The organism is Streptomyces sp. MMG1533 (assembly GCF_001279775.1).
Lineage (GTDB): Bacteria > Actinomycetota > Actinomycetes > Streptomycetales > Streptomycetaceae > Streptomyces.
In genome coordinates, this window is sequence record NZ_LGDG01000222.1 from 1 (window position 1) to 57,671 (window position 57,671).

Below are 57,671 nucleotides of genomic sequence, written 5' to 3' on the forward strand. Positions count from 1 at the left end.
GGGGCCGGGTCCGTGACCGGCTGACGGGGGCGTATATGTCCGCCGTATGGCGGGTTAATGACAACTGTCGCCAGAAGCTCTGTCAAGACATCGGCGTTGGTTTCTGTTTCTTTTTGACTGATCCGGACGGACAGGCGGGGCGACGAGCCGCACAGTTGACGACCAGTCACATGAATCTTTTACGTGGACCCGTTGACCAGCCGGAAGATCGGCGAGTAGAACAACCCCTGCAAGTCGCCAGAGTTCGTTACTGGTTGGTTTTGTTTGGACAGTAATACCCGGACGTCATCGGCTGCCGGCAGCGGCCAGGAGAGGTGAACACACCATGGAAACTTCCGGGCTGTCCCGACGAGGGCTCCTCAAGGGGGCGGCGGTCACCGCGGGGGGTGCGGTCCTGAGCCTCGGCAACGTGTCCGTGGCCCAGGCGGCGGACTCGTCGATCACGGCGACATCACCGGACGGCGCGAACAGGATCACGATGTCCCTGGTCGGCGGGGTGCTCCAGTGGTCGGTGAAGCGCGGCGGCACGACTGTCCTCAACCCCTCGGTACTGGGACTGGAGTTGAGCGACGGCACCCGGCTGGGTACCGGCAACGTGTCGGTGACCAACTATCAGCACTGGACCAAGGACAGCACCTGGACCCCGGTCTTCGGCCGCAACGCGACCGTCCGCGACCACTACCAGGAGATGCGCTGGAACCTCCGGGACGGCACCAGCGGCGTCAACTTCTCCGTCCAGCTGCGCGCCTACGACACCGGCGTCGCCCTGCGCTACGTCCTGCTCGACACCGGCAGCGCCACCATCTCCGACGAGCTGACCACCTGGGTCTTCCCCGACAACACCACGATCTACAGCGCTCGGGACGAGGCCGCCTACAGCGCGACAGCGCCGGAGTCCATTCCGTACACCGGCACCTCCAGCACCGACAACGGCAACCTCAGCGACCTGCCGCTGCTGGTCACCCTGGGCAGCGGGCCGTATGCCACCGTCTGCGAGTCCTCCCGGGTGAACTACCCGCGGTCGATGGTCAGTTCGGTCACGGGCGCCGACAACACGCTCAAGACGTACCTGATGAAGAAGTCCGCCCGCTCCTCCGGCACGACGCAGAACACCTCGACCGTCACCACGCCGTTCACCACACCGTGGCGCGTACTGGTGCTCGGCGACGAGGCCGGCGACCTGATCGACAACGCCGAGCTCCTGCTCAACCTGGCCCCGGCCTGCGCCCTGCCGGACACCTCCTGGATCAAGCCGGGCAAGGTGTTCCGCTGCGAACTGACCACCGCCGCCGGTACCGAGGGCGTGGACTTCGCCGTCGCACGCAACCTGGACTACATCGAGTACGACGCCGGCTGGTACGGCCCGGAGTTCACCACGACCGACGCCACCGTCGCGATATCCGCCATCGACCTGCCCTCCGTGATCGACTACGCCACGGCCAACGGCGTCGGTGTCTTCCTCTACGTCAACCGCATCGCCCTGACGGACCCGGACACCTTGTTCGCCCGCTACAAGAGCTGGGGCGTGGCCGGCATCAAACTGGGCTTCATCAACGACGGCACCCAGGCCATGACCAACCAGATCATCACCTGGGCCAAAGCCGCCGCCAAGTACGAGCTGCTGATCGACATGCACGACGACGTCCGCTCCTGGGGCTACGAGCGCACCTACCCCAATTGGATCAGCCTGGAGGGCGTCCGGGGCAACGAGCAGTTCCCGACCGCCACCAACAACATCCTCCTGCCCTTCGCCCGCAACGTCGGCGGCCCGATGGACTACACCATCTGCTACGGCCAGTCGCGCGACCTGACCACCAACAACCACCAGATGGCGATGGCCGCCGTCTACTACCAGCCGCTGAACTTCCTCTACTGGTACTCCAAGCCCTCCGCCTATGCCACCGCCGCCAACTGGCCGGGCCTGGCCTGGTTCGACGCCATCCCCACCACCTGGGACGAGAGCACCACGGTCGCGGCGTCCCTCGGCGAGTACGTCGCCGTGGCCCGCCGTAGCGGCAGCACATGGTTCCTCGGCGCGATGAACAACGAGAACGCGCGCACGGTGTCGATCCCGCTGGCCTTCCTCGACAGCGGCACGTCCTACACGGCCACGATCTACGCCGACGGCACGGCAGGCAGCACCCCGCACGCGACCCCCACCGTCGTCAGCACCCGGACGGTCACCTCCGCCACCACTCTCAACGTGACCATGACCAGCGCGGGCGGACAGGCGGTGATCCTCACGCCGGTGAGCTGACTCCGCGGGAAGCGGCCGCCGAGCCACCGGCGGCGAATCGGCCGTGCCGGCGACAACCGAACGCCACGCGCCACGCGCAACAACAAGGCCCAGGTCGTTGACCTGGGCCTTGTGGACCTCGCCACGGTGCGGCTCGTCCCTTTGAACGCCGGGATCGACCCGGGCCTGGCTCAGCGCACCGGGAAGCCGAAGGAGTAGCCCTGCTCCTTGAGCCGGGGGAGGATCCGGCGCAGGGCCTCGACGGTCTGGGAGCGGTCGCCTCCCGCGTCGTGGAAGAGGAGCGTCGGCCCGCTGGGCAGCTCCCGCTCGACGGTGGCGACGATGGCGTCCGTGCCCGGTCGCTCGAAGTCCTTGGTGTCCACGTTCCAGCCCAGCGGGCGCATGCCGCGGGAGGCGGCGAGCGTGCGGCTGTACGGGGTGAAGGCCCCGCCGGGCGCCCGGTAGTACATCGGTCGTACGCCCCCGGACGCCTCGGTGATCATGCGTTCGGCGTCGAGTATCTGCTGCGACTGATAGGCCTGGGACTTCTTGTCCATGGTGGTGTCGTGCGACACCGAGTGGTCGCACAGCCGGTGCCCGGCCGCGACCACCTTCTTCACGAGGTCCGGGTGGGCCTGCGCCTGCGTCCCCACCATGCAGAACGTGGCCTTCACCCCGTACTCCCGCAGCACGTCGAGCACTTGAGGGGTCCACACCGGGTCGGGGCCGTCGTCGACGGTGATGTTGACGCCGCGCGCCCCCTTGTCCGAGGCGTGCGCGATGGTCACCGCGACCGGCTTGACGTCACTGCCCGGCGTGGCCGACGCGGTCGCCTTCGGTGACGAGCCGCCCGCGGCATCGGCCTGCGCGGTCCACATCGAGGCACCGACGGCGAGCAACGTCACCCCGAGCGCCGCGCCGAGCACCTTGCCGTACCAGCCCCGCCCGCCGCCGTGCCGTGCCATGTCCGCCCCGCTTTCACGCAGTTCCTCGCCGATTCCCTGGTCACCTCGCGACCACCTGGCAGGACGAGGAGCGGCGGCCACAGGATGCGTCCGTTACCGATCAAGGACAATCCCGGAGTAGTTCCCGGACAACTGAGGGACCAGCGCGGGCGGAACCGGCCGCTCGGACCGATCCCGCCTCCCCCGGCGCCGGCGCGCCCACCACGGTGATCCGCCGGAGCCGACGTCCCTCAGCCGAGTCGAGTGCCGCTCACGCCGGTGAGGCCGACGAGTTGGACACCGCTCGCGCGGGGGCCGTTCGAGAGGTTTCCCACGGCGTTGGCCACTCGGGCGCCGGTCGCATCCTCGGTGTTCACTGCCTCGCAGACGGTGTCCTCGTCGTTGGATTCCAGGGCCTGCCACCACTGCTCGGCCTCGGCTGCCAACTGCTGTCGTACCTCGTTGAGTCGCGCCGTCTCCGCCGCCGGATACGCGGGAGCGTCCTGCTCCGCCCGTCCTTTGGCCGCCGCCCGCTCGCCCCGGGCCGGCCGTCGCACCCCCTGGAAGTGGAACGCCTGGGCCGCGGCGAGCGCCCGGGGCAGTCCCGACCCGGGAGCGTCCGGGATCACGGGCGGATGTGCGGCGGGGAATGACTGCGGATGGACGCTGGTCGTCTGCCGCCTCAGTTCTCGCAACTGGGCGATTGCCGCATCGCGCTCCGCCTCCTGCGGTGCCCGCTCCCGTGCGGCGAGTGGTGGTCCGACGGTCGGCCGGCGCCGAGGGAACCCGAGGCGTGGATGGGGCCGAGCCCGGTCGACACCCTGGCGCCGCCGCCGCTGCCCACGCCGAACCTTGCCGCACACGGACCGATCGAGGTCCGCACCTCTCCCCAACGGACAGTCTGCGGACTGCCGTGCGCCTCGGTCAGCACGTGATGCTTCGAGCCAGGCCGGGCACGGCGTCCATGTGAGGAGGACGGTTGCCGCCCCCTCCGAACGGGGCCATGCACCGCACCGGTACCGGAAGGACGGCCCCCGGGTGATCGGCGCCGACCCAGCGGTGCTGCGTACGGGCCTCACCGTGACCGCCCACGAGGACCACTCTCACCTTGCCCTACGCACCGAATCCCGGATCACGAGCTGAGTGCTCAACACGACGTGGTCGTCGGACGTGAACCCCACCTCGCGCTCCAGGGCGAGGCGTACGGCGGTGCGGCCCAGTTCCTCGTACGGTACGCGGACCGTGGTGAGGGCCGGGGTGAGGTCGGGGGCAAAGGGAACGTCGTCGAAGCCGACCAGGGAGACATCGCGCGGGACGTGCAGGCCGGCCTCGCGCAGGGCGGCCAGCGCCCCCAGGGCGACCATGTCGGACCCCGCGAAGACCGCCGTGAACTCTGCTCCCGCACGCAACGCCTCCCGCGTGCGCAGGTAGCCCGACTTCCGGGTGTACTCCCCGGAGGTGTCCAGTCCCTCGTCGTGGGGCGTGCTGTGGGCGCGCAAGGCGTCCTGGTAACCCAGGCGGCGCTCGTCCGCGCTGCTGAAGCCGGGGGCGCCGCCGAGGAAGAGGACGCGCCGGTGTCCGGAGGTGAGCAGGTGTGCCGTGGCCTGGAAGGCACCGCCGCGGTTGTCGTAGTCCACGACCGTCGCCGGGACGCCTTTCGGCAGGGGTGGCCGACCGCACAGCACCAGCCGGGAGCCGGCGGAGTCCAGCGCCTTTGCGTAGCCGGCCATCCGGCGGTGGTAGGCATCGTCCGGCACCGCGCCACCGACGAGGATGACCGCCGCCGCGTGCTGTTCCCGCATGAGCTGGACGAGGTCGTCCTCCCGCTTCGTGTCGCCCTTGGTGGAACAGACCAGACTCAGGCGTCCCCGGCTGCCGGCCTCCTCTTCCACTCCGGCGGCCACGTGGGCGAGGGACGGGCCGGTGATGTCCTTGATGACGAGGGCGATGGGCCCGGCGACGCGTCCGGAGAGGGCTTTGGCGTGGACGTTCACGACGTAGTGGAGGGAGTCGACGGCGGTCATGACCCGCGCCCTGGTTTCTGCGGACACCGGGTAGTTGCCCGCCAGCGTCCGGGAAACGGTTGCTACGGAGACACCGGCCTTCGCGGCGACATCGCGGATCGTGCTCGGCCGGTCGGCCGCGCTTTCCTTCCGCTTCGACTTCTTGGCACCCGGGCCGCCGTGCGCGCCTTCTTCCTCGTCCGTCACAGCCCCGACGTTACTGCATGGCCTCCGCCTTGCGAGCCCGCCGATCCGGTAAGCACTCTCCATCGGTAGTAAACGTTTTCTGGCGCGTGCCGGCACCTCCTGCCCACCGCCCGCCCACGCCGGCCCCTCGGCCTGCCCGGCCTGCCCGGCCAGCCCGGCCGGCGCGACGGCTGGATCGCTCTCGCGCTGACCCTGGAGGACGGCTCGACTCTGCTCTCCGTGTGGCGCCGCGACGGCGCGCCGGACGTGGTGACCCTCCCCCTGCCCTGGATGCCTGAAGGCCTTCGGCGGGAGCGCTGTCCCGCACTGATCACGCGGCATCGGGCCGCCGCCGCCCCTGGCCCACGACCAGGCCGGCCATGACGTTCGTCGCCGGGGCGGGGCCAGGTGAAGAGTGGCGGGCGGCGCCGAGCGGCTTCGTGTCCCGTCCGCATGCCTGCGTCGAAACCGCAAGGTCGTCGTCCGCATGTGGTGGCGCTGCTGCTCTGCTCGGTCAGGCGCTGTTGACGAGGTCGGTCCGGCGTACGGCGTGTGCGAGCGGAGCTCCCGCGCACAGCAGCGCCAGTTCGTCCACGACGGTGCGCCCGAGTCGCTCCAGTTCGTTGCCGAGCGAGCCCGCGATGTGCGGGGTGAGGAAGACGTTCGGCAGCCCGTACAGCGGTGAGTCCGCGGGCAGCGGCTCCGGTTCCGTCACGTCGAGCACCGCGCCGATCCGCCCGCCGGCCAACTCGTCCTGGAGCGCCCCAGGTTCGACAAGCGCACCTCGCGAGGTGTTGATGAAGACCGCTCCGTCGGGGATCAGCGCGAGGCGGCGGCGGTCGAGCAAACGGTAGGTCTCGGGGGTGTCGGGCGCGTGCAGGCTGACGATGTCGCTGGTCCGCAGCAACTCGTCCAGCGGCAGGGGTACGGCGCCCAACGCCGCGGCCTCGGCGTCGTCGACATAGGGGTCGTGGAGAGCGACCGTGAAGTCGAAGGGCCGCAGCAGTTCCAGGACCCGGCGGCCGACCCGGGAGGCGCCGATGATCCCGACCCGGCGGCCGAGGTTGCCGACCGCGGCACCCTCGGCGGGTGTCGGGAACCTGTGGTCGGCCCGGAACCGCTCCCGCAGGCCGAACGCGTCCTTGCCCGCGAAGAGGATCGCGGCGAGCGTGTACTCCGCGACCGGCAGCGCGTTGGCGTCGACCGCGCTGGAGACGGCGATCCCACGCTCCCAGACCACGTCGCCGACCCAGCCGCGCACGCTGCCCGCGGCGTGCAGCAGGGCCCGCAACCCGGGCACGGCCGCCAGCGTGTCGGTGTCGACGGGCGGGCAGCCCCAGCCGGTGATCAGCACGTCCGCCTCCGCCAGGATCTCGGCCACGCCTGGATCGGCGAAGTCCTGTACGACCATCGTGGGATCGATCCGGGCCAGTGACTGGAGCCGCGTCATGAGCCGGGGCGGGAAGAGCTCGGGGAGGTGCACCGGGTTCATGGCGAACACGGCGCGGGGCGGCTGCGGCATGGGCAGGCATCTCCGGCTGGGTGGGAGCATCTGTAGTAATCGTATTCCACGCTAGATACCGTCGACCGAACGGTCAATGCCGCCGGCGGCCAAGCGGGCGCAGCCTTCCTCGCTCTACCGCATCGGGAGAGCATGAAGAAGTCCCAGGTGAGCGGGTTGTGGGGTTACATCGATGAAGGCTTGACGAAACATGCGAGCCCCCTCCCCTTGTGGAAATCCGCCGATAGGTCCTACCGTCCCATAGCAAACGGTTACACAACGCGTCACCGTTCCCCCCTCCCAGCCCCACTCCAGACGCCTGCGCCCTCTCCCGCCGCAGGCGCTGTACCGCCCTTCCCGGAGGATCGATGAGCATCACCCGTACGAGAACCGTGGCCGGTGCGGCTGCCACCCTCTCCCTGTCACTCGTCCTGGCAGCCTGCGGCGGAGGTGGTGACGGCGACTCGGCGGCCAAGACCACCAAGGGCGATGTGAAGCTGGAGTTCTGGAGCTGGACCGAGGGCATCCAGGCCCAGGTCGACGCCTGGAACAAGGCGCACCCCGAGACGCAGGTCAAGTACGTCAACGCGGCCGGCGACACCGTCTACCAGAAGCTGCGCGCCGCGGTGACCTCCGGCAACGCGCCCTGTCTGTCCAAGATGGACGGGATGAACCTGGCGAACTTCGCCGCCGACGGGCTGCTGACGGACATCACCCAGGTCGCCGTCCCCTACAAGTCCCGCTACACCACGCCCGCCTGGAACGCGGTCAGCCCTGGCGGCGCCACGTACGGCATCCCCACCGGCTCCTCCCCGTTGTTCACCGCCTACCGCGCGGACCTGTTCCAGAAGTACGGGATCAAGGCGCCGAAGACCTGGCAGGACCTGATCGACGCGGGCAAGGCGGTGCAGAAGCAGGACAAGGACGTCAAGATCTACAACATGGCCGGCGAGGACCCGAGCACCCTTGTCGACCTGTCCTGGGAGGCGGGCGCGCAGTGGTACAAGATCGCCGGTGATCACTGGGAGATCGGCTTCACCTCGCCCGAGGCGCTCAAGGCCGCCGATGTCGTGCAGCAGTTGGTCGACAACGACCTTGCCTCCAACGCCTCCTATGCCGACCCGGGCGTCTTCAAGACCTGGGACCTCGGCCACACGATCGCGATGACCACGTCCACCTGGCAGTTGCCGATCTACGACACCAACTTCCCCAAGTCCAAGGGCAAGTGGCAGCTCGCGGACTCACCCGTGTTCGACCCGGCCAAGCCGCAGACCTCCAGCAACTTCGACGTGACCGCCGTACTGAAGGGCTGCAACCACCCGGACCGGGCCGCCCAGTTCGCCGCCTGGCTGTCCAGCAGCAAGGAGTCGCTGACCGCGCTCACCGACCCCGCGTCCAAGTCGGGGCTCTTCCCGGCGGTCAAGGACGTCTCCCCGTACGTCGACAAGATCATCCCGACCGAGATGTTCAACGGGAAGTCCGACAGCGCCCAGGTGATCACCACGGCAGCCTCCCGGGTCGGTGACCAGTGGCAGTACGGACCGAACTACGCGGCCATGTACTCCGAGATGCAGAAGCAGTGGGGCAAGGTCATGAAGAAGGAGCTCACCGTGAAGGAGATGCTGACGCATCTGCAGGACTGGGTGCTCGCCGACCTGAAGAGCAAGGGCGTCAAGGCCGTCGCGGCCGGCTGATCCACCTGATCTGGAGACTGCCTTGTCCACCCTCACGCGGCCGGCGAAGGCCGCCACCGACTCCCCGGCCCGGCGGACCTCCCCCCGCCGGGCCGGGAGACGGGGAGCCTACAAGGGCCTGCTGTTCATGCTGCCCTTCCTGATCGGCTTCCTCCTCACCTACGTCGTCCCGATCGGCTACGCCCTCAACCAGAGCCTGCACGAGAAGCGGAGCAGCGGCATCGGCTTCGGCCCGACCAAGGTCGTCTTCGCGGGCTTCGTCAACTTCTCGGCGATCCTCGCGGACGGCACCTTCTGGGCCGGCATGCTGCGCACCCTTCTCTTCGGAGCCGCGCAGATCACGGTGATGCTGGGCATCTCCCTGCTGCTGGCCCTGCTGCTCGACGGCATCGCGGCCCGCGCGGTGCGCTTCTTCCGCGCCGGACTGCTCATCCCGTACGTCATCCCGGGCGTGGTCTCGACGCTGATCTGGCTGTTCCTCTACAGCCCGACCGCCAGCCCGATCGTCGACATCGCGGACCGGGCCGGCACGAGCGTCACCTTCTTCGGCGGCCTGAACACCTACCTCTCGCTGGGCAACCTGCTCACCTGGCAGGGCATCGGCTTCAACATGATCCTGATCTCCGCCTCGCTGCAGGCCCTGCCCCGTGAGCTGTACGAGGCGGCCCGCCTCGACGGGGCGAAGGAATGGCGGATCGCCTGGTCGATCAAGGTGCCGAACATCACCGGCATCCTCGTGCTGACCGGCATGTTCTCCCTGATCGGCAGGCTCCAGCTGTTCACCGAGCCGCTGTTCCTGCGGTATGTGGCGCCGGAGTCCATCAGTACGGACTTCACGCCGATGCTGGAGATCTTCGACCGGGCGTTCAAGACCGGCGACTACCAGTACGCGGCCGCCGAGTCGCTGGTCCTTGCCCTCGTCACCGGCGTTCTCGCCTTCGTCTTCTACCGGGTCACGAACAGGAAGATGTCATGAGCAGCGCCACGAACGCCGCGGCCGCCCTCGGCGGTGGAGCACGACCGACCCGCCGCGCGGTGGCGCTGACCACCGGCCTGCTGATCGTCTTCCTGCTCTACTCGCTCGCCCCCACCTGGTTCCTGCTGGTCGCGTCGACCAAGAACCAGACGGATCTGTACTCCACGTTCGGCCTGTGGTTCTCCTCCAACCACCTGGCCGACAACTTCCAGGCGATCTGGGAATACCACGACGGCGTCTTCGGGCGCTGGCTCCTCAACTCCGTCTTCTACTCCACCGTCGGCGCGGCGGGGTCGACCCTGGTCTCCCTCGCCGCCGGCTACGGGCTGGCGAAGTACGAGTTCAAGGGCCGGGGCGCCCTGTTCGGCGTCATCGTCGGTGCCTCGCTGCTGCCGAGCACGCTGCTGGCCTTCCCGCTGTACCTGGTCTTCGCGGAGATCGGGCTGACGAACACCGTCTGGGCGGTGCTGATTCCGTACTTCATCAACCCGTTCGGGGTCTACCTCGGCAAGGTCTACGCCGACACCTCGGTGCCCACCGAGCTGATGGAGGCCGCCCGCATCGACGGGGCGAGCGAGACCCGGATCTTCTTCTCGGTCGCACTGCGGCTGATGCGCACCGGCGGCATCACCATCTTCATGCTCGATTTCGTCAACATCTGGAACAACTTCTTCCTCCCGCTGTTCATGCTCAACGGTGAGCGCAGCTTCCCCGTGACCCTCGGCCTCTTCTCCTGGGTCCAGCAGGCGCAGACCTCCCGCGACATGAACACCCTCGTCCTCAGCGGATCGCTGCTGTCGATCATCCCGCTGGCCGTGTTCATGTTCGCGCTCCAGAAGTACTGGCGCAGCGGAATCCTCATGGGCAGCCTCAAGTAAAGGACCGACCCGCCATGCCCAACTCCCCCAGACGTCGTGAGGTGTTGAAGTACGCCGGAACGGCCGGTGCGGCCGTGGCCGTACTCGGTCTGCCGACCGCCCCGCCGGCCGCTGCCGCGACCTCCGACGTCGCTCCCGGACGGCGTGAGCCCGCCCCACTGGACATAGTCGTCTTCGGGGACACGGACTCCGAGTCCGCGCACCAGCTCACGGCCACCCTCTCCGACACGGTCACCGGCGGCCTCGGCCAGAGCGCCCGTGTCCTCAACCCGACCAGCCCCGCGTCCTATTGGGGCGGCACGCTGAAGTTCGACGTGGCCGTCTGCCCGACCGGCACCACCTATGTCACGGTCCGCCTCTGGGGCGACGACCACGACGACACCTCCGACGAGGCCGCCGCCGGCACCAACATGTGGCGGCTCCAGCTGTTCTGCGAGGGCAAGCAGGTCGGCTACCAGGACCAGGGCGCCGTCGACAGCCTCGACATCCTCGACACCGCGCCGCGCACCCCGGGCCGCTTCTTCTTCCACACGCTGCCGCTGCCGGAGAAGATGACCGCCGGCAAGGACAAGGTGACGCTGGAGATCCGCTCGATGGGCCGTATCTGGTCCTACGGCCAGAACGCCTCCCAGCTCTACCGCACCATGACCGCGCCGTCGCGCGGCATCTACCGCCTCTACACCCACACCGACCCCTACTTCGTGCCCCCCAAGGGCGAGGTCCAGGGCCCCGCGCCCACGCCGACGGCGCGCACCGGCGGCGAAGAGATCCTGGACGCCATCGCGGCGCGGGTGCAGAAGGACCAGAAGAACCTCCTCACCACTGCCAACCCGGCCACCCTGGACGGCTGGGCCATGCAGTCGCTCGCCGAGGGCTGGCTGTGGTCGGGCAGTCCGGCGTACGGCAAGCCGGAGGCGATCGACCGCGTGCTCCAGGCGATCGACGGCCGCTACCTGGCCTGGAAGGCCGACTCCACCGTCCTGACCGGCTCCGACCAGCAGTGGCAGGGCTTCGGCCGGGTCGGCCTGGTCCTGGCCCTGCTGTGGGAGCACCTCGGCGACCGGCTGGACGAACGCGTCACCGGCTCTCCGTACGCCATCACCAACCCCGGCTTCGAATCGGGCGCCGAAACCCCCACCGCCTGGCAGATGCCCGGCTGGGCCACCGCCGGCGGCGGCACCTGGGTCCGCGACACCACCGTCTCCCGCTCCGGCTCCGCGTCCCTCAAGCTTCAGGTCACCACCGCGAGCGGCTACAGCTACGTCTACTCCGCGCCCCGAACCCGTATCGGTCAAGGCACGTACAAGTACGGCGCTTGGATCAAGGCCGACGGTGTCACCGGTGCCGGCGCCCACATCGACCCGTTGTTCTTCGACGCGAGCGGCAAGCTGGTCGGCAGCGACCACAAGGTGTACGCGAGCAAGGGAACCCACGACTGGGAATACGTCGAGTTCGTCTTCGACACCCCGACCGGCGCCACCCAGATGGAGATGCACCTGCGTCTGTCCGGCCCCGGCACCGCATGGTTCGACGACGTCACCCTCGTGCCGCCCGCCGACACGACCACCCCCGTGCCGCCGGTGCGCAAGGACGCCTACGTCGACATGCTCAAGTCCAGCCGCGACTACTGGCGCCGGCACTTCCCGCACTACAGCAACCAGGCCCAGATCTGCGCCATCGGCCTCTACCAGACCAACCGCGGCCTGAAGCTCCTCGCCCCGGACCTGGCTCTCCCCGAGGACAAGGCCCGCGACTACCTGTACCAGTCGATCGGGATGGTCCCCTACCTCGGCCCGGAGGACAAGAACGGCGAGCCGACCAAGCCCCTCGGTGACAGCTACCACCAGGTCACCAAGGCGGGCCTGACCCGCGAACTCGGCTACGTGGGCAGCTACGGCGAGGTCATCGACTGGCTGGTCATGATGTACGAGTCGGTCACGCGCGGATACCAGGGACAGGATGCCCCCGAACTGCGGGGGCACATGATCGAGATGACCAAGGCACGCGGCAGGTTCCGTGTCATCGACGTCGACAAGGACCACCACCGGATCTCGCGCATCGAGACCGTCATCGGCTGGCGCAACGAGGTGTACCCCGGCGAGACCGCCTACGCCTCCCGCACCGCCTGGGACTCCAACCCCCTCATGGCCGCCGTCGTGTTCAAGGACCCGGAGATCGTCGGCTGGACCCAGGAGATGGTCGCCGACGGCCAGCTCTACCCGCAGCTCCACCTCCAGGCCGGCCACGCCTGGACACGAGTCGGCCTGAACGCCCTGCGGTTCCTCTCCCACGACTGGCCCGAGTTCCAGTCCCTGGCCGCCCGGCCCGGCCGCATCCCGACCGGCTGGGACCAGCCCGACTTCGTCCTCACCGACGAGGAGAACGGCTGCGTCGCCGTCAAGAACGGCACGGAACTGTTCTTCGCCTCGCTCTACTTCCGCTCCCGTCAGGGCGTGAACAACTACGCCCGCATCCACCACGTCACCCCGGTCGACCAGCGCTCGGCCACCGTCCGAGAGCGCTCCGCGGGCACCACCGACAAGACCTTCACGGCCCGCGACTGGGTTCTGTGGGACTACGCCATCAACGACCCCGGGGCCGGGCACATCCCTCCGGGCGGCTTCCCGCCGCCCGGAGACACCCTCCACCAGGCCCTGGAAGGCGACGTCTACCACCTGGCCCCCGTCCCGGACGACATCCCCGACCCCACCCTCGGCGTCCACTTCGACGGCGTCGAGACCATGCTCGTCGGCCGCGCGCCCTTCTACCTGTGCGAGTACGGCGACTACCTCATCGCCATGAACACCAGCACCGACAAGACGGTCACCCTGCCCGCCCGTCAGAAGTTCGGCCCGGCCCGCGACCTCGCCACCGGCAAGACGGTCGGCGCCGGGGACCGGCCGAAGCTCGGCCCGCGCAGCACGCTCGTGCTGTACCGGGGCTGATCCGGCCAGCGGTCCGGTGCGGCACGGGGGACCGCACCGGACCGGCCACGCACCCCCACCCCCTCCCTCCATCGCCCCGCCCCCCATCCCCATCCTCATCCCCCCACTTCCGCACTCAATGTCGAGTGAAGGGAACCCCATGACGAACAGTCATCCCCGGCGCCGCTTCCTCCAGATCACGGCGGTCGGTGCCGGTCTCGCAGGTGCCGCCTCGCTGTACGGAGCGAACCAGGCGGGCGCCGTCACCTCGGGCCTGACCGCCCTGACCCACCCCGGCGTGCTGCACAGCCGCGCCGACCTCGACCGGATGCGCTCCAAGGTCGCGGCAGGCGCCGAACCCTGGCTGAGCGGCTACAACGTCTTCAAGGCCGACCCCTTCTCCAGCTCCTCGTACGTCATGGCGGGCGGCCGGGCCACGGTCACCCGCGACCCCGCCGGGGACCCCGGCAACACAGAGCTCTGGCGGGACTGCAACGCCGCGTACCAGAACGCCGTCATGTGGTACATCACCCGCGACACCGCCCACGCCACCAAGGCCCTGCAGATCATCAAGTCCTGGACCAACGCGCTGGAGGAAATCAACGGCAAGGACGCCGAACTGGCCGCCGGGATCTACGGCGCCAAACTGGCCACCGCCGTCGAGATCATGCACTACACCGGCCCGTCGGGCAGCTGGTCGATGTCCGAACTCGCCGCCACCGTCGCGATGTTCAAGAACATCTTCGTCCCGCTCATCAACATCTACGGCGACGGCGGCTATGGCCTGATGGGCCTCAAGGGCATGATGCAGATCGCCGTGGCCTGCAACGACCTCGCCCGGTTCGACGACGCGTACAACGCCTTCATGACGCACACCTGCTGCGGGCTGACCAAGCTGATCCGGTCCGGCTCCGGTCAGTGCTGTGAGTCCGGCCGCGACCAGGCGCACACCCAGCTGATCCTCGGCTCACTGGCGGAGATCTGCCAGGCCGGGTGGGTGCAGGGCCTCGACATGTTCGGGGCGTCCGACTCCCTGCTGCTGTCCGGGTACGAGTACACGGCGAAGTACAACCTCGGAAACACCGTCCCGTACGACGCCACGTTCGGGCGGTGCAGCACGAAGTGGCCCAGTCTCTCTGCCCGCGGCTCGTTCCGGAACATCTACGAGATCGCGTACAACCACTACGTGAAACGTGCCGGCAAGTCCGCCCCGTACACCGCGCAGGTGGCGGGCCGACTGCGGCCGGAGGGCGACGGGACCCAGTGTGACCATCCCGGCTTCGGCACCCTGCTGTTCACCCTCTGACTTCGCGTACGCGATCTACCAGGAGGAGAGCGTCTGATGGACCGCGTCTCGCTCTTCCACACCGACCTCGGCCCGCCGAGTGCCCCCACGCTGCTTCTGGTGCACGGCTGGGGCGGGGACGGCAGGGAGTGGTCACCCCACGCGGAGGAGCTGGCCGGGAGGTTCCGGATCGTCGTACCGGATCTGCGCGGGCACGGCCGCTCCCCGGTGCCGGGCGAGGGCAACACGCCGGTGGAGATGGCAGACGACCTCGCGGCTCTCCTGACCTTCTCGACAACCGGTCCGGTGGTCGCCGTGGGGCACTCCATGGGCGGGCAGGTGGTGAATCTGCTGGCCGTACGCCATCCCACTCTCGTCCGCTCGGTGGTCGCCCTCGACCCCGCCCACGGCGCGCACGGCGCAGAGGTGGACGGGATCCCGGCGCGGCTCGCCGCGTACCGGGAACGCGGGGCCCGCGAGGCCGCCGAGTTCGTGGCCGGGGCCTTCGCCCCGGACGCCCCACCGGGCCTGCGCACCGCCCATGTCCGCACCATGCTGGGTACGCCCGACCACGTCATCGCCCAGGCGTACGCCGGCATGTACACCGACCCGGGCGCGGTCGGTATCCGTCCCCACAGCCAGGAGTACCTCCGCCGACGCACCCGACCAGCGCTCACGGTGTGGACCTCGCAGGAAGCGGCGACCTGGGAACGCGACACACTGCATGTGCCGGGCTCCCGCGTGGAGTACTGGCCGGACTCCGGGCACTACCTGCACGAGGAGCACGTCGATCGGGCGATCCGGCTGGTGACCGAGTGGGCGGAGACGACTGTCGTGGCGGACCGGCCGACGACGTGACGTGCCGCCCGTCGCCGCTGCGGCCTCCGTCACGGCAAACGATCCCGCCACCAGCCCGTCGCCACGAGGGAGCGCACTCCCCGACCGGAGGTGGAGCCCGCTCCACCAGAGGTGGCGAGCCGCGCACGCTGGTCCCGGCCAGGCGCTCCAGTGGTACGGCCCCGACTGCCCCTTTGGGGCACAGCGACCGTCGGGCCACATCGACGGTGGCGCCCGCACGTTCACCTTCGGCCGCCGACTCGACGTCCGCACCATCCGTTCAGCCGACTTCAACGACAGCCAGGAACTGACCGAACGACCCGTTGCCGCCCTCACACCCCGCTCCTGCGCGAGCGCCCGGACGAAGTCCTCGTGGCCCGACCCGACGTCACCCCGCTGAACGGCGCGGATCACAGCGCCGGCTCAGGCAGACGCAGCGGACAGCAGCCGCAGTTCCGATTCGTCGAGAATGAGACCGGTGAAGGCGAGCAGGCCGGAGAGCTGTGACACGCTGCGGGCGCTCGCGATGGGGGTCGCGACCGTGGGCTGTGCCGCGAGCCAGGCGAGCGCCACCGCTCCGGCATCGGTTCCGTGTGCCTGCGCCACTCTGTCGAGTACTGCCAGTACCCGCGCGCCCCGAGGCGCCTCCAGGTAGGGGGCCACTTCCTGCGCGCGCGGTCCGTCCAGCGGCGTTCCCGGCCGGTACTTGCCGGTCAGAAAGCCTGAGGCCAGGGCATAGTACGGAGCGGACGACAGCCCGTGCGCGGCGACAACGGCGGCCAACGGACCTTCGTACAGGCCGCGTTCCATGAGGTTGTAGTGCTGTTGAAGCACGACGTACTTCGCCAGCCCGTCGCGCTCCGAGGCCTTCAGCGCCTCCGCGAGCCGTTCAACGGAGATGTTGGATGCGCCGATATGCCGCACCTTGCCCTCGCGGATCAGCTCGTCCAGGACCCCGAGGAATTCTTCCACCGGTATCTCCGGCTGGTCGAAATGGGTGTAGTAGAGGTCGATGTAGTCGGTCTGGAGGCGCCGCAGCGACTGCTCTATCGCTCCCCTGATGCCCTGGGGAGAGAGCCCCTTGAACTTGGGGTGCGCGCCCACTTTGGTCGCGATGACGAGACGGCTTCGATGGCCACGAGACCTCAGCCACTGCCCGATGATGGTCTCCGACTCGCCGCCGGAGTTGCCCGGCATCCAGGCGGAGTAACAATCCGCGGTGTCGATGAAGTCGCCGCCCGCCTCGACGTAGGCATCGAGTACGGCGAAGGAGGACTCCCGGTCCGCTGTCCAGCCGAAGACGTTGCCACCGAGAGCCAGGGCAAAGACATCGAGATCAGAGGTGCCTATACGAACCATTCTCAGACAGTCCTCACCGCGTCGCGAGACGGGGGCCCGAGCACCTTCCAAAGGCCCGGCAGACTCAGGCCGTCGACGATGACGCCGTCGTGCATCATGGCGAGGACGTCGGTCTTCGAGAACCAGCGGACCTCCTGCACCTCGTTGATGCTGGCTTCGTCACCGCTGTCGGACACGTCATGGGCGGCGAAGATGAGGAACTCCTGATCGCTGCACCCGTAGGTGGGATAGAAGCGGCACAGGGGAGTGACGCCGCCCGCGGAGTGTCCTGTCTCCTCCCTGAGCTCTCTGAGAGCCGCCTCCTCCGGGCTCTCCTCAGGGTCGATGCCACCGGAGGGGATGGCCCAGCTCTCCTCGTCGACGATCAACCGGTACTGGCGCACCAGCAGAATGTGGTCCTCGCGGGTGGCCACCACTCCTACGGACCGGAACGGCACATGGACCGAGTAGTACTGTCCCGGCGAACCATCCGGGAACGTCACGTGACGCTTCCATACTTCGAACCACTGATTGGCGTACTCGACGGACGGCTCGGTCGCCGTCCAACCGGCTTTGAGGGATCTCATCACCGGACAACCTCCACGACGACAAGCCACAGTTCGGTGGCGCCGCACCGCAGGCCGTGAGTGCCCCCCGCGGCGTTGCGGATCACATCGCCAGGACTGACCGGCTCCTCCTTCCCGTCCAATTGCATGACACCCTCGCCGCGGACGACCACATAAATCTCCTCACTGTCGGCCGCGTGCGTGTGCAAGCCGATGTACGATTCGGGCGGCATTTTCACCAGGTCGACAAACCGGATGTTGCTCTCCGCTGCCAGCGGGTCGTAGCGGACTCCGAATATGTCGGTATCAGACCCCCAGGAACGCCGTACCTCCCACTGTGACTCTTCGAACCGGTGGATCTGAGCAGTCTCAGGCATCTTGCTCTCCGTTCTCTGCGGTGAACTCGTCCCACAGCGTTTTGGCGATCGCCTCTGCGGCGTTTCCGGGGCATATCGGGTCCTGCTCGAGGCAGGCCTTCAAAGACTCCGGAGAAGGAGTCAAAACGGCATGCATAACGGCATGCTCGTGATCTCCGAACCGGCTCGTCCAGGCAGCGACTCCCGGCGGCACAGGGGGGTTCTGATACGGCACGACCCGCCCCTTGGCGACGACGCACAACCGCTCTCTCGAGATCTCCTCACCAGGGAGGTTGAGGACGCCCTTGAAATCGCCGAAACCCAGCAATGCGCCCGTCAACGGCACGACGGCCTTCTCGTACCACGGAGTCTCGCGCTCACGCAATGCCGACGGGAAGACTTGCGGCGCTGCGGCCAGCTGCTGGAGCGCACGATCCGAGATGTCGGCCAGATGTCGCGCGCGACCCGATTCCCTGAACGAATTTCCCTTGACAACCTTGTGATATGCCATGGGCATGGCGTCCAGGTCAGCGAATTCCTGTGCGTCGACCCAGTCAAGGGGCTTCGCTCGCAGAGCCTGCGCCATCTTCCCGTGCAGGCTCATGCCACCGATGTTGATCCCATACAGGAATCCCCGGTGGTTCAGGCCCGTGTACGCGTAGGAAATATTGCGGGCCGGAACGGCCGCGAGGGTCGCGATGGATTCGAGCGCATGTATCGGCAGATCGCAGATGCCGATCACTCTGTCGCCCAGACGCCGGGCGAGGATCTGCGTGGTCACCGAGAGCGGGTTGGTCATGGGCACAATCCACGCGGAGGGATTGTGCGCCGCGATCCGGTCGGTCAGGTCAAGGGTGCTCCGCCGCAGGCGCAGCGCGGCCCTGAGGCCGGTGGGCCCGAGAGACTCGTCAGCCGGCACGCCCCACTGGGCGCCGAACTCCTCGTCAGAGGCTCTTCCCTGCAGGCCGCCGAAGCGCGCTTGATGGATGATCAGGTCAGCTCCGGCAACGGCATCCTCGAAGGAAGCCGAGGCCCGCACCTGCCAGCCAGGGCAGTCGCTCCACGCCGCGGCCGCGTACCGCGCGACGAGCTCGGTGTTGTGGCTGCGCCTGCCTGTCAGCCGCACGTCCAACTGCTCCAGGCCCGCCCACTGCCGGGCCATCTCGTGGATCAGGTTGATCGTGAAGGGCGTGCCACCTCCGATGACAGCGATATCAGGCATGACGGACACCGCTCAGCGAGGAGAACCGCTGGGCCAGGTACCAGGCGTTACCCGCGAGCCCGGGCTGCTCATGGTCCAGCAGACCGATCATCGCGTCCCAGTCCTGGTCGAGCCAGTGGCAGTGGTTCCGGGCATGGCGGGCGAGAATGCGGCAGTATTCCTCGCCCAACGCCATGGCGAACCCGCCCATGATCGGGAAATCAGTGGTTCCGGCAGCGGCATGAACAGTCGCCAGGATCCGGCCGAGCGGCTGGGCGGTGGCATCGATCAGGCGCATCGTCCAGGGGTCTTCGGCATGAAACGCGGCAACGATGTCGTAGGTGGTCAGGCCTTCGACCGATATCCCCTGGGCGTGCAGCCATGAGGTGCGGAAAGCCTGCGGGTCCTGTCGTATCCGGCGTCGCGCCATCTCCAAGGTCCCTCGCCCGGAGCAGATCGCCCCCAAGTGCGCGCTCCCTCCGCATTCGCAGTCCACACCGGCGAACTCCTCATCGGGCAGGCGGAGATGACCGATCTCACCGCCGTAGGCGCCACCGACGGGCACGGCGTCGGTGAACAACTGGGCGCCGATCCCCGAACTGACGGTGGTCAGGAGGAAGTCACGCCGTCCCTGGGCGACCAGGTGATAGCCGGCAGCGGCTACATCGTTGACGATGAATATCTCCGTGCCGCTCCATGCCTTGTGCAGTGCGGTCAGGAGGGACGGGCCGAGGACCTGTTCCTGCCACACCGTCGGTGCGTTCAGCGGTACTCCATCCGCCCGCACAGGACCGGGGAAAGCGAGAGAAAGCGCTCGGACATCGTTGCCATCGCCGCAGAGCCGGCTACTCATGTCCGACATGGAGCTGACGAGAGCGGGAATCAGCTGGTCGTCGGGAGTCCCGTCGGCCACGCTCGGAGTGTCCCCCACCGTGGTGCTCACGATGTCGCCGGCAGCGTCGACAGCTGCCGCACGCAGCGATGTACCACCGAGATCGAAAACTATCCCCAGCACGGGATGTGAGTGGCCGGTCAACGGTTGCTCTCCTCCTTCAGGCACAGGTCCCTCGCCGCGATCCATTCGGTGACCGTGCTGTCCTCGATGAAAACGGCCTGCCCGATGGAATGGGGTACCGGGATGTGCTGCATGCCGTTGCGGTGACGAATCGCCTCTGCCAGCGAGGAGGCAATCACAGGCTCGGTGAAATACTGATGGACCGTCGGAAGTCCGGACTGCCGGAGCGTGCGAACGATTCTCTCGAACTCTTCCCAGCTGAGCAGTTCTCGGTTGTAGGAAAATGCCGCACAGAGCGCCATGTCGCAGGCCACTGATTCGCCATGCAGCATATCCTCGGCACCGAGTTCAAGCGCAGGACTGAACGTGTGCCCGAAGTCAACGGGGCGACGCAGGTCGTGCTCCCAGAGGTTGGGAGCGAGCTCTTCGAGCATTCCGGACACCGCGGCTACACAGACTGATTCCAGCTGAGGATGGCTGACAAAGCCCGCGCAGCCGTTCTCCGTGATGGTTCCCTCCAGCAGGGCGAACAGCTCACGGTCGCGAACGATTGCCAATTTGATGATCTCGGCGACTCCGTTTCGGATGTGCCGCGTATCCAGGGTGGGGAGGAACTCAGGAGGCAGGAAGGCACGGTCAGGAGCCCAGTAAGTACCCAGCCGGTTCTTGTGGCGGCCGGCGTTGACTCCGGTCTTCACTCCGATGCCGGCGTCGATCAGGCCCACCAGGGTCGTCGGTATCCGAATGTAGGGCATGCCACGCCGGTAGATGCTCGCGAGGAACCCCACGACGTCGAGCAGGACCCCTCCGCCGATCGCCACGAGGGGGTCGGTGCGCCGACGGATGGGAAGAGCGTCAAGAGCCGCCGCCAGTTCCTCGACTGCGGTGAGACCTTTCTTCGACTCGTCGAGATCCCTTACCAGATAGTGGGGAGCGATTTCCTGCGAGCGGAAGTAGTCGCGTATCTTCGCTCCATGATGGGAGTCCACTGTCCTGTCGATGATCACGACTGGCGTGTTTCCCCCGTAGGAGCGCAGTGCGTCCCCGAGCACGGAGTTGTGCGGTTCGAGCAGGTTGGGCTGCCACACGACCTCGTAGCAACGCTCGTGGGCGGCCGGAATGGCCCAGCGATGTTCGCATCGCTCGTCAACGGGCTCATTGACCTGAAGGGTCACTGGGTTCCTCTCCTCAACGAGTTTGAGCGGACGGTTCGTCCGGTGCCGGCGTACGCCAGGCGTCCAGGCCCGAATCGGGTATCACTGCTTCGCCGTCCAGGTGTCCCTGACAGAAGTGGCCCGCGATCGCCACTGCGTCATCGCGGCCGAGTTCGATCCCTGTCTGCCGCACCAGATCGAGCACCTCCCTCCAGTCGATCGACGAGCCGTCCTTCATCGCCGAGACCAGTTCGGTGAGTCGGCGGGCAGATGCTGTGGCCGGTGCGGCGCCCAGGAAGTCCTGCAACCTGCTGATCGCCGCTGACAGTGCGAAGTCGGCGCGACCTGGCTCTTGCAGCTCCACGCACACCTTGCGCACGTCCTCTGTGCCGTCGTGAGAACGCCCCAAGGAACCAAGAATGCGCAACCGGTCCTCCCGGTCGAAGAAGACCCCCATCTCCCGTATCACGTCGGCTGGTTCGTCCGACACGTGGATGTAGGTGACGACCGAGAGCTGGGTCGGACCGGCCAGAGAGCGCAGTTGATGGGGAAGGCGCTTCTCCGGTGGGGTCGCACCCTTAATCTCGTTGAGCAGAACGGTGGCAGGCAGGGCTGGGTCTGGATCGGTCCGTTCCAGCATCACGTAGAGACCGGTTTCGTCCTGCAGGAGGAGGTCCATCACATCTATACGGTCCCGATGCGCGATATTGAGCTGATATCGCCACGTCTCGCGAATCACGTGACGAGTGAAGGTGAAGGGGAGCGCGACCACCGGTCGGAATCCATGGTCGGCTGCCGCCGCAATGAGAAGCTCCGCGTTACCCGCCTGCAGACCATCGGAGCGGATCACCAGGGGGGCCGCATTCCACAACAGCGCTGCAGATTCCCGCGGGCTGCCGCCGGTGAAATTCAGAAGGTCCTCCCAGACATCCCTGTAGTAGGGGTCCACGGAGAAAAGGTCAAGCTTCTCTCGAACCCTGGACAGGGCATCGGCCGGTTCCATGGCAAGTCTACGCATAAGAGGACTTTCGGATGGTCGAATAGGGGGCGCCCAGGCAGGAACGACGACCTTGCTATGTGTGAACGAGCCCGAGGATTTCTTCGACGAGGCTTTGTGTGCGCTGCGGAGAACGGGACTCCACGTTGAGTCGCAGTACCGGCTCTGTATTGGACGGACGGAGGTTGAACCAAGAGTCGTCGGTGAAATAGACACTGAGCCCGTCCACGTGATCTGCTGCGTGATCGCCGTAGTGAGCCTGCACCTTGGGCAGCACCACGTTGCCGTCCCTGCCTTCGATGCTTATTTCTCCGGATGGGAAATATGTGCGGTACGGTGCAAGAATTCGTGACAGCGGTTGGTCGTGCCTGCTCATCCCAGCCAGCACGTGAAGGGCGGCCAGCACTCCTGAGTCTGCGTTCCAGAACTCACTGAAGTAGTAGTGACCGGCATGCTCGCCGCCGAAGACGGCGTGCTCGCGTGCCATCAACTCCTTCATGAACGAATGGCCTGCCGGCCCGCGTACGACCCGGCCTTGCTTGGCGCTGACGGCCTCGCGTACCGCATGCGAGGCAATCGCGTTCGTGGCGATGACGGCGCCTGGCCGAGTGTTCAGACAGAGCGATCCCAGCCACGCCATGAGAGTCGATGCCGAGACCGGCATACCCTGCTCGTCCACTACAAAACACCGATCGGCGTCACCATCGAAGGCGAATCCCACATCTGCTCCGGTCTCCACGACACGTGTGCATAGCGCCTGGATGTTCTCCGGGACCAGTGGATTTGCCTCGTGATTGGGGAACGTTCCGTCCAGTTCGAAGAAGAGCTGATCCCATTCCAGTGAATTCGCTGCGCGGAAGGCGGGATCGAAGGCTGCGGGAACGGAAAGCCCTGCCATTCCGTTCCCCGCGTCGAAGACGGCCTTCAGCGGCCGGCTACCGATCTCGGGGGCCACTTCGCGCAGGTGCCTGCCAAAGCCGGCGGAGACGTCGACGTGGTACGTATGTCCCGTTGCCCCGCCGGGCGATGGAAGACTGTGCAAGAGCAGGTTCCGCAGCAAGTCGAGACCGGAGTCCTGGCCAAAGGGACCCGCCTTGGCCCGACAGAACTTGACCCCGTTATATACGGCAGGATTATGGCTGGCTGTGATCATCGCGCCGGGCAGGGACATGGCCCCGGACGCGTAGTACAGCATGTCCACTGAAACCAGTCCGATGTCGACGACATCGGCTCCCTGTGAGCGCGCACCCGCAGAAAACGCGGAGGCCAGGGCAGGAGAGGTCGCACGCATATCCCGGCCGACCAGTACACGTTCTGCCGACATGACGGCCACAAAGGCGGCCCCGATGCGCTCCATCTCGGGTTCGTCGAGTTCGTCAGGTATCAGAGCGCGGATGTCGTACGCCTTGATGTAGGAATCCGGCCGTTTCTCCATCTCATTCCTTCCTGCTCTCGGTCAACCGGCCAGAACACTCAGAACTTCGTCTCGGCTGCGCGGATCCAGCATGTCCGCATTGATGACGAAGAGGCGGCTGCCGTGTACGAGTTCACTCAGATGGTTTCTCATCTGCTCGCATGTATGAGTGAACGCGGCGATTTCTCCATCGAAGTAGGCAAGGAGATCGTCCTTGAGCCCGTATGCCGTCACAGCCCAGCCGAACTGCTCAATGAATGGCTCGAACCGGCTGGGCGAAACCTGCTGAATTCCCTGCGGCCTGTCCGGCTGGTAGTTGACGATGCACAGGTTCCGGACGCGCCCCGACGCGCTTGTCTTGTCGAATACCTGCGTAGGGTCGAGCCGATACTCGCCCGGCTCGAGGTGTGGCGGGAGCTTGTGCTCGAGAATCAGACTGGAAAAGCACAGATCGTCGCGCACTCGCATGACCGAAGGAACACCATACACAGTATTTCCGCGGGCCAGTGCATGTGTATTTGTGAGGTATCTCATCCCCGAAAGACAGGCCTGGGTGAGGAGAACGCTCTTGCCACCCCCGCCACGGCCGAACAGCAGAGTGGCCTGGTCGCTATCGTCGGTGAAGCCGGCTGCTTTCAAATGCAAAGCCCCGGTCTCGGCTCCCCAGACCGTAAGAAGGTATTTGACGACATACGGCCAGACGATCTTCTCCAGCTTCCGTCCGAAGATCGCCAGATGTCGGCCTCGGCTGATGATCCAGGCCGGCTTCCCAAAATGATGGGTCAGGTAATATCCCGTGCGAAACCGCTGTCCTCTGTAGGTGGTGTCGGCGAGTGAGTCGAGCTGTTCCGTTTCTACGGTAGTCGCGTCGAGGTCGATGCAGTCGACGCGAAATTTTTCCGTGCCGACCTGCTCGTGGCTCTGTGCAACAAAATAGCGTGTTGCCTGGTGCTCTGGAACGTTGAATCTCAGGTCCACCAGCAGGCCGTGCCAGTTGAGTTGAGTGGCGTGCTGCTGCATCCCGTGGTCATGGATCAGTTTGTCGATGTCGTCCACGTGTGCCGTCCGTGCTCTGCTCGGATAAAGGCGCTATGACGCCATAACGGATCGCTTACATTACGGAACTGGTGACTGCCAAAGATGTTCTGTGGCGCGTGGATGCACGGTGAAATGGCGAGATGGCGAGATGGCGAGATGGCGAGACAGCTCTGCGCGTTGCTCAGATGCGTCCGGTCCGGAGACGCCGTCGGCTGGACCGCCGCACACGTGACCCGCCGCCGACCGCAGGCTGCGGGGTGCTCGGGGGACAGGTGATCAAAGGGGAGATCAATCTGTCAAGACTCCACGCGTTCAAACAGATACCAAGAACTGGGCAGGGCATTCAAACAGAATCCAAGAGCAGGGCAAGCCTGCGGGGACGGTGCCCGTGCCGACCGGGCGGCTCCTGCTGTCACGCGGCGACCTCGCATGAGCCGGCTGCCGAGGATGCGGTTCGTCTACCAGCAAGAACCCTACTGTGGCGTTGAGTTCGGCCTCGCTCACCGACCGAGCGGCGCGTGCGAAGGGGCAACTCGCAACGCCTCACGGGTCTCGAAAGTTTCCGAAATGCCAACAGGGCTGAGCGGTATTGCTCGCGGAGCAACTGGCCGACTACCGTCGGCGACGTCCGAATCTGTTGAGTGATTTTGTTCGACCCGATGGCTAGTCCCCTTCAGGCGGAGCAGCCGTCGTGTGGTCGGCCCCCGCTGCGGTGACCGCATCGAAGGCCTGGAGAGCGACCGCGCCCAGGTCTTTCCTCCTCTGATCGAGCGCCCGGTTCAATGGCGAACCCCTCGACGAGACAGCCGGCGGGTTTCAAGTGTCAATATCGGGAAGCATGCCAGCTGAGGTGAGCTTTGAAGGATCTGAAGCCCTGGAGTGTCGCCGAACGAATCGATCTGGTTCGCACCACGCTCAAGTCGTTTCCGGACGTAGCGCAGGGCGCCGACCGCGAGCGGTTCCGAAGACTTCTGGAAAATTTTGGCGTGGAAGCTGTATTCGACTACCTCCGCAGTCGCGGAATAGCACATGCCGCGCTTGCAGCGCACTCCTGGAGCCCAGGCATTACAGACATGGAAGGACCTTTCTGGCTCTTCCGGCAGTTCGGTCTCGCCGTCCAGGAGACTCACCGTCGCGAAGTCGCTCACCTGGCGGAATCCTTTGCCCGCCAGGGAATACCCCTCATCGCCTACAAGGGCGTGGTACTGGAGGCCTTGCTGTCCAGCACCGACACGCCGTCCTGCAGTGCGGACATCGATATTCTGGTACCGAAGGCCGAGCTCTCGCGCGCAAAGGAAATGTTCGAAAAGCTGGGCTACGTGTCGGACTTGCGGATTCATGCCGGCCGTCCGCGTAAAATTCCGCCCCAGGTCACGGCGATGACCGAAGGGTCGATATATTCCTTCGGTCAGTGCGTACCATTGGACAGGCTGATACCCGTACCGGAGCTGGCGCCTCTCGGTGCTCGGCTGCTGCGATATTTTCCGGAACGATTCTGTCTGGTTGCCGGTCAGCTTCAGATGAAGTTGTCCATCGACCTGCACTACACCCTCAACCACCTTTCCGATGATATCGGCACACGGGTCAAGCCGTCAGAGGAGGTGTGGCTGGAAGATACCGAATCCCTGGAAATCGAAGGCGTTGCCGTTGAGACGCTGAGTCATCGGGTACTGTCCTGGGTGCTTCCCCACAGGCTCTACGTGGACAGCATGCTGCTCAACGACGGCAGCATCAGGGCGCTGTGCCATCTGAAGCTCCTACGCCATTATGGCAAGCTCGATGTGCAGCATGCGAAGGACATTTCCCAGCGCTACCCCTACCTGGCGCCCTCCATCTATTACGCGCTTCGCGCGATGGATCAAATATGCGAAACGGATATTCGCCTGGAAGCTGATCCGGAAAAAGTCCGCAAGTCCAGTGCACCCCTCATGAACGTCGGTGATTGTCTTCCTGCGATGCTCGACTTCGGCCTGGATGTCGAACTGATCGGTCTGAACTCCTCAGCCGGCGACGAGGAACAGGTCGCGGTTCGCCTGCATTGATTGATCCGGCCAGGGGCACCAACGGGTTTGGCAGATATAGGGAGGCAGATGACATGCCAGCACAGAACAATCCATGGATCCGCTGCTCGCCATCGGACCGGCGCATCATAGAAAGCCTTCAGGGAGATACGCAGCCAATCGATGCCGATGAGATCGTGCGAGTGCTGGGTGAACGCTATCGGCAAGGCGGCTCCCAGGTCGCCGTCTTTGACGGAGACCGCACATGGACATACGCAGAACTGGGGCAGCGGGTATTCGAACTGGCAAGCCGGCTCAGTGAGGAGTTCTCTCTACCTGAGTCGACGGATCGCCGAATTTTCGGGGTGTCCATCGACCGGTCCGCTCATCTCATCGCGGCCGTCCACGCCGTGGCATTGACCGGGTCGTCTTACTGCCCGATCAACCCGAGCGATCCGACCGCCTGGAAGCAAGCAATGATGCGTACCAGTGACGCGACGTCCGTTCTCCTCACCGAGGAGGACGGAGAAGAGCACCGTGCGGCTTTCGACAATTACTTCCTGGTGCATGGCGAGCACTCCGGACATACAGATTTTGAGCCCGCCAAGGTCAGCGATGACGACATTCTGCAGATCATCTTCACCTCGGGTTCGACCGGGCGTCCCAAGGGGGTCATGTGCACCCATAACGGGTTCGCCAACAGGATCCGTTGGATGCAGGACCGTTTTCCCTTGAGCGACAGTGACCGTGTTGCGCTCAAGACACCCATCACCTTCGACGTTGCGGGCTGGGAAATGTTCTGGCCCCAATACGCAGGGGCACAGACGGTCGTAGTCCCACCTGGGGCCCACACCTCTCCCGAGGCCCTGATCTCGCTCTTCAATGAGTACTCGGTGACCGTTGCCCACTTCGTTCCCTCCATGCTGCGCCTGTGGCTCCGGGCAGGCGGCGCACGCCGGTGTCCCACCCTCCGACTCGTCTTCTCCAGCGGTGAGGCGTTGGAAGCCGATCTTGTCGAGGAGTTCACCCGGCAGTCGAATGCTGAGCTTCACAACCTCTACGGCCCCACCGAGGCCGCCATCGACGTGACTCACTTCCGCGCCGATGACATCCCGCGGAACCCGGTTCCGATCGGGCTACCGATCACCAACACCCATATCTATGTGCTGGACCCCGACCAGGCGATCTGCCCGATCGGGGAAGTGGGCGAGATATACATTCACGGTGTCGGCGTTGCCGCCGGCTACCTGGGAGCCGAGGCGAAGGACAACGAACGCTTTTCGTTTCTTTCTTTGATGGGCGTGGAAGGATGGCGGACGTTTCGTACAGGCGACGCCGGCAGGTATACCGATGATGGCCAGATCCAGTACTGTGGCCGTCTCGACAGCCAGGTGAAGATCCGTGGTCAGCGTGTGGAACTCGCAGAGGTAACTGCGGCTGTACGCAACCATGAGGCGGTACTCGACGCGCACGCCAAGGCATACATCTCCAGTGGCGGGCGAACTCAATTGGCGGCGTACGCGGTCATCGATCCTGAGCAGGCCCTTGCGGACCCGGTAGGAGAGCTCACGGTTTACCTGGAGAGCCACTTGCCTGAGCGTTCCAGGCCCGCCCGAATCATCGTGACCGAGTCCCTGCCCCTGAGTCGGCACGGCAAGGTGGACGAGAGCAAGTTGCCGCTTCCGGGGCGATCCCGCCCCGATATAAAGACTCCCTTCCAGGAGCCCAGCGGGCCACTGGAAGAGATGATCGCCTCGATTTGGGCACGTGTTCTCGACCTGGATGAAGTCGGAGTTCATGACAACTTCCATGATCTCGGAGGCGACTCGCTCGCAGCCGTGGAGATCTCTTTCATCCTGACCGAACGACTCGGGCTCGAGTATGACGATCCGCTGATTCCGGAGATTCTGATAAGCGGGGACACGGTGGCGAATTCGGCGTCGATAACCGCAAAGGCAGAAGGGCGATGAACACAGCTCGCAGACCTGGGCGCGAGGCTGCATGGCAGCACGTATACAACCGCACGTACCGCCTCGACCACAGTTCCGCAAGTTCACATTTCGACACGAGCGGATGGATCAACACATATTCCGATGAACCATACTCCGTCGCTGAGATGGAGGAGTGGGTCGACGAAACAGTCCGCCGGATCCTGACGCACCGTCCGAGAAGAGTTCTCGAAATAGGATGCGGAACAGGTCTGCTCGGTAACAGAATCATCCCGGAACTTGACGCCTACTGCGGCATGGACTTCTCCGTCGGAGCCTTGCAGCGTTTCGCCCTGGGCCTCGACTCGGGCACCAAAGCTGCGGTTTCCCTCGTGCTGGGCAGCGCCCGTGACCTCGACCTCGTCCCCACCTGGGAGTACGACTGCGTCGTACTCAACAGCGTCCTGCAATACTTCCCAGACACGGCATACGTATCCGATGTTCTTCTGAAGGCCAGCAGACTCCTTCAGCCCAACGGTGTCCTTTTCCTCGGAGACGTGCGACACCAGAGCCTGGTGACGACGCATCACCTCTGGCGGGCCTGGCTCAGCTCACCTGACGACATGGCAGCTCGGACAGCTCGTGACGAGGCGGCCAGGCGCGCGCAGAGCGATCGAGAATGGTGCGCGGCGCCGGCCGACCTGGAAGAGCTCCTCCGCTCCGTCACCGGAGCCCGGCACATGGAGACTCACCTCAAAGACGGCCGTCACCCGACCGAGATGAATCTGTTCCGGTATGACGTTGTGGGTTATTTCGGTACGGGCCGTCCACTGATTCAGCCGACGGTGTGGTTCGACTGGTCGCCCGGATTGCTCTCCCGGTTCAGCTGGGCGGGCGCAGAACCCGTAGGTATACGCGGAGTGCCAAATTCCCGTATCGCCTCGATGGTGGATGCCGCAGCGAACCTGGAAAGCGCCTCGCCGGTGGAGCGCATGGGCAAGCTGCGCGCCGGACGCGGTGACGCCGAGCCCGGTGACGCGCTGAGTGCACTGCGTCGTCTCGCAGAGGAACACCAGGGCGCCCTGGTGACGAACTGGGCGGCTGATCGCAGTGGAGAGACACTGGATCTCGCGCTCGTGCCGCCGAGCGCCGCGGCCGACCCCGGCCCTGTGCTCGTCCAGTGGGGACGGCCGGAACAGTGAGGTCTCCTCGGCACAAGGTGATGGCAGCAGGAGCCTGGACAGGGGACACGCTCCGCCTTCTGCGGTTGCTGTGGTCGACCGGCAGGGGACTTGGAACGGGTCTGGCCGCGATCCGGCTGGCGGAGAGGCTTGTTCCTGCCGCGACCGCCGCGGTCGTGGCAATGCTGGTGAGCCGGGTCGCCGTGTTGAGCGACAGCGGGGATGGTGGCGCGGCGCTGTTGCCCCTGGCGGCCTTCGGTGTGGTGCTGTTCGTTGGGCACGTTGCCGAGTCCGCAGCGGAGCCTCTGGCCTATCTGGCGCAGCAGCGGATCGACGGGGCGCATCGTGCGGCGGTGACCCGCTTGGCGGCGAGCAGCCCGACCATCGACGTCCTGGAGCGGCCCGAGGCGCAGCGCCTCGTCCGGAGGGCCAAGGCGGATCCTGACGATTTCTCGCAACGCACCCCGGGGCAGGCTGCCTTGGCCCAACTCGACCAGGTCATGGACGGCGTAGGGGTGGCGGCGGTCTGTACGGTGGTCGCCCGGTTCGCTTGGTGGCTGGTGCCGTTGGTGCTGGTTCCCGCGCTGTTTCACGCCTGGTTGCGCTACCGCAGACGGATGGAGTGGATCGGGCTGTGGCGGTCGAAGCTCGACGAGCTGGTGCGTGCCGACCGCTGGCAGGAGACCCTGGCCTCGCCGGGAGTGGGCAAGGACATCCGCGTTTTCGGTCTGGCCGACTGGGCGGTGGAGAGGCTCTCTTCGTACCATGCGGCGCGCTGCGAGCCCATGTTCGCCCTGTGGAAGCGCAATCTCCGCGACCAGTGGCAGTTCTTCGTGATCACGGCACTGCCGCTGCTGGCGGTGTTCTGGATCGTGGTGGCGGGCACCGTGCGCGGGCACGGCTCGGTTGCCACGGAAATCGCGGTGCTGACGGCGGCAGCGGCGGTGTTCACGGTGATCGAACCGGGCGACGCCGCGCTGACACGGCTGTCGGGACTTGAAGCCCTCAAGGCCTACGACGAGTTGGCCGAGCTCCTGAGTGAGGACACCCGTCGTCCATGTGACGTGGCCCCCGTCCCTACCGGCTCGTCGTCCCTGGTCCGCTTCGACAAGGTGGGGTTTGCCTATCCGGGGACGGCACGGACCGTCCTCAACGGACTCGACCTGGAGATCCGCCCCGGTGAGCTGCTCGCGATCGTGGGTCTCAACGGGGCCGGCAAGTCCACCCTCATCAAGCTGCTCGCCGGGCTGTACGAGCCAACCACCGGACGCGTCCTCGGCGGCGGCCAGGACATGGCCGAACTCGGGGTGCGGGCCTGGCGCGAGCGGATCTCCGTGGTCTTCCAGGACTTCGTCAGGTACGAGCTGTCAGCCACCGACAACGTCACCCTCGGCCGCCCCGGCGTCGTACCGGACCAGGCCGCGCTGGAGGCGGCCGCCCGGGACGCCGGCCTGGGACCGGTGCTCGACCGCCTCCCTGACCGCTGGGAAACCCCGCTGGCACGCTCGCGCACCGGCGGAGTGGACCTCTCCGGCGGCCAGTGGCAGCAGGTCGTGCTGACCCGGGCCCTGTACGCCCTGCGCACCGGCGCGGAGCTCCTCGTACTGGACGAGCCCACCGCGCACCTGGACGTACGCACCGAGTTCGACGTCTTTCAGCGGCTCGCCGACCAGCGTGGCAAGGCAGGCGTTGTCCTGATCTCACACCGCCTGTCGACGGTGCGTCAGGCCGACCGGATCGTGCTGCTCGACGGCGGCCGGATCACCGAGTCCGGCACCCACGACGAGCTGATGGAGCTGGGCGGCACCTATGCGGAGCTGTTCGCCATCCAGGCGGAGCGCTTCCAGCAGGGCTGCCAGGACGCGATCGAGGAGGGGGAACTGCTGTGAGGCGCTATCTGGCCCTGTGGGCCGAACTGCTGAGGATTTCCTGGCGGCGGGACCGCGTCTCCGCGGTCGGCATGGCCGCTGTCTGCGCGACCACCATCGCCGCCGCGGCCGGGGTCGCCCTGGCGCTGCGTGCGGTTGTCGACGGCAGCGTCCACGGCACCCCGGGCACGGCTCTCGTGGCGGCCTGCGGAGCAGCCGTCGGCTACGCCGTGACGGTGACGTTGCAGGGGACGATCTGGGATCTGATCAAGCTGTTGGCGGACAAGACCGACCAGGAGTTGCGTCCGCGGATCCAGGGCTGGATCGCCGGGTTGGAGGGGCTCGACCACCTGGAGCGTACGGACTTCCTGGACCGGCTGGAGGGAGCGCGCGACAACAGCTGGCAGATCTCCGTCAGTCTCTGGCAGATCGTCCTGGCCACCCGCTCAGCCCTCCAACTGGGCGTCACCCTCGTCATCCTGGGGACGGTCAGTCCCTGGCTGCTGTTCCTTCTGCCCTGCGCGGCGCTCCCGCTGTGGTTCGACCACCGCGGCAAGCAGGCGGTGGCAGAGGCCGAGATGGGCACCGCCGAGGCGTTCCGGCTGCAGCGGCACCTCTTCCAGCTCGGCACCCGCGCCGACAGCGGCAAGGACATCCGCGTTGCGGGCGCCGGCGAGGAGATCGCCCGCCGGCAGGCCGTGGCCTGGGACGAGGCAGCGCACCTGCGTTACCGGGCGCGGGTACGTGCCGCGTGGTGGAAGTTCGGCGGCTGGGCGGTCTTCGCCTGCGGATTCGTCGCGGGGCTCGCACTGGTCGCCTACCGGGCGGCGCACGGCCACGGCACGGCGGGTGATGTGGTGATGGCCGTCACCGTCGCCTCTGGCCTGCGACAGACCGTCCAGCAGGCGGTCGGCAACACCACGAACACGCTCGCCACTCGCACCGCCATCGAGTCGTACTTCTGGCTGCGGGACTACGCCGCCGCCGAGACGGCCCGCACGGCGGGCACCGTCCACGCTCCCGCCCGGCTGAGCCGGGGCATCACCTTCGACCACGTCTCCTACCGCTATCCCGGCACGGACCGCCTCGCTCTCGACGACATCAGCATCCACATCCCGGCTGGAACCGTCGTCGCCGTCGTCGGCGAATACGGCTCGGGCAAGACCACCCTGGTGAAGCTGCTCGGCAAGTTCTACCGACCGGACGAGGGCCGGATCACCGTCGAGGGGATGGACCTGGCCGGTTTGGACACCGCGAATTGGCGCTCGCGCGTCAGCGCCGCGTTCCAGGACTTCGGACGGCTGGAGACCACCTTCGCCGAGGGCGTCGGGCTGGGCGACCTGCCGCGCCTGACGGACCGTGACCGCATCATGCGGGCGGTGCTGGACGCGGACGCCGGCGCCCTGGTGGAGCGGCTGACACAAGGGCTGGACACCCAGCTGGGCAGTGAACTGGGCGGCATCGATCTCTCCGAAGGCCAATGGCAGCGCGTCGCACTGGCGCGGTCGGTGATGCGGGACGATCCCCTGCTGTTCGTCCTCGACGAGCCCACGGCCTCTCTCGACGCCCCCAGCGAGCACGCCATCTTCGAGCGGCAGATCGCCCGCGCCCGTCAACTCGCCGAGCGCACCGGGGCGATCACCATGATCGTTTCCCATCGCTTCTCCACGGTCGTCGGCGCGGACCTGATCCTGGTCCTCGACAAGGGCAGGCTCGTCGAGTCCGGGACCCACGCCGAGCTGAGCGCCCTCGACGGGGGCCGCTACGCGGACCTGTACGGAATCCAGGCGGCGGCTTACACCAGCTGATGTGTGCAACAGGAAGGCTCACCGCCTCGTGAGGGAAAACATCCGGAACGGAGTAGACACCATCAAGGCTCACGAGTTTCCGCTGACCTGGAGCCAGCACTGGGCATGGGTGGCCCAACACGAAACGCCGGTTCCGTCATCGCTGCTGATACGCGTCGTCGTGCCGGTACCGCGCAAGGGTATTTCCGTGGCCGACGTCGAGTCGGCAGTTCGATGGCTTGCGGAGCGGCACGAGGTTCTGCGTGCAAGGTTCCGAGTCAACTCTGAAGGACGCCCGGTACACCTGATTGACGAGAGCTTCGACCCCGTGGTCAGAGTAATAGACAGCCGGACCCCGCTGCAGCCGCACGAGACAGACGGCGCGCTCAGCGAGATCCGCTACCCCTTTGATCTCGAAAAAGAGCACCCCGTTCGCATGGCGATTTTTACCGTGAACGGAGTTCCGGAAACTCTGTACCTCGTGATCCATCACATCGCGTGCGACAGGGGTGCCGGAGTGATCATCAGGTCTGAGCTCACCAGGTATCTGGAAAGCGTTGCCTCCGGTGCGGAGCCGGATCTCCCACACCCTCGATGGGGCGTACGGCAACAGTCCAGATACGAGATGTCCGCTCGAGGGAAGGAGGTGAATCAGAGAGCTCTCCAGCACTGGAGGAGATTCCACGAAAAACAGCCGTACGACCTTCCTCCCATACGGTTCGGCCAGGGATCCGGTTCCGGATGCAGCGTCAGGCTCAGCTCCAAAGAACTGGCAGGGCTGTGCGCGTCGCTATCGCAGCGGGAGAATTGCCTCCCGGCCGCCCTCCTCATCACTGCGTTTGCCGCATCTTTGGCCAATGCCAACGGCCGCGATGTCAGCCTCTTTTCCCCTCTAATCTCCAACCGCCATCTTCCCAACAGCAAAGAAGGCGTATGCAATCTGATGCAGCTCGGGCGGCTGGCTGTTGACTACGGCAGATCCCCGGGCTTTCGCGATGCGCTCAGGGGGGCCATGGTGTCCACCATGCAGGCCATACGTCACGGACATTACGATCCCAGTGTCCTGTGCATGGACCGAATAGCTGCCGGAATCACTGCCGAGGGCGTGCTGTTCAACTACATCATGCTGGACAAGGGTCACACCCCGCCGGACGACTCGACCGAAGTCCAGGTCGAAAATTACACGCATTCCGTCCACGCTGAGATCACGGTGATAGATTATCGGGAGATTCTTGACGTCACGCTCCAGGTGGGCCATGACAGCCTGTCGACGGCGCAAGCGAGAGCGGTTATCGCCGGGATTCCCGTATTGCTCGAACAGTTCCTCCGGGATCCCGCAGTGCAGCGGCCGGATTTTCACGGTGTGCTGCCTCGCTGGAATGCTCCGCAAGGATGGATCGACTGGCGTGGGCGCTGGCTGTACAAGCCAGATCTGCAGAAGGCCCTCCAAGAATTTCCCGGCGTCCAGCAGGCGGCGGTGACAACGGAAGAACGGGACGGAACGGCCGTCCGGCTCTTCGGTTGCATCGTAGGCGATCGCGCGGTCACCCCGGGTGCTCTCCGAGAATATCTGCTGAGCACCAGGCAGTTGCCCGGGGTCAGCATCGTCCCGGATGAGTTCGTGGTCCGTCACGAGGCGCCGTACAATATGAATTCAATTGATTCCTGGCTGAATAGTCCAGGTGTGACTCTCCGCGGCAGTGGCCGTATCGGAGACGGTTATAGTGATAGCGCGGAAAAGGGGCCAGAAGAGAGCGCAGTAGAGAAGGTTCTACTGGAGTGCTTTCGGCGTCTTCATCCAGTCGCGCATCCTCACCTGTCGTTGAGTTATGCGGAATCGGGTGGAGAGTACACCAAGATTCCGGCTCTTATTGGAGAACTTCGCGACGTCGGTTACGGCGGTATTTCTGTTTGTGATCTATTGAGCGCGTACACGTTTCGAAGGCTTGCCGAGATGATCAGGGAGTACTGATGGCTCAGCGACAAGATTTCCCCGCGAGCGTGCCCACGGTCGCGGTCATCATTCCGGTCCGCAACGGCAGCGACTACATCGACCAGGCTCTGGCATCGATTGTGACGCAGACCGTTCCGGTCGACGAAGTGGTGGTTGTCGACGACGGTTCGACGGACCGCACCTACGAACAGGCGAGCCGCTGGAGCGGCATTCTGCCTCTGAGGGTCATACGCACCGAACACACCGGGACATGGCACGCACGGCACTGCGCCGTTGAGGCTGCCGGCACCGACCTCATTCTCCAACTCGACTCGGATGACATGCTGTTGCCGGGTGCCGTCGCCTCGATGACCCAGGCCTACGCCCGCCGTCCAGGGCTCATCGCTCCGCGGAGGCTGATGCTGGTCGAAGGAGAGACAGCGGACATCCCGCGGGCGATCACGGAGCGTCTGCCGGAGTCGGGCGACCAGTACGCCTACATGCTGGTGCGCAACTACATCGGCATCGGCTGCCTCTACAGCAAGAAGGACTACAAAGCAGTCGGAGGTTATCGGCCGGGCCGCTACGCCGAGGACTGGGACCTTTGGCTGCGGTTCGCCGCTGCGGGCATCCCCATCTCGCTCGCTGAGGAACCGACGTACGTCTACAGCGTTCACCGGAAGAACGCCTCCAGCAGCGTTGGTCCCGCACAGGGCGACCAGGAGACGCTGCGCCGATTCCTGCATGTCGGGAGCGAGGCACACCGGCGCACTGGCAAGCTGGCGCTCCTACAGCGCGCCGGCATCGAGTACCTGCGCGAACTGAAGCGGGCAAGCCTTGCGGACACGCCCGTCGATGTCGCCGCGGTCGGCCTGGTCGGGAATGCCAGGATCGAAGTCTGGCGCGACGATGACCTCGGATACGTCCTCGTGGGTGAGGCCGCGACGGGGGACGGGCGCCGACTCGTGGTCGTCTCGGCGGCTGGAACCGAGATGAGGCTCCGGTCCATCGTGACGCCCGGCGGAGCCCTGGAAGAGAATGAGACCGATCCCGCCCTTCGCTGGGAGGGGCGCAACCTCACCTGGTACGGCTGGCTGGCGCACGAGGCATGGGACGGATCGATCGACAAGGTCGCGACGCCTTCTGCTCAGGAGCTTTCGGACCCGGACTGACACGCCTGCGCGTCGTCGGCGCGTCCGCGTGACTCATGGGCGCTTCCCCCAAGGCCGGGTTGTCAACGATCTTGGGCTCAGGTCAAGCGCGGTCGATGGGGTTCGGAGCGTCCCCTTCAACGCAGGCAACGGAACCCGTTGGAACTGGCAGTCGACCAGGACAGCTTGTTCCAGGGAGCTCCGTTGTCCGTGCTCACCCCCGCCACGCCTACGGCGGCGACCTCGTGCACACGGCCTTCTCCGGCACTCACCAGGACGCCATCGCCAAGGGCATGGCCCACCACACCAAGCAGGCCGCCGAGAGGGGCCTCTCCGTCGACGAGGCCCCGTGTGCGGTGGCGTGTCACTCTGCAGTGCGGCTCTGAGGCGTAACGGCCTGCTGTCGGGGGGACGACGCACCGGCTGGGGCAGCACGAGTAGTGGGCTGATCGAAGGGCTGTTCCGCGTGGAACCGGAGCCTCCAGCGTGAACCATCCGGCTGGGCGACCTTCAGCGTTTCAGGCCGGCGATCACCAATCTGTATGTGTGGTCGCCGCCTTGGGAGATTCCGACCGACCCGACACCGAGGACCTTGTCACCCCGGAGGGGCATGAGCCCGTCGACAAGGTGCCGTTATTGCTCCCGTTATTGCTCCTGAGGGACAACGAGGAGGGAGGCTTCCAGCCTTCGCTCAAGGACCGTCCGTCTGCTGGGGCGCGCTTCTGTCGACTGCAGATGACGAGGAGGCACCCACAGAGGCCGTGAAGCTCCGGATGGACGCGGCTTACGGCAACCCCGGCATTCAGCCCCTGACCTTCGGAGTGCTCCGCGGAGCTGTCAGTACGGCAGACCCAGCACAGGGGCGTCGACGCGATATCGGCTGCGTGATCTCTTGTACGCCTGGCAGCCCTCGACAGCAGCGACGACGAGCTGTCCTTCACCGCCACCATGCGAGTCCAATGGTGCTCGAGATCTTGTGGACCCAGGTCTCGCTCCACGTCGACGACCACACCCTCTCCAGCGCTGAGCGCATGGCCCAGCTGCGCCGCGAAGCAGCTCTCGAAGACCTCGCGCGGCAGCAGACCGCTGCCCGGATCAGATTCATGCAGGACGAGATCCTGCGCACGCCTGCGACGGCCCGGCTCCACCTGATGCTGGAGCAGAGCGCGCAGCATGGCGCTCTTCCGCCGGGTGTCGACATCGACGAGATCGTGCGGGACGTTCAGCAGTGGCATCCACAGGCGCATGGGTGGTAGTCGCCCAGCTCGTGTACGCCTTCCTCGCCAACCTCGCTGCGGAGGACCGAAGCGATCTCCTGTAAGCACGAATCGTCCGCCTTGGCGTTGTCGGTCCGGATGCAGGGCCTCCCGGCGGTGTACTCGCCGTCGCGGTCGAAGACCTGGATCACCGAGGGTTCATCGGTCTGCCACCATGCGGCGAACGCCCCGGCGATGTACTGGGACTGTTTTTCAAGGGCGATGACCTCGTGGGTGGCGCCGTCGGCTTCGTAGTCGACCGTGGGGTGGTCGGACGCCGGTCGAGGAGTTCATCGCATCGCGCACCGTAGAGCCGATCCGGCTCCGTCGCGCCGGACTTCGGAGGGCTGCCTGATGGCCAACAAGCGGGGGAGGCGGCGTCGCTTCGGTGCGGTGAGGCAGTACCGGTCGGGCAGTTGGACTGCTTCGTACCTTCGGCCCGACGGTCAGCGCGTCCGCGCGGACGAGACCTTCGAGACAAAGAGGATGCGGAGATCTGGCTGTCTCAGGGTCGAGGCAGATCTCAGCCGAGGGGACTGGCGCGCTCCCGACGTGGGGGCAGTCAACTTCCGCATCTACGCCGAGAAGTGGGTCGAGGAGCGGGAGCTGGCCGTTCGCACCGAGGACTTGTACAAGCACCTCCTCCGCTGCACGTCCTCCCGACCTTCGGCGCGCTCGATCTGGACGAGATCACCGCTCCTCGCGTCCGTGAATGGTGGGCTGAGCGGCTCCGCACCACCAAGGCCAAGACCACCGTCGCCAAGGCGTACCGCCTCCTCAAGGGCATCTTTGAGACGGCCGTTGACGACGATCTGGTCAGCCGCAACCCGTGCCGGATCAAGGGTGCGGGCAAGGAGTCCGCAGCTGAACGCCGTATCGCCACCGTCGCCCAGGTCGATGCCCTAGCCGAAGCGATCGGCATTCGCTGGCGTCTCATGGTCCACCTCGGCGCGTACGGTCCCATGCGGCCCGAGGAACTGGCCGGCCTGCGCCGTCGAGACGTCGACCTGGACAGCCTGGTGATCCGCGTCCGCGTCGCCGAGCCGGAGCGCACCAACGGCATGCGTGCTCCTGGCGAGACCGAGTCCGACGCGGGTGTTCGGGCCGTCGTCCTCCCGACCTTCCTCCACAAGGAGGTGAAACAGCACCTCGCCTGGTTCGCCGGGAAGGGGCCCGACGGCCTGCTCTTCGCCGGCGAGAAGGGAGCGCCTTTCCGGCGTACCTCCTTCGGCCGGAAGTGGCGCCGGGCTCGCAGAGCACAACAAGAACAACGACCGCGACGACCGTGACCGCGCGCACCACAAGCAGAAGCCCACCGGAAGCTAGCAAGCTCTTATGGTGCGGTTGTGGTGCGCGCCCCGGTCTAGACAACAAAGGACCCCCGGGTCAATGACCTGGGGGTTTGTCGTGGAGCGGGTGACGAGAATCGAACTCGCGCTCTCAGCTTGGGAAGCGACGGCGCTTGGGGAGCCAGATGGCCTCTGACCTGGGCATACGTGCTCTGGTGTGGCGCCCGGGAGCGCATGATCGCACCGTAGTTGACCGTGGTTCACCGGTCTTATGGGCACGCTATGGGCACGGCGCTCGGCGACGGGTGGGTGCCGCGTGAAGTGGCCCACCTTTTGCATGGGGCCGTCCGTGCCAGGGCCGACTGCGCGGAGCCGTTGCGTGTGCACATGGACAGCTGGCCCCTTTTTGGCGTCACCCGCCCTCGCCCGAGAGGTGGAGCTTGCTGGTGAAGCCGCCCCGGGAGCGTCCGAGGCCCTCGTCGGGGCGGTGCTGCCGGAGCGTGCGCCCTTTCCCGGCACTCTCGGGCCGTCTCGCGTGCCCCGGCCGCCCGAGCGCACCCGCCGATGCGGCGGGGTTCGGATTGACGCTTGAGCTTGCATCAGGAAACCGATCGGTTTCACGTTCTCCGGCGAGAGTCATGACTGTTTTGAAGGGCGCGAGCGTCTTCGTCACCGGCGGCAGCCGCGGCATAGGCAAGGCGCTCGTGGAAGAGCTGTATGTGCGCGGTGCCGGCAAGGTCTACGCCACGGCCCGCGATCCGCGCAGCGTGACGCACCCGGACGCGGTCCCGGTGGCGCTGGAGGTCACCGACCCGGCTTCCGTGGCGGCCGCTGCCGCGCAGGCGCAGGACGTCACCGTACTGATCAACAACGCCGGTGCCTCGGTCGGCGCGTCCTTCCTCGACTCCCCGATCGACGACATACGCCGGGAGTTCGAGGCGAACTTCTACGGCCCGCTTCTGGTCGCCCGGGCCTTCGTGCCGGTCATCGAGCGCAATGGTGGCGGCCACGTCCTGAACGTGCACTCCGTGCTTTCCTGGCTGGCCCTCGGCGGCTCCTACAGCGCCTCCAAGGCCGCCCTGTGGTCGCAGACCAACTCCCTGCGCCTGGAGCTTCAGCCGCGCGGCATCGCTGTCACCGGACTGCACGTCGGCTACGTCGATACGGACCTCGCGGCTGGCGTCGAGGCGCCCAAGTCCGACCCCCGTGACGTCGCCTCCCTCGCCCTCGACGGCGTCGAAACCGGCGCGTACGAGGTGCTCGCCGACGACATCTCCCGGCAGGTCAAGGCGGGCCTGGCCGGCGACCTGGCAGGGCTGTACCCCCAGCTCACCAAGTAGACCGGGTCCCCGGCGGGGCTCCACCACCAACCGCAACTCACCGGAGAGGATATTAGCAATGAGCGCGAATTCAGAGAAGAAGATGTTTTACGCCCTGAATATGTTTGACGTGGTCGACCTGGAGAAATACCTTGCGTATTTCAGCCGCTTGCCGGAAGCGGCTCCGCAGTACGGTGGTCGAATGGTGGCGTTTGGTCGCTTCCGGGACAACGTAGCTGGTGACCTCGCGCCACGGCAGGTTCTGTTCCTCGTTGAATGGGAGTCCGAAGAGGCGTTCAACCGGTTCCGGGACGATCCGGAATTGGCCGACCTGCATCCGCTGCGGGAGAGCGGGACGGCGTCCTATATCTGGCAGACGTTCGATGGTTCCGATATGAGTGACCCCACCGACGTTTCGCTCGACGATGTACTGGCGGTGCTCAAGCCTTAGCCTCGATATTTCGTGAGGGCCCGCCGACGGAGTCGGTGGGCCCTTTCGCTTTCCGGAGCTGGTGGTGGGCAGACGGGCGGAATCCTGCGTCGGCCGGTGGTGGCGCGGCTGTTCGGAAAGCCCGGGCAGCGCCTGTGCGTCAGCCGGCCAGCTGGTTCATCCTGCGGATCTGCTTGTCGAAGACCGCGGCGGGAGCGAGGCGGCGCAGTATGCGTGCGCGTCCGGCCAGGGGACCGGCGGTGTAGCGGGGCTTCGGCTTCGGGTCGGTCGCCGCCGCGACGATCGCCTGGGCGACGACGCCGGGGGCGTCGCCGTTCCTGACCGCCTCCGCCATCACGCGGTCGACGGTCTGCCGCTGCTGCGCGTACGCGTGCAGGGGGGTGTCGGGCTTCGCGCTGTTGGCCTCGAATCCGGTCCTGGTGTAGGCGGGTTCGATGATGAGCGCCCGGACGCCGTGGTCACGGACCTCGTGGTCCAGGGACTCGGTGTAGCCCTCGATCGCGTGCTTGGAGGCGGCGTAGGCGGCCATGTAGGGCTGGGGCAGGAACCCGAGCACGGACGAGATGTTGATGACGCGCCCGCGTCGCTGAGCGCGCATGTGCGGCAGGACCTCGTTCACCATGCGCATGACCCCGAAGACGTTGGTGTCGAAGAGGGACCGGGCCTGCTCGACGGAGGTTTCCTCCGCCGCCCCCATCGAGCCGACGCCGGCGTTGTTGACCAGGACGTCGATCCGCCCGAACCGCTCGCTCACTTCCTGGACCGCTGCGGCGACCGAGGCGTCACTGGCGACGTCGAGTCCGAGGAACGTCACGCCGTCGAGCGGGGTGACGCGTGAGGTGTCACGGCTTGTGCCGACCACGTTGAATCCGGCCACGACGAGGGCGAGCGCGGTTTCCTTCCCGATGCCGGATGACGCACCCGTCACGAGTGCCACCGGCCGATCTTTCGTCATCCTGGACTCCCGCACGCACTCGAAACCGATCAGTTTCCGCTAGAGTAAACCGATCGGTTTTCGCATGCAAGTTCAAGCAGGGAGAATGCCGCCATGGGCCGGATCAGTGCGCAGGAGCGGCGTGAGAACGTCATTCGCGCGGCGATCGCCGAGTTCGCGATCGCCGGTTACCGCGGCACCACCACCGCTGCGATCGCCGAGCGGGCCGGCGTCAAGCAGCCGTATCTCTTCCGGCTTTTCCCGGACAAGAAGGCGATCTTCGTCGCCGCTCTGGTGCGGAGCGCGGAAGACACTCGCTTGGCTTTCGAGAGGGCGGCCGACGGGGTGGAGGGAGGCGAGCAAGCCCGGCAGAGGATGGCGGACGCCTATGCGCAGCTGATCTCGACGCGCCCCGAAACGCTCCTGATGCAGATGCAGGGATATGCCGCCGTGGCGGCCTCCGAAGTGCAGGGCGATGACCTGATCGGTGAGGTCGTCAGGGCCGGCTGGATGAGTATCCGGGAAACCGTGCACCTGTCGCTGGGCGCTGATGCCGACAAGACCGCAAGCTTCTTCGCCTGCGGCATGCTCGGCAACACGCTTACGGCCATCGGGCTTCCAGTGGGTGCCGGGAGGTGAGGGAGACTTCTGGGCGGCGATGCGTCAGTGCACACCTGCCGCGTCGAGCAGGGTCGTCACGGTGGGCGCGACGAGCCCGGTCAGGTTGTCGGCCTGAATCCCCGCGCGGGCGCTCGCGCCGTCGAAGACCAGGCTGAGCTGCCGGGCCAGTAGATCCGGATCGCCCGCCCCGCCCTGCTCGGCCTCGGCGCGGAAGAAGGCCGTCAGATTCGCCTTGACTTGGTGGGCCACGCGGCTCGCCGGGTGACTCTGGTCCTTGAGCTCGACCTGCACGGCCAGATACCGACAGCCTCGGAACTCGGGCGCTCCTGCCTGCGATTCCACCTGCTCGAAAACGTGCAGGATCCGCTCGCGGGGTGACCGGCCGTCGTCCATCGCAGGCAGGAGAGTCGCCACGTAGGCGGAGGCGCGCTCCTTCAGGCTCACTGCCAGGAGTTCGTCCTTGCTCTCGAACAGCTGATACATGGAGCGCTTCGACACCCCCGCCGCCTTGCACAGCGCCTCGACGCCGATGTTGACGCCGTCTCGGTAGGTGAGCGTGGCCGCCGCCTCCAGCAGGCGCTCCCTGGGGCTCAGTTTCACTTCGGTGCTCATGCCGTGAGGTTAACCCGGAGTGGACGAAATGAAAACCGATCGGTTTCCGGAGGTCTCCGGCGAGGGCTCGGCGACGGCCCGGGGGAAGGGCCGTCGCCGAGCCATGATGGTGTGCGCGCCTGCCGTCCCCGTCAGGACGACGCACACCGGGGCCACTTCGAGTAATGGCCCGTCTTGGGTGACCTGCCGTCATGCCCGTACGGCGGTCTTCTCCGGCTTCGTCTCCGCCGGGATGCGGTGCAGGCCCTGGTGGTCGTAAAAGGGGTGAGTGCCGCTCATGACGTACGGGTCTCTCGGTCGGTGGACGCGGGGCGCCTCGCCGGGGGCTGCCAGCCACCGGTGACTTCCTTGACGGGCTTGTGGGGGAAGCGGCGCCGGGCGTACTCCTGTGCGTGGGAGTCCGGCAGGACGTACAGGGTTTCCTTCTTGTCCTGGAGCGGTCGCAGGACGGTGTCCATGAAGTTCTTGCGGTCGTCCAGGTACGGGCCCAGGACGTCCTCGCCGGCGGGGCAGACGGCGAGGCAGTAGCCGGACTTGTAGCCGGGCGGAGAGCTCAGGCTCTGCCACATGGAGGCGCTCTCGGAGTCGGTGACCCGGGATCGGTAGTCGGCGGCGTCCTCGCTGTCGGCCACGGTCTGCGCCCAGTCGGTGAACCCGCTCATGAACTCGCGGTAGTTGTGGGTGGTGCAGGCCAGCGCGTCGAAGGCGCCGTCCTTGGCGATGGCGCCGACCGGGCAGGCGGCGACGCACAACTTGCAGTCGATGCAGGGGCTGTAGTTCAGCGCCTGCCCGTACTCGCTCACCTCCGCGTCCACCAGGACGGTGACCAGGAGGACGAAGCTGCCGAACTTCGGGTGGATGACGTTGCGGTGCAGGCCCATCACGCCGAGCCCGGCGGCCACCGCGACTGTCTTGTGCGCCACCACCCAGATCCGTTCGCTGGGGAAGCGGTCCATCTCCTGGGGGAAGCCGACGGACGGATTGAGTGCGCGGTAGCCGGCGTCCTGGAGTGCTCGGGTGACGCTGCGGGCGGCGTGGTTGGCCTGTTCGTCGGTCTGGTGGAACTCCTGGTTGGCCACGCTGCGGGCGGGGGAGCGGCAGTTGTCGCGGTTCATCCGGACCGCCATCGCGATCAGGGTGCGGGTGCCGGGCAACGCGGACAGCGCGTGCTCGCGCTCGCCGGCCAGGTCCGGGTGGTCCAGGCTGACCGCGGCGACGTCGTCCGCCCCGGCCGCCAGGCACAGCTCGCGCAGCCAGGCCGCGTCGATCACCGCGGGCGGGCGGCCCACGTCACTGGTCCTGCGCCGGGCGAGTACGGCCCGTACCGACGGGTGGGCCGCCAGCTTCGCCGGAAGCGGGGGATGAGTGGGTTGCCCCTCGGTGTCACGCGCGGCAGTCATCCGTGCTCCTGGGGGTGCGGGTACAAGCCTCGCCACCACGGGCGAGAAACCGATCAGTTTCACCACCGTAAACCGATCGGTTTTCGCGCGCAAGCCCAAGCGGCGAGCCTCTCCTGCGGACTGTCGATCAGGTTCCTCGCGGGCGTCGGCGATCGATCGTCAGGCGATCAGGGCTCAGCCCGCGAGTCAGGCCCTCGGCCGGCAACGGGCGTGGGGGGACCCCATGGGAGTTGCTCGGCCGCCGGGGGGCGGCTGCGACCAGCCGAGCGCATCGCTCGCCGCAGCTGTTCGTCACGCGATGCGTCAGCGCATGTCCGCCGCATCGAGCAGGGCGGCCACGGTGGGGGCGACGAGCCCGGCCTGCGTGTCGGCTTTGATTCCCGCACGGGCGCTGGCGCCGTCGAAGACCAGGATCAGCTGCCGGGCCAGCAGGTCCGGGTCGCTCGCCCCGCCCTGTTCGGCCTCGGTGCGGAAGAAGGTTGTGAGGTTCTCCTTGACCCGATGGGCCACCCGGCTCGCCGGGTGGCTCGGGTCCTTGAGCTCGATCTGTACGACGAGGTACCGGCAGCCCTGGAAGTCGGGTGCACCCGCCTGCGCCTCCGCCTGTTCGAAGACATGCAGGATCCGCTCGCGGGGCGGACGGTTGTCGTCCGTCGCGGGAAGGAGTGCCGTCACATAGGCGGAGGCGCGTTCCTCCAGGCTCGCCGCCAGCAGTTCGCCTTTGCTCTCGAACAGCTTGTACATGGAGCGCTTGGACACCCCCGCCGCCTTGCACAGCGTGTCGACGCCGATGTTGACGCCGTCTCGGTAGGTGAGCGTGGCCGCTGCCTCCAGCAGTCGCTCTCGGGAGCTCGGCATTGCTTCGGTGGTCATATTGCGAGGTTAACTCGATTCCGGCCCATGGGAAACCGATCGGTTTACGATGCTGGCCGGGGTGCGCTACGGCGCCGCCCACGGTTGAGTCGGTTCGGCGCCGCCGCCGTGGTCTCCAGAATGGCCGGTGTGTCTCGCCGGCCTCGGAAGCTCGGCCCCCATCGTGCGTGCCCTCGACCGGCGATGATGGGTTTGCTGAGGACGGAACGCGCGGGACCGTCTCGGAGATGCCCCTGTCCTGCGCTGATGTGTGCCTGGAGGGCACCAATCAGCGCAGGACATTTCTCACCACGGTGGATTCGGACTCAGTGGGCGATCACAGGCTCGCCCTCCGACGGCGCCAGAGCTGAATTCGGCATCAGGAACGCCGTGAGCACCGCGCCGACCACGAAGATCCCGGCGCCCCATGCCAGGGTGGCCGTGTAGCTCTCGACCCCGGCCTGGGCCATGGTCAGTGCGCCCGGCTTGTGCGAGGAGAGGTAGTCGGTCGCGGCCGATGAGGCAACGGTGGTCAGCAGCGCCGTGCTGATCGAGCCGCCCACCTGCTGGCTGGTGTTGATCAGTGCCGAGGCGACGCCCGCGTCCTCGTGGTGCACGCCTGCGGTCGCACCCTGGAACGAGGTGGTCATCACCGCACCGATACCGAGACCCAACAGGATCATGCCCGGCATGATGTCGGCGATGTAGCCGCTGTCCAGCGTGAGCCGGGTCAGCAGGGCCATGCCGGACGCGGAGACCAGGAAGCCGGCGCTGACCACGACCTTCGGGCCGACCTTGGGCAACAGTAGCGAAGGCACCGTGGTCGACGAGGCGACGATGCCCCCGACCATCGGCAGGAAGGACAGACCGGCCTCGATCGGCGAGTAGCCGATGCTGGCCTCCAGGTAGTAGGTCAGGAACAGGAAGATCGAGAACATCCCCATGCCCAGGACGAACACGGCCAGGAACGAACCACCTCGGGTCCGGTCCAGCACGACTCGCAGCGGCAGCAGCGGATGCGCGACCCTGAGCTCCAGCCAGGCGAATGCCGCGAGCAGCACCACGCCGCTGATCATGGAGCCGAGGGCGACCGGGTCGGTCCAGCTGGTGGATTCGACGTGCGCGAACCCGTAGACGATGCCGAACAGCGCGGCGCTCACCACGACGGTGCCAGGAATGTCGATCTTGGGTCGTTCGGTGACCACGGGCTTGGCCAGCAACAGCAACGCGCCGACCAGTGCGACGCCCGCGAAAATGACGTTCACGTACATCACCCAACGCCACGACGCCCATTCGGTGAGCATGCCGCCGAGCAGGAGTCCGACCGCGGCACCCGCACCGGACAACGCACTGAAGATGCCGAAGGCTTTCGGCCTTTCGGCCGGGTCGGTGAAGGTCACGCTGAGCAGCGAGAGCGCCGCGGGCGCGAGCAGTGCGGCGAACAGTCCCTGGGCCACACGTGCCGCGACGAGTATGTCGAAGCTGCCGGCCGCGCCGCCGACGACGGATGCGGCCGCGAAACCGATCAGGCCGGTCACGAAGGTCGTACGTCGACCGAACAGGTCACCGAGTCGGCCCCCGAGCAGCAACAGGCTGCCGAACGCCAAGGCGTACCCAGTGATGACCCACTGCCGGCTGCCGTCACTGAAACCGAGGTCATGTTGCGCTTCGGGCAGGGCGATGTTCACGACGGTCGCATCGAGCGTGACCATGAGCTGTGCCACGCCCAGCACGACGAGCACCCACCAGCGCACGGCATGTGAGCCGCGGCGGCCCGAGTCTGTTTTCCCGGAAGCGGGCGCTCCGCGGTCGAAGGTGGTACTCACTTTTCTCCTCAGTCGCTGGGCATGGGCCGACCCTCGGTCGGAAACCGATCGGTTTCCACCTAGGAAAACAGATCGGTTTCCTCGGTGCAAGTGAACGTGTCGCATCCGGCCTGGGAGTGACCCGACAGGGGTGAAGTCCGCGTAGGCCGACGGCGCTGCCTCGGCCGGCCCCTGGTCGTTCGGTGTCGACGCCTTGTGTCGCACCTTCAAGACCGAGCGCGACCGCCGCGACCACCGGTCTTGCCGACCTCTTGACCATGAAGGGAAACCGCCTCGAATGCGCGACCTCGTCTCCGGCGGCGTGGTGACCGTGGACCCGGCCGCCGGGCCCAAGCGGGCGCTCGGGTTCTCCGTGGCGGCCATCACGATCCGCGACCTGAAGATGGCCGTGCCCGTCGGCCCGCAGATCCCGGCACATCCGCGGAGGGCCCGGCTCGACATCCGCGCTGCGAGGCGATCGCATCGCCATGTGCGTCGATCCGCGCTGCGAGCGATCGCATCACCATGTGCGTCGAGAGCCTGACGGGCACCCTCTCCGGCCTCGAAGGCGTCCCCTTGCCTCCGGTCCTCCGCCTCCACCTCGCGCCCGACACCGTCCCGGAGTGGCTCTACGACACGGTCGGGAAGCTCGACCTCAAGCTCCAACTGGGCTTGGACGACGCCGACATCGACCAGGCAGGACAGGTAGGCGGAGAGCTCGTCATCCCAGGCATCCACGGGTACGGAACGCCCCGGTGAAGTCGGGGGCCTGCCGGGCTTGCGCCTGGAAACCGATCGGTTTACCTTAGTGGATACCGATCGGTTTCTCATTCTCCGGTGAGAGTCATGACCGTTTTGGTAATCCCCTCAGACACAAGGAGTCGGCGAGATGCCCAGCCAAGAGTCACGTCCCACGATTCGCATTCCGGGGACCACCAGCCACACCATCGCCCCGCGCGCGGGATCTGTCGGCCGCGAGGGAACGCTGCGCTATCTCAAGGCGGGCACCGGCGCCCCCCTGGTCCTGCTGCACACCGTGCGCACCCAGGCCGAGCACTTCCGCCACCTCATCCCGCTGATCGCGGACCGGTACACCGTGTACGCCCTCGACCTGCCGGGGATGGGCTACTCCGAGATCGTGCCCGGGGCGTCGTACGACGAGCCCGCGATGCGTGCGGGCGTCGAGCGGCTGCTGACCGAACTCGACCTGAATGACGTGACGTTGGTCGGGGAGTCCATGGGCGCGGTGCTCGCCCTGACCGCCGCGGCCGATCTCCCGGAGCGGGTACGACGCGTCGCCGCGGTCAACACGTACGACTTCCGCGGCGGAATCGCCCGCTCAAGTCTTCTCGCCCGTGTAGTGGTCAGCGGTGTCCTCGCGCCCGGCGTGGGCCCCGTGATCGCCGGGGTCGAGCCCAAGCCCGCCCTCCGCACGATCCTTCAAGGCGGCCTCGGCGACAAGAGCGCGCTGCGCGAGGACTACATGGACGAACTCCTCCAGGTGGGCAGCCGCCCCGGCTACCCGACCGTCGCCCGGGCCGTGTACCAGGCCCTGCCCAGCCTCATCGCGGCCCGCTCGCGCTACCCCGAGGTCAAGGCGCCCGTCCACCTCGTCTACGGGGAGAAGGACTGGTCCCGGCCCTCGGACCGGGAGGCCAACAAGAAGCTGCTGCCCGCCGCCGAGTTCACGCAGGTGCCGAAGGCCGGCCACTTCATCGCCCTGGAACGGCCTGATGTGCTGGCCGACCTGCTGAACGCGGTGGCCTGACCGTCCCGAGAGCGCCGTGGCCACCCCCGTTCGGGTGTGGTGCGTGACCGGGACCGGGTCGCGGACGTCACCGGTGTGGTCTCCGTCGGACAGTACCCGGCCATCAGCGGAGAGGACCTGGCCGAGGCGTTCAGCACCCGGCTCGGGCGGACCGTGACCTACGAGGCGACCGACCCCCACGCCTTCTTCGCGCCGCTCGCTCCCGCGATGGGCGAGCAACCTGGAAGGTCGTCCCAGCGGTCGGCGGTACCGGTCTGGATCGCGTAGCAGAGGCGTTCGTTGGGGCCGTCGTAGAGCACCGGGCCGATCGAGGCGCCGATGGCGCGCAGGTGGGCCAAGGTCAGAAGACCGACCTCCGCAGACGTTCGTACGAGATCCCACTCGTCGCCGACTCGCAGCAGGCGCAGTCCGGGAACCGGTCGCAGGCACTGCTCTTCGTGAGGTGCTGGGAGACCTGGTGCCTGCGTAAGGTCGCGGTCGGCGTGTTGCGCGCTTGGAGATTCTGGTGCGGGACTTGCCGTACATGATCAGCCGAAGAACAGCGTCGCCCAAGGCTGAGCCGGAACCATACCGCCGTGGTGTGAGCACGCACCTCGTCGGCCGATTGAAGTGGACGGCCATCCGTCGGCGCAGTGAGCAGGCGACGGCATCTCGACCCGCCTGACTTCGGTGGGCGCCCGTTCTATCCGGGAGGCAGCGGCGGCGAAATCGTCCCCGAAGCACTCTCGGTGATCGAGAACAACACGTGCTGCCTGCCCGGCCAAGGCCCGCTTCTCGGAGTACGCCCTGGATATGTCCAGCCCGGTCGCGGAGATGGCGTCGAGGCTTCCCAGGTCTTCGGGGAACTCGGCCCCGAGCTGCAGGATGCTGATGTTCGGATCGCCGGCGAACACCATGGGAATCCGCACGGCGCGGGCCTTGTCGCTCAGGGCCAGTGCCTGGGTCCGGTGTGGCCGGCACATGGACTCGTGCTCATCGTCCTTCCATCCGCTCCAGATGCCGACACCGAGGCCGGCGAACACGGCCACGGTGACGAGGGCGACCACAGTAAGGATGGCCCGTCGCTCCCGTTCCGCCTGCTGTCTTGCTCTCTCGGCCCGAGCCCTCGCCTCCTCTGCGGCGGCTTCGCGCTCTGCTCCAGTGGCATGGTGTCGGCAGCCCTTCCCGATCTCCTGTGGGAGCTTGCATGGCGTCCCCTTCTTCGTGGGGCGACCACAGCGCGCTGCCGTTCGGCGCCTTCGGGAACGGTCGTACCTGGTGGGCATGCCGGGCATTGTGAACCACCCGGCGACACCGGCGCCGCGCAACCGGCCCTTTGCGTAAGCGACTTGGTCGCCATTTGCTCGACCTGCGGCGCGGGTCACATTAAATGCGTCTCCATTTGAGACGAACGAGGGCTGGGTGGTGCAAAGTGATGCCCGGAGACCCTGGAGATGGCTGCTCGACCCCGACTTAGGGCACGTAGAGGGCACGCAACCCTCAAATTGGACTAGACAACAAACAAACCCCAGGCCGATGACCTGGGGTTTCATCATGGAGCGGGTGACGAGAATCGAACTCGCGCTCTCAGCTTGGGAAGCTGATGTTCTACCATTAAACTACACCCGCGAAAGACGCCGGTTGGGACCGGTGTCGGAACGCACGGTCACTTTACCTCATGCCCGGCCCCTGGCGCTGAAGCCGTGGGGCCGCAGTGCGTTTCGGGGGTGTGACGGGGCTGCGGGGGGCCGGAGTTGGGGCGTACGGTGGAGACGTGGGAGAGGGGCCGGGTGGGTCGGAGTGCCGCCTGGAGAGTCGTCTCTTTGATCCCGTAACGTGGCATTTGTCGTCTGGCAAGCAGCAGCCCGACGCGGCTCTTGGGGAAGGGACTCTTGGACTTGATGGAGCGCACCGTCGTCCGTTGTGCCGATGGGCACGTGTTCAGCACCGCTTCGTTCCCGATGCAGCAGGCCGAGCGGCTCGGTCCCGGACGGCTCGTCCGGTGTCCTCGGTGTGCCCGGCTCCGCAGTGTGGTGCCGGTGGCGTTGGAGAAGCAGAAGCAGTAGATGCAGTAGTCGTAACAGAGAGCAGCACTGACGCGCGGGCCGTCCGGTTGTGGTCGGTCCGCGCGTCTTGCGTATCCTCGGGGCGTGCTTCTCTCAGACAAGGACATCCGGGCCGAGATCGACGCCGGGCGGGTACGGATCGATCCCTTCGACGAATCCATGGTGCAACCGTCCAGCATCGACGTACGCCTTGATCGGTACTTCCGGGTGTTCGAGAACCACCGGTACCCCCACATCGACCCCTCCATCGAGCAGGCGGACCTGACGCGGCTCGTCGAGCCGGAGGGCGATGAGCCGTTCATTCTGCATCCCGGCGAGTTCGTCCTCGCCAGTACGTACGAGGGCGTCAGCCTCCCCGACGATCTTGCTTCGCGACTCGAGGGCAAGAGCTCCCTCGGGCGGCTCGGCCTCGTCACCCACTCCACCGCGGGGTTCATCGACCCCGGGTTCTCCGGGCACGTGACCCTCGAGCTGTCCAACCTCGCCACCCTCCCGATCAAGCTCTGGCCGGGCATGAAGATCGGGCAGCTGTGCATGTTCCGGCTCAGCTCGCCCGCCGAGTTCCCCTACGGGAGCGAGCGGTACGGGTCCCGGTACCAGGGGCAGCGCGGACCGACCGCCTCCCGGTCCTTCCTCAACTTCCATCGGACGCAGGTGTGAGCGCGCAGACGAGTGGCGTGAGCGGCGTCCGGGAGAATCTGACCTACGAGGCGTTCGGCACCGCAGTGCGTGATCTCGCGCAGACCATCGCCGACGACGGGTACGAGCCCGACATCGTGCTCTCCATCGCCCGCGGCGGGGTGTTCGTCGCCGGCGGGCTCGCCTACGCCCTCGACTGCAAGAACATCCATCTCGTGAACGTCGAGTTCTACACCGGGGTGGGGACGACCCTCGACATGCCCGTCATGCTCGCGCCCGTCCCCAACGCCATCGACTTCTCCTCCAAGAAGGTACTCATAACCGACGACGTCGCCGACACCGGCAAGACGCTCAAGCTGGTGCGTGACTTCTGTATCGACACCGTCGCCGAGGTGCGCAGCGCCGTCATCTACGAGAAGACGCAGTCGCTGGTGAAGTGCGAGTACGTGTGGAAGCGGACCGATGAGTGGATCAACTTCCCGTGGAGTGTTTTGCCTCCGGTACACAGGTCGGGAGAGGCACCCCGGGAGAACAAGGAAGCGGTCTGACCTGCCAAGGCGCTCCCCCGTCCAGGGTCGGCGCATCCCGCAGGGCGGTTTTGCCCCCTGTCCCAAGGGCACACGGCCAGTGAGACTCCGCGGAGGTACCGAGATGAGTGCCGGAGAAAGAGCCAAGGCAAAGACCGAACAGGTCGTCGGAAAGACCGTGCGGAAGGCCGCGCACGCGGTGCACAAGGAAACCCTCGCAGCCAAAGGTGCCGCTCTCGAAGCACGAGGCATGATGCGGGGCGCGAAAGAACGGTCCAAGGGTTCCTTCAAGAGGTAGAGGTAACAGGTTCGGGCCGCCCGACGAACGCAGTGGAAGGGGCTCCCCGCAGCGCGCGGGGAGCCCCTTTCGTACGTCTGTGAAATCTCAGAACGTGCCCAGCTTCACGATCGACAGCAGTGCGATCAGCTGGATCGCCGACGCGCCGAGGGCCTTCGGCCAGGGCAGGTCGTGGGACTTGGACACCATCAGGGTCAGCAGGGCGCCGGCCGCGACCCAGGTGGCCCAGCCGAGGAGCTGGACGAAGGAGGCGTTACCGCCGAAGAACATGGCGACGACGAGGCGGGGGGCGTCCGTGAGGGACATGATCAGCATGGAGAGGCCGACCGTGGGCTGCCAGGCGCCGTCGCCGCCGAGCTGGCGGGCCAGGGTGTGGGTGACCACGCCCAGGACGAAGGAGCTCAGCACCATCGCGACGGCGGTGATCAGGACGATCGGGACCGCGTTCGACAGTGTGGCGTTGATCGCTTCCTCGCGGGCGCCGTCGAAGCCGAAGACCGCGAGCAGGCCGTAGAGGAAGGACACGACGAGGGCCGGGCCCCACACCGTGTAGTCGCGCATCTGGAGGAAGGTCGGGTTGGGGGACAGGACGATGCCCCTCAGCAGGTCCTTCCAGTGCAGGCGAGGGCCGACCGGGCCCGCGGGGGCCGAGCCGGCGCGGTAGGTCCCGCCCTGGTTGTAGGGGTCCTCGCCGACCGAGAACGCCTGGGTGTGCCCAGGGTTGTTGGCGGCGTACGGGTCCGGGGCGCCCTGCGGCGGGTATGCGCCGCCGTCGCCGAAGTACTCCGGCTCGTCGTAGCCCCCCGCCTGGTTGGCGCCGCCGTACTGCTGCCCCGGGTGGGGCTGCGGCGCCGGCGGGTAGCCGTACGGCGGCGGCCCCTGGGGCGAGCCGTACGACTGTCCCGGGGGCGTCTGCTGCCCGTACGGAGGTTGTTGCGGTCGCGCTTGAGGAGCGCCGTTGTCCCGGCCGCGTCCGATCCTGAATCCAGCCACGTCTTCGAACGTACCTGGTCTCGGAGAGTGACGTGCGGGGCCCGGCGTTCCGGGCCCGGCTTTGCTGCCGAGCTGTGACATCCCCTAAGGGGAGGCTGGGGGTGCCTCAGGGTTCGGGTTTTCCTGTGACGGCTGACGCGTGATGATGCGGCTGTTCGAGTCGGGGAGTCGGGGAGTCGGGGAGTCGGGGGAGGTGGCGCTCATGGGCTCTGTGCTGGTCTGGGTCGTACGGCTCTGCGCGCTGGTCGGGTGGGTGGCGACGGCGGTCGCGTGTACGTGGCTGCTCGGCGTCGCGCCCACGCCCCACCCGTGGAACGGCCCGTTGGTGTGGGGTGCCGTCGCGGCGGGGTGTGCGGTGGTGCGGGCGCTGGCGTTGTGGGCGCTGCGGGTGCCCGCTGCGGTGACCTGGTGGCGTCGGAGGCGTCGGGGCCGGGACCGGGTCTCGCTGAGCAAGGAGCGGTACTCGGACCGCCGGGACCGCCGGGACCGCCGGTACCGCCGGTACCGGTGGTACCAGTGGTCCCGCCGGGGCGACTGGGGTGACTGGGGCGACTGGGAGGACGCCCACGAACTCTCCTTCCGCGGCTACGAGATCTGGACCAAGCTCCGCACCGCCGCCGTATGGCTGCTCGTGGCGTTCTCCTCGGGCGCGTTCTTCGTCGCGCTGCTGACAGGGTCGGACGCCGGAGGCAGGGCCGAGACGCTGCGGGACGCCGGCGCCGAGGTCAGCGCCGCGACGGTCGTGGAGGAGCCGGCGGCGGTCAGGGCGGACGTGGACGACGAGGACGTCGTACAGGGCTATTCGTCGCGGCTCGTCGTGTCCGTGGCCGGAGGGCCCGAGCGGCTCACCGTGAAGGGCGCGTACACCTCCGAGAAGCCCCGGGAGGGGACCGAGGTCGATGTCCTGTGGGCCCGGTCCGCGACGCGGCTCGGCGGTTACGTCCACGAGGGCAAGGACCTGCCGACGATCGCCGCGGGGCGCTGGAAGGCGTTCCCGGACAGCGAGTTGGGCGGCGCGATGCTCTTCGCCTTCATCCTCCTCGCGGTGGTCTTCGGCGGCGTTCTGACGCCCGTCTTCACGCTGATTGCCGATGCCGACGACCTCCAGGAACTGGCCTGGTCGCCACCGGCCCAGACGATCCGCGCCGCACTGGCCGCGGCCGTGTACCTGGGGTGGCGTCCGCTGCTGCTGGGGGAGCAGCCGCAGGTCGTGGAACTGCTCTTCGCCGGGGGCGGTTTCTTCCTCGTCTTCCTGGTGTACGTCTTCACGTCCGTCCGCAGCCTGGGCTGACGGTCGCGCGTACGACGACGCCCCCATGCCCGGTCAGGACATGGGGGCGCGTCAACGCACCTGCGGGACCGGCGACTTCACCGGCTACTTCACCGGCTGCGGCTCCGGCTCGTTCTCCGACTCGGAGGTGCCCGCCGGGGGCTCGTCGTCCACCGGCGTCCTGACGGACTCCAGGAGCAGCTGGGCGACGTCGACGACCTGGATGGACTCCTTGGCCTTGCCGTCGTTCTTCTTGCCGTTGACCGAGTCGGTCAGCATGACGAGGCAGAACGGGCAGGCCGTGGACACGATGTCCGGGTTGAGGGAGAGAGCCTCGTCGACGCGCTCGTTGTTGATGCGCTTGCCGATCCGCTCCTCCATCCACATCCGCGCGCCACCGGCGCCACAGCAGAAGCCGCGCTCCTTGTGGCGGTGCATCTCCTCGTTCCGGAGGCCGGGGACGTTGGCGATGATCTCGCGCGGGGGCGTGTAGATCTTGTTGTGGCGGCCCAGGTAGCAGGGGTCGTGGTACGTGATGATGCCCTCGACCGGCGTCACCGGGACCAGCTTGCCCTCGTCCACCAGGTGCTGGAGCAGCTGGGTGTGGTGGATGACCTCGTAGTCGCCGCCGAGCTGCGGGTACTCGTTGCCGAGGGTGTTGAGGCAGTGCGGGCAGGTCGCGACGATCTTCTTCGCGGACTTCGGCTTCTTCGACTCCGCGGTGAAGTTGCCCTCGTCGTCCATCTCCTCGCCGAACGCCATGTTCAGCGCGGAGACGTTCTCCATGCCGAGCTCCTGGAAGAGGGGCTCGTTGCCGAGGCGGCGGGCGGAGTCACCGGTGCACTTCTCGTCGCCGCCCATGATCGCGAACTTGACGCCCGCCATGTGGAGGAGTTCCGCGAAGGCCTTCGTCGTCTTCTTGGCGCGGTCTTCCAGCGCGCCCGCGCAGCCGACCCAGTACAGGTACTCGACCTCGGTCAGGTCCTCGATGTCCTTGCCGACGACCGGCACCTCGAAGTCGACTTCCTTCAGCCACTCCAGGCGCTGCTTCTTGGCCAGGCCCCAGGGGTTGCCCTTCTTCTCCAGGTTCTTGAGCATCGTGCCCGCCTCGGACGGGAACGCGGACTCGATCATCACCTGGTAGCGACGCATGTCGACGATGTGGTCGACGTGCTCGATGTCCACCGGGCACTGCTCGACGCAGGCGCCGCAGGTGGTGCAGGACCACAGGACGTCCGGGTCGATGACGCCGTTCTCCTCGGCGGTGCCGATGAGGGGACGCTCGGCCTCGGCGAGTGCGGAGGCGGGCACGTCGGCGAGCTGCTCGGCCGACGCCTTCTCGTCGCCCTCCATGGTCTTGCCGCCACCCGCGAGCAGGTAGGGCGCCTTGGCGTGGGCGTGGTCCCGCAGGGACATGATCAGCAGCTTCGGGGAGAGCGGCTTGCCGGTGTTCCAGGCCGGGCACTGCGACTGGCAACGCCCGCACTCGGTGCAGGTGGAGAAGTCCAGCAGGCCCTTCCAGGAGAACTGCTCGACCTGGGAGACGCCGAAGACGTCGTCGTCGCCCGGGTCGGTGAAGTCGATCGGCTTGCCGCCGGACGTCATCGGCAGCAGGCCGCCCAGGGCGGTGGAACCGTCCGCGTTGCGCTTGAACCAGATGTTCGGGAACGCGAGGAAGCGGTGCCAGGCCACACCCATGTTGGTGTTCAGGCTCACCGTGATCATCCAGATCATGGTGGTGCCCAGCTTGATCATCGCGGTGAAGTAGACGAGGTTCTGCAGCGCGGTGAGGCTCAGGCCCTTGAACGCGAGGATCAGGGGGTACGAGGCGAAGTACGCGGCCTCGTAGTGGTCCACGTGGTGCAGCGCGCCCTCAAGACCGCGCAGCACGTAGATCGCGAGACCGATGGTGAGGATGACGTACTCGACGAAGTACGCCTGGCCCATCTTCGAGCCCGCGAACCGGGACTTGCGGCCGGGCCGCGACGGCAGGTTCAGCAGGCGGATGACCATCAGCGTGAGGATGCCGAGGGTCGTCATCGCGCTGATGAACTCGATGTACAGCTCGTACGGCAGGAAGCCGCCGATGACCGGCAGTGTCCAGTCGGCCTCGAAGAGCTGGCCGTACGCGGTGATGATCGTCGGCGGCAGCGTCAGGAAGCCGATCGCCACGAACCAGTGGGCGATGCCGACGATGCCCCACCGGTTCATCCGGGTGTGGCCGAGGAACTCCTTCACCAGCGTCACACTGCGCTGGTAGGGGTTGTCGGTCCGGGCACCGGCGGGCGCGGGCTGGCCGAGTTTGAAGTACCGGACGAACTGGCCGATGGCGCGTGCGAGCAGCGCGACGCCGACCACGGTCAGGACCAGCGACACGATGATCGCGGCGAGTTGCATTTGGGGGCTCCTCGGGCCTGCGAGGGGGTTTCGTCGAGGCGGTCCGCGAAGGGGCGTCCTCGAGATTACTAAGCGGTAACTTATGCAGTCCTCTGAGACTACCCGCAATCCTGTGCCGCACTGTAGTCAGCCGAGCGGTGATCTGTGCTACTGAGGCAGACCTCAGTAACTCCGTGGCGGCCGGGTCGCGCGGCGCGCCGAGCCGATCTCGCCATTCATAACAAATCATGACATTCGGCTTAGCTTGGATCCGTGCTCTACGGGATCGCCGCCGCCACCACCGCCCTCCTCCTCACCGCCGTCCTCACCGCGCTCGTGCGGGCCCCGGCGCTGCGCCTCGGCGTCCTCGACCGGCGCCGACAGCGCCCGCTCCCGCTGCTCGGCGGGGTGGCCGTCGTGCTGGTCACCTGCCTGGTCGCCGTTGCCGGGCAGTGGACCGGGTTCGCGCCGCTCGCGGACGGCATCGACGAGTTGCTGATCGCCGGGGCCGCCGTCGCCGCGCTGGGGCTGGTCGCCGACGTGCGGCGGGTCAAGGCGCGGTTCCTGGTGGGCGGTACGGCCGTCGCGGCGGCCTGTGTGGTGCCGTACGCCCAGACCGGGGTGCCGGGCGGGCTGCTGGCGGCCGGCTGGATCGTCTTCGTGGCCGTCGGTTTCCGGGCGCTCGACCACGCGGACGCGCTGGCGGGCACCGTCGGGGTGGTGACCGCCTTCGGGGTGGGCGTCCTGGCGGCGGCCGAGGTGATGGACGGGCTGGCCGCGTTGCTGAGTGTGCTGGCCGCCGCGCTGACCGGGTTCCTGATGCAC

General features: G+C 66.8%; 49 protein-coding genes, 1 tRNA gene and 1 pseudogene (1 of these 51 running past the window's edge). 29 read left to right on the forward strand and 22 right to left on the reverse strand.

The features are described from left to right. Positions 1-275, forward strand: a 275-nt coding sequence (locus tag ADK57_RS51395) for a hypothetical protein (protein WP_234390409.1), incomplete at its 5' end; no start/stop codon positions are given. A 50-nt stretch (positions 276-325) separates the two neighbouring features. Next, on the forward strand, positions 326-2,257 hold the full coding sequence (locus tag ADK57_RS25050; protein ID WP_053751806.1) for a glycoside hydrolase family 97 protein: 1,932 nt from the start codon (positions 326-328) through the stop codon (positions 2,255-2,257). Positions 2,258-2,427: 170 nt separating this feature from the next. Here the strand turns inward: ADK57_RS25050 and ADK57_RS25055 are convergent, their stop codons facing one another. The 4 genes from ADK57_RS25055 to ADK57_RS25070 form a co-directional block, all read right to left on the reverse strand. Further along, positions 2,428-3,201 (reverse strand): polysaccharide deacetylase family protein, encoded by a 774-nt coding sequence (locus tag ADK57_RS25055; RefSeq protein WP_053751807.1) that lies wholly within the window; start codon positions 3,199-3,201, stop codon positions 2,428-2,430. 230 nt (positions 3,202-3,431) lie between these two features. Beyond that, entirely contained in the window at positions 3,432-3,809 is a 378-nt protein-coding gene (locus tag ADK57_RS25060; protein WP_159050135.1) for a hypothetical protein, read from the reverse strand. A 474-nt stretch (positions 3,810-4,283) separates the two neighbouring features. Continuing rightward, on the reverse strand, positions 4,284-5,390 hold the full coding sequence (locus ADK57_RS25065; RefSeq protein ID WP_420711894.1) for a LacI family DNA-binding transcriptional regulator: 1,107 nt from the start codon (positions 5,388-5,390) through the stop codon (positions 4,284-4,286). A 493-nt stretch (positions 5,391-5,883) separates the two neighbouring features. Continuing rightward, the gene (locus ADK57_RS25070; RefSeq protein WP_053751809.1) at positions 5,884-6,891 is read right to left on the reverse strand and encodes a hydroxyacid dehydrogenase; all 1,008 of its coding nucleotides are present in this window, start codon (positions 6,889-6,891) and stop codon (positions 5,884-5,886) included. A gap of 347 nt (positions 6,892-7,238) precedes the next feature. On the opposite strand from ADK57_RS25070, the gene ADK57_RS25075 reads away from it, so the two are divergent. From ADK57_RS25075 to ADK57_RS25100, 6 genes are all read left to right on the forward strand, one after another. Beyond that, entirely contained in the window at positions 7,239-8,564 is a 1,326-nt protein-coding gene (locus ADK57_RS25075) for an ABC transporter substrate-binding protein (RefSeq protein ID WP_053751810.1), read from the forward strand. Positions 8,565-8,586: 22 nt separating this feature from the next. Then, positions 8,587-9,540, forward strand: coding sequence for a carbohydrate ABC transporter permease (locus tag ADK57_RS25080; RefSeq protein ID WP_053751811.1), 954 nt, complete (start codon positions 8,587-8,589; stop codon positions 9,538-9,540). Continuing rightward, positions 9,537-10,418, forward strand: coding sequence for a carbohydrate ABC transporter permease (locus ADK57_RS25085; protein WP_053751812.1), 882 nt, complete (start codon positions 9,537-9,539; stop codon positions 10,416-10,418). The genes ADK57_RS25080 and ADK57_RS25085 overlap by 4 nt, the downstream gene beginning before the upstream one ends. A 14-nt stretch (positions 10,419-10,432) precedes the next feature. Then, positions 10,433-13,363 carry a hypothetical protein gene (locus ADK57_RS25090; RefSeq protein WP_053751813.1) on the forward strand — a complete coding sequence of 977 codons (2,931 nt, stop codon included), beginning with the start codon at positions 10,433-10,435 and terminating at the stop codon, positions 13,361-13,363. Positions 13,364-13,502: 139 nt separating this feature from the next. Next, the gene (locus tag ADK57_RS25095; protein ID WP_234390410.1) at positions 13,503-14,648 is read left to right on the forward strand and encodes an alginate lyase family protein; all 1,146 of its coding nucleotides are present in this window, start codon (positions 13,503-13,505) and stop codon (positions 14,646-14,648) included. A 36-nt stretch (positions 14,649-14,684) separates the two neighbouring features. After that, positions 14,685-15,485, forward strand: a complete 801-nt coding sequence (locus tag ADK57_RS25100) for an alpha/beta fold hydrolase (protein ID WP_053751815.1) — start codon at positions 14,685-14,687, stop codon at positions 15,483-15,485. Between the two features lie 402 nt (positions 15,486-15,887). Here ADK57_RS25100 and ADK57_RS25105 read toward each other — a convergent pair whose 3' ends face one another. The 9 genes from ADK57_RS25105 to ADK57_RS25145 form a co-directional block, all read right to left on the reverse strand. Further along, entirely contained in the window at positions 15,888-16,823 is a 936-nt protein-coding gene (locus ADK57_RS25105) for an aldo/keto reductase (RefSeq protein ID WP_053751816.1), read from the reverse strand. 2 nt (positions 16,824-16,825) lie between these two features. Then, complete coding sequence (locus tag ADK57_RS25110; RefSeq protein WP_234390411.1) at positions 16,826-17,305, reverse strand: NUDIX domain-containing protein; 480 nt, start codon at positions 17,303-17,305, stop codon at positions 16,826-16,828. Between the two features lie 83 nt (positions 17,306-17,388). Further along, on the reverse strand, positions 17,389-17,745 hold the full coding sequence (locus tag ADK57_RS25115; RefSeq protein WP_053751818.1) for a cupin domain-containing protein: 357 nt from the start codon (positions 17,743-17,745) through the stop codon (positions 17,389-17,391). After that, positions 17,738-18,946, reverse strand: a complete 1,209-nt coding sequence (locus tag ADK57_RS25120) for a hypothetical protein (RefSeq protein WP_053751819.1) — start codon at positions 18,944-18,946, stop codon at positions 17,738-17,740. The genes ADK57_RS25115 and ADK57_RS25120 overlap by 8 nt, the downstream gene beginning before the upstream one ends. Further along, complete coding sequence (locus ADK57_RS25125) at positions 18,939-19,961, reverse strand: ROK family protein (protein ID WP_159050137.1); 1,023 nt, start codon at positions 19,959-19,961, stop codon at positions 18,939-18,941. The genes ADK57_RS25120 and ADK57_RS25125 overlap by 8 nt, the downstream gene beginning before the upstream one ends. After that, on the reverse strand, positions 19,958-21,115 hold the full coding sequence (locus tag ADK57_RS25130; protein WP_053751821.1) for a sedoheptulose 7-phosphate cyclase: 1,158 nt from the start codon (positions 21,113-21,115) through the stop codon (positions 19,958-19,960). Before ADK57_RS25130 ends, ADK57_RS25125 begins: the two co-directional genes overlap by 4 nt. A 13-nt stretch (positions 21,116-21,128) precedes the next feature. Next, the gene (locus tag ADK57_RS25135; RefSeq protein ID WP_053751822.1) at positions 21,129-22,097 is read right to left on the reverse strand and encodes a nucleoside-diphosphate kinase; all 969 of its coding nucleotides are present in this window, start codon (positions 22,095-22,097) and stop codon (positions 21,129-21,131) included. Positions 22,098-22,167: 70 nt separating this feature from the next. After that, entirely contained in the window at positions 22,168-23,526 is a 1,359-nt protein-coding gene (gene manB, locus ADK57_RS25140) for a hypothetical protein (protein ID WP_053751823.1), read from the reverse strand. A gap of 21 nt (positions 23,527-23,547) precedes the next feature. Beyond that, positions 23,548-24,561: a hypothetical protein gene (locus tag ADK57_RS25145; RefSeq protein WP_053751824.1), complete on the reverse strand. Its 1,014-nt coding sequence runs from the start codon at positions 24,559-24,561 to the stop codon at positions 23,548-23,550. 839 nt (positions 24,562-25,400) lie between these two features. Between ADK57_RS25145 and ADK57_RS25150 the strand changes: the two genes are divergently transcribed. The 12 genes and pseudogenes from ADK57_RS25150 to ADK57_RS25205 all read left to right on the forward strand — a co-directional run bounded on the left by ADK57_RS25150 (position 25,401) and on the right by ADK57_RS25205 (position 40,706). Beyond that, positions 25,401-26,585 (forward strand): nucleotidyltransferase family protein, encoded by a 1,185-nt coding sequence (locus ADK57_RS25150; protein WP_159050138.1) that lies wholly within the window; start codon positions 25,401-25,403, stop codon positions 26,583-26,585. 53 nt (positions 26,586-26,638) lie between these two features. Next, on the forward strand, positions 26,639-28,513 hold the full coding sequence (locus tag ADK57_RS25155) for a non-ribosomal peptide synthetase (protein ID WP_078973320.1): 1,875 nt from the start codon (positions 26,639-26,641) through the stop codon (positions 28,511-28,513). A 146-nt stretch (positions 28,514-28,659) separates the two neighbouring features. Next, on the forward strand, positions 28,660-29,673 hold the full coding sequence (locus ADK57_RS25160) for a class I SAM-dependent DNA methyltransferase (protein ID WP_159050139.1): 1,014 nt from the start codon (positions 28,660-28,662) through the stop codon (positions 29,671-29,673). A 20-nt stretch (positions 29,674-29,693) separates the two neighbouring features. Then, on the forward strand, positions 29,694-31,541 hold the full coding sequence (locus tag ADK57_RS25165) for an ABC transporter ATP-binding protein (RefSeq protein WP_053751828.1): 1,848 nt from the start codon (positions 29,694-29,696) through the stop codon (positions 31,539-31,541). Continuing rightward, positions 31,538-33,328 carry an ABC transporter ATP-binding protein gene (locus ADK57_RS25170; RefSeq protein ID WP_053751829.1) on the forward strand — a complete coding sequence of 597 codons (1,791 nt, stop codon included), beginning with the start codon at positions 31,538-31,540 and terminating at the stop codon, positions 33,326-33,328. Before ADK57_RS25165 ends, ADK57_RS25170 begins: the two co-directional genes overlap by 4 nt. A gap of 28 nt (positions 33,329-33,356) precedes the next feature. Further along, the gene (locus tag ADK57_RS47820) at positions 33,357-35,279 is read left to right on the forward strand and encodes a condensation domain-containing protein (RefSeq protein ID WP_159050140.1); all 1,923 of its coding nucleotides are present in this window, start codon (positions 33,357-33,359) and stop codon (positions 35,277-35,279) included. Beyond that, a complete protein-coding gene (locus ADK57_RS25180; RefSeq protein WP_078973323.1) occupies positions 35,279-36,412 on the forward strand; it encodes a glycosyltransferase family 2 protein in 1,134 nt (377 codons plus the stop codon). The genes ADK57_RS47820 and ADK57_RS25180 overlap by 1 nt, the downstream gene beginning before the upstream one ends. Before the next feature lie 194 nt (positions 36,413-36,606). Beyond that, positions 36,607-36,750: pseudogene (locus ADK57_RS50585) on the forward strand (hypothetical protein); the annotation flags it as partial. Positions 36,751-37,350: 600 nt separating this feature from the next. After that, positions 37,351-37,647, forward strand: a complete 297-nt coding sequence (locus ADK57_RS25185; protein WP_053751832.1) for a hypothetical protein — start codon at positions 37,351-37,353, stop codon at positions 37,645-37,647. Positions 37,648-38,234: 587 nt separating this feature from the next. Further along, complete coding sequence (locus tag ADK57_RS25195; RefSeq protein ID WP_420711895.1) at positions 38,235-38,936, forward strand: tyrosine-type recombinase/integrase; 702 nt, start codon at positions 38,235-38,237, stop codon at positions 38,934-38,936. A gap of 638 nt (positions 38,937-39,574) precedes the next feature. After that, positions 39,575-40,276, forward strand: a complete 702-nt coding sequence (locus ADK57_RS25200) for an SDR family oxidoreductase (protein ID WP_053751834.1) — start codon at positions 39,575-39,577, stop codon at positions 40,274-40,276. 58 nt (positions 40,277-40,334) lie between these two features. After that, positions 40,335-40,706, forward strand: a complete 372-nt coding sequence (locus ADK57_RS25205; RefSeq protein WP_053751835.1) for a DUF1330 domain-containing protein — start codon at positions 40,335-40,337, stop codon at positions 40,704-40,706. Positions 40,707-40,845: 139 nt separating this feature from the next. Here ADK57_RS25205 and ADK57_RS25210 read toward each other — a convergent pair whose 3' ends face one another. Continuing rightward, positions 40,846-41,661 carry an oxidoreductase gene (locus tag ADK57_RS25210; RefSeq protein WP_053751836.1) on the reverse strand — a complete coding sequence of 272 codons (816 nt, stop codon included), beginning with the start codon at positions 41,659-41,661 and terminating at the stop codon, positions 40,846-40,848. Positions 41,662-41,754: 93 nt separating this feature from the next. Here ADK57_RS25210 and ADK57_RS25215 point away from each other — a divergent pair, with 93 nt between their 5' ends. After that, positions 41,755-42,279 (forward strand): TetR/AcrR family transcriptional regulator, encoded by a 525-nt coding sequence (locus ADK57_RS25215; RefSeq protein ID WP_199830682.1) that lies wholly within the window; start codon positions 41,755-41,757, stop codon positions 42,277-42,279. A 24-nt stretch (positions 42,280-42,303) separates the two neighbouring features. Here the strand turns inward: ADK57_RS25215 and ADK57_RS25220 are convergent, their stop codons facing one another. From ADK57_RS25220 to ADK57_RS25235, 4 genes are all read right to left on the reverse strand, one after another. Beyond that, entirely contained in the window at positions 42,304-42,873 is a 570-nt protein-coding gene (locus ADK57_RS25220; RefSeq protein WP_053751837.1) for a TetR/AcrR family transcriptional regulator, read from the reverse strand. A gap of 275 nt (positions 42,874-43,148) precedes the next feature. Next, positions 43,149-44,273 carry a 4Fe-4S binding protein gene (locus ADK57_RS25225; RefSeq protein ID WP_053751838.1) on the reverse strand — a complete coding sequence of 375 codons (1,125 nt, stop codon included), beginning with the start codon at positions 44,271-44,273 and terminating at the stop codon, positions 43,149-43,151. Positions 44,274-44,576: 303 nt separating this feature from the next. Next, the gene (locus ADK57_RS25230; protein WP_053751839.1) at positions 44,577-45,146 is read right to left on the reverse strand and encodes a TetR/AcrR family transcriptional regulator; all 570 of its coding nucleotides are present in this window, start codon (positions 45,144-45,146) and stop codon (positions 44,577-44,579) included. A gap of 305 nt (positions 45,147-45,451) precedes the next feature. Further along, on the reverse strand, positions 45,452-46,951 hold the full coding sequence (locus ADK57_RS25235; RefSeq protein WP_053751840.1) for an MFS transporter: 1,500 nt from the start codon (positions 46,949-46,951) through the stop codon (positions 45,452-45,454). A gap of 277 nt (positions 46,952-47,228) precedes the next feature. Here ADK57_RS25235 and ADK57_RS25240 point away from each other — a divergent pair, with 277 nt between their 5' ends. The 4 genes from ADK57_RS25240 to ADK57_RS50590 all read left to right on the forward strand — a co-directional run bounded on the left by ADK57_RS25240 (position 47,229) and on the right by ADK57_RS50590 (position 48,965). Further along, the gene (locus ADK57_RS25240) at positions 47,229-47,474 is read left to right on the forward strand and encodes a hypothetical protein (RefSeq protein ID WP_053751841.1); all 246 of its coding nucleotides are present in this window, start codon (positions 47,229-47,231) and stop codon (positions 47,472-47,474) included. Beyond that, complete coding sequence (locus ADK57_RS25245; protein WP_053751842.1) at positions 47,456-47,689, forward strand: hypothetical protein; 234 nt, start codon at positions 47,456-47,458, stop codon at positions 47,687-47,689. Before ADK57_RS25240 ends, ADK57_RS25245 begins: the two co-directional genes overlap by 19 nt. 130 nt (positions 47,690-47,819) lie before the next feature. Then, a complete protein-coding gene (locus ADK57_RS25250; RefSeq protein WP_053751843.1) occupies positions 47,820-48,698 on the forward strand; it encodes an alpha/beta fold hydrolase in 879 nt (292 codons plus the stop codon). Positions 48,699-48,734: 36 nt separating this feature from the next. Then, a complete protein-coding gene (locus ADK57_RS50590; protein ID WP_053751844.1) occupies positions 48,735-48,965 on the forward strand; it encodes a hypothetical protein in 231 nt (76 codons plus the stop codon). A gap of 260 nt (positions 48,966-49,225) precedes the next feature. Here the strand turns inward: ADK57_RS50590 and ADK57_RS25260 are convergent, their stop codons facing one another. Continuing rightward, the gene (locus ADK57_RS25260; RefSeq protein WP_053751845.1) at positions 49,226-49,744 is read right to left on the reverse strand and encodes a DUF3761 domain-containing protein; all 519 of its coding nucleotides are present in this window, start codon (positions 49,742-49,744) and stop codon (positions 49,226-49,228) included. A 488-nt stretch (positions 49,745-50,232) separates the two neighbouring features. After that, positions 50,233-50,306 (reverse strand) — tRNA-Gly (locus ADK57_RS25265). Between the two features lie 521 nt (positions 50,307-50,827). Between ADK57_RS25265 and dcd the strand changes: the two genes are divergently transcribed. Continuing rightward, on the forward strand, positions 50,828-51,403 hold the full coding sequence (gene dcd, locus ADK57_RS25270; protein WP_053751846.1) for a dCTP deaminase: 576 nt from the start codon (positions 50,828-50,830) through the stop codon (positions 51,401-51,403). 17 nt (positions 51,404-51,420) lie between these two features. Continuing rightward, the gene (locus ADK57_RS25275) at positions 51,421-51,930 is read left to right on the forward strand and encodes a phosphoribosyltransferase (RefSeq protein WP_053751847.1); all 510 of its coding nucleotides are present in this window, start codon (positions 51,421-51,423) and stop codon (positions 51,928-51,930) included. 364 nt (positions 51,931-52,294) lie between these two features. Here ADK57_RS25275 and ADK57_RS25280 read toward each other — a convergent pair whose 3' ends face one another. Beyond that, positions 52,295-53,281, reverse strand: a complete 987-nt coding sequence (locus ADK57_RS25280) for a YIP1 family protein (protein ID WP_078973326.1) — start codon at positions 53,279-53,281, stop codon at positions 52,295-52,297. 121 nt (positions 53,282-53,402) lie between these two features. Here ADK57_RS25280 and ADK57_RS50035 point away from each other — a divergent pair, with 121 nt between their 5' ends. Then, positions 53,403-54,491, forward strand: a complete 1,089-nt coding sequence (locus tag ADK57_RS50035; protein ID WP_053751849.1) for a hypothetical protein — start codon at positions 53,403-53,405, stop codon at positions 54,489-54,491. Positions 54,492-54,575: 84 nt separating this feature from the next. Here the strand turns inward: ADK57_RS50035 and ADK57_RS25290 are convergent, their stop codons facing one another. After that, positions 54,576-56,867: a (Fe-S)-binding protein gene (locus tag ADK57_RS25290; protein WP_053751850.1), complete on the reverse strand. Its 2,292-nt coding sequence runs from the start codon at positions 56,865-56,867 to the stop codon at positions 54,576-54,578. 252 nt (positions 56,868-57,119) lie between these two features. On the opposite strand from ADK57_RS25290, the gene ADK57_RS25295 reads away from it, so the two are divergent. Beyond that, positions 57,120-57,671: the 5' portion of an MraY family glycosyltransferase gene (locus tag ADK57_RS25295; RefSeq protein ID WP_053751851.1), read on the forward strand. The gene runs 477 nt beyond the window's last position; only the first 552 of its 1,029 coding nucleotides appear in the window; the start codon lies at positions 57,120-57,122; its stop codon lies beyond the right edge, outside the window.

Excerpts from the sequence above, each read along its gene's own strand:
- ADK57_RS25120 (WP_053751819.1), bottom strand. The coding sequence starts at position 18,946 with ATGCCTGATATCGCTGTCATCGGAGGTGGCACGCCCTTCACGATCAAC.
- ADK57_RS25205 (WP_053751835.1), top strand. The coding sequence starts at position 40,335 with ATGAGCGCGAATTCAGAGAAGAAGATGTTTTACGCCCTGAATATGTTT.
- ADK57_RS25100 (WP_053751815.1), top strand. The coding sequence starts at position 14,685 with ATGGACCGCGTCTCGCTCTTCCACACCGACCTCGGCCCGCCGAGTGCC.
- ADK57_RS50035 (WP_053751849.1), top strand. The coding sequence starts at position 53,403 with ATGGGCTCTGTGCTGGTCTGGGTCGTACGGCTCTGCGCGCTGGTCGGG.
- ADK57_RS25165 (WP_053751828.1), top strand. The coding sequence starts at position 29,694 with ATGGCAGCAGGAGCCTGGACAGGGGACACGCTCCGCCTTCTGCGGTTG.
- ADK57_RS25055 (WP_053751807.1), bottom strand. The coding sequence starts at position 3,201 with ATGGCACGGCACGGCGGCGGGCGGGGCTGGTACGGCAAGGTGCTCGGC.
- ADK57_RS25160 (WP_159050139.1), top strand. The coding sequence starts at position 28,660 with ATGGAGGAGTGGGTCGACGAAACAGTCCGCCGGATCCTGACGCACCGT.
- ADK57_RS25210 (WP_053751836.1), bottom strand. The coding sequence starts at position 41,661 with ATGACGAAAGATCGGCCGGTGGCACTCGTGACGGGTGCGTCATCCGGC.
- ADK57_RS25215 (WP_199830682.1), top strand. The coding sequence starts at position 41,755 with ATGGGCCGGATCAGTGCGCAGGAGCGGCGTGAGAACGTCATTCGCGCG.
- ADK57_RS25090 (WP_053751813.1), top strand. The coding sequence starts at position 10,433 with ATGCCCAACTCCCCCAGACGTCGTGAGGTGTTGAAGTACGCCGGAACG.
- ADK57_RS25250 (WP_053751843.1), top strand. The coding sequence starts at position 47,820 with ATGCCCAGCCAAGAGTCACGTCCCACGATTCGCATTCCGGGGACCACC.
- ADK57_RS25115 (WP_053751818.1), bottom strand. The coding sequence starts at position 17,745 with ATGCCTGAGACTGCTCAGATCCACCGGTTCGAAGAGTCACAGTGGGAG.
- manB (WP_053751823.1), bottom strand. The coding sequence starts at position 23,526 with ATGGAGAAACGGCCGGATTCCTACATCAAGGCGTACGACATCCGCGCT.
- ADK57_RS25290 (WP_053751850.1), bottom strand. The coding sequence starts at position 56,867 with ATGCAACTCGCCGCGATCATCGTGTCGCTGGTCCTGACCGTGGTCGGC.
- ADK57_RS25180 (WP_078973323.1), top strand. The coding sequence starts at position 35,279 with ATGGCTCAGCGACAAGATTTCCCCGCGAGCGTGCCCACGGTCGCGGTC.
- ADK57_RS25155 (WP_078973320.1), top strand. The coding sequence starts at position 26,639 with ATGCCAGCACAGAACAATCCATGGATCCGCTGCTCGCCATCGGACCGG.
- ADK57_RS25050 (WP_053751806.1), top strand. The coding sequence starts at position 326 with ATGGAAACTTCCGGGCTGTCCCGACGAGGGCTCCTCAAGGGGGCGGCG.
- ADK57_RS25225 (WP_053751838.1), bottom strand. The coding sequence starts at position 44,273 with ATGACTGCCGCGCGTGACACCGAGGGGCAACCCACTCATCCCCCGCTT.
- ADK57_RS25135 (WP_053751822.1), bottom strand. The coding sequence starts at position 22,097 with ATGGAACCGGCCGATGCCCTGTCCAGGGTTCGAGAGAAGCTTGACCTT.
- ADK57_RS25245 (WP_053751842.1), top strand. The coding sequence starts at position 47,456 with ATGTGCGTCGAGAGCCTGACGGGCACCCTCTCCGGCCTCGAAGGCGTC.
- ADK57_RS25070 (WP_053751809.1), bottom strand. The coding sequence starts at position 6,891 with ATGCCGCAGCCGCCCCGCGCCGTGTTCGCCATGAACCCGGTGCACCTC.
- ADK57_RS25280 (WP_078973326.1), bottom strand. The coding sequence starts at position 53,281 with ATGTCACAGCTCGGCAGCAAAGCCGGGCCCGGAACGCCGGGCCCCGCA.
- ADK57_RS25105 (WP_053751816.1), bottom strand. The coding sequence starts at position 16,823 with ATGGTTCGTATAGGCACCTCTGATCTCGATGTCTTTGCCCTGGCTCTC.
- ADK57_RS25220 (WP_053751837.1), bottom strand. The coding sequence starts at position 42,873 with ATGAGCACCGAAGTGAAACTGAGCCCCAGGGAGCGCCTGCTGGAGGCG.
- ADK57_RS25075 (WP_053751810.1), top strand. The coding sequence starts at position 7,239 with ATGAGCATCACCCGTACGAGAACCGTGGCCGGTGCGGCTGCCACCCTC.
- ADK57_RS25200 (WP_053751834.1), top strand. The coding sequence starts at position 39,575 with ATGACTGTTTTGAAGGGCGCGAGCGTCTTCGTCACCGGCGGCAGCCGC.
- ADK57_RS25185 (WP_053751832.1), top strand. The coding sequence starts at position 37,351 with ATGGTGCTCGAGATCTTGTGGACCCAGGTCTCGCTCCACGTCGACGAC.
- ADK57_RS25240 (WP_053751841.1), top strand. The coding sequence starts at position 47,229 with ATGCGCGACCTCGTCTCCGGCGGCGTGGTGACCGTGGACCCGGCCGCC.
- ADK57_RS25095 (WP_234390410.1), top strand. The coding sequence starts at position 13,503 with ATGACGAACAGTCATCCCCGGCGCCGCTTCCTCCAGATCACGGCGGTC.
- ADK57_RS25230 (WP_053751839.1), bottom strand. The coding sequence starts at position 45,146 with ATGACCACCGAAGCAATGCCGAGCTCCCGAGAGCGACTGCTGGAGGCA.
- ADK57_RS25085 (WP_053751812.1), top strand. The coding sequence starts at position 9,537 with ATGAGCAGCGCCACGAACGCCGCGGCCGCCCTCGGCGGTGGAGCACGA.